The 56557-nt window shown below is 57.2% G+C and carries 55 protein-coding genes and 2 tRNA genes (1 of these 57 cut by a window edge); 32 read left to right on the forward strand and 25 right to left on the reverse strand.

What is annotated here, in order from left to right:
• Together AC2FJW_RS18710 and AC2FJW_RS18715 are read left to right on the forward strand one after the other, a co-directional pair.
• The coding region (locus tag AC2FJW_RS18710) for a COG4223 family protein (protein WP_496751035.1) at positions 1 to 1079 on the forward strand (1079 nt) is incomplete at its 5' end.
• Positions 1080 to 1089: 10 nt separating this feature from the next.
• The gene (locus AC2FJW_RS18715) at positions 1090 to 2586 is read left to right on the forward strand and encodes a heme biosynthesis protein HemY (protein ID WP_271950672.1); all 1497 of its coding nucleotides are present in this window, start codon (positions 1090 to 1092) and stop codon (positions 2584 to 2586) included.
• Here the strand turns inward: AC2FJW_RS18715 and AC2FJW_RS18720 are convergent.
• From AC2FJW_RS18720 to AC2FJW_RS18730, 3 genes are read right to left on the reverse strand one after another with little or no spacing between them, the layout of a single operon-like run.
• Positions 2583 to 3617 (reverse strand): ABC transporter substrate-binding protein, encoded by a 1035-nt coding sequence (locus AC2FJW_RS18720; protein ID WP_496751036.1) that lies wholly within the window; start codon positions 3615 to 3617, stop codon positions 2583 to 2585. The two genes, AC2FJW_RS18715 and AC2FJW_RS18720, sit on opposite strands and share 4 nt — an antisense overlap.
• A complete protein-coding gene (locus AC2FJW_RS18725; RefSeq protein ID WP_496751037.1) occupies positions 3614 to 5011 on the reverse strand; it encodes a sensor histidine kinase in 1398 nt (465 codons plus the stop codon). Before AC2FJW_RS18725 ends, AC2FJW_RS18720 begins: the two co-directional genes overlap by 4 nt.
• On the reverse strand, positions 5004 to 5675 hold the full coding sequence (locus tag AC2FJW_RS18730) for a response regulator transcription factor (protein ID WP_281973876.1): 672 nt from the start codon (positions 5673 to 5675) through the stop codon (positions 5004 to 5006). The genes AC2FJW_RS18725 and AC2FJW_RS18730 overlap by 8 nt, the downstream gene beginning before the upstream one ends.
• A 147-nt stretch (positions 5676 to 5822) precedes the next feature.
• Here AC2FJW_RS18730 and AC2FJW_RS18735 point away from each other — a divergent pair, with 147 nt between their 5' ends.
• From AC2FJW_RS18735 to AC2FJW_RS18755, 5 genes are all read left to right on the forward strand, one after another.
• Positions 5823 to 6791, forward strand: coding sequence for a Bug family tripartite tricarboxylate transporter substrate binding protein (locus AC2FJW_RS18735; RefSeq protein WP_142637503.1), 969 nt, complete (start codon positions 5823 to 5825; stop codon positions 6789 to 6791).
• An 86-nt stretch (positions 6792 to 6877) separates the two neighbouring features.
• Positions 6878 to 7309, forward strand: coding sequence for a tripartite tricarboxylate transporter TctB family protein (locus tag AC2FJW_RS18740; RefSeq protein ID WP_496693124.1), 432 nt, complete (start codon positions 6878 to 6880; stop codon positions 7307 to 7309).
• A gap of 10 nt (positions 7310 to 7319) precedes the next feature.
• A complete protein-coding gene (locus tag AC2FJW_RS18745; RefSeq protein ID WP_142637508.1) occupies positions 7320 to 8858 on the forward strand; it encodes a tripartite tricarboxylate transporter permease in 1539 nt (512 codons plus the stop codon).
• A 157-nt stretch (positions 8859 to 9015) separates the two neighbouring features.
• Positions 9016 to 9468, forward strand: coding sequence for an SRPBCC family protein (locus AC2FJW_RS18750; protein WP_142637510.1), 453 nt, complete (start codon positions 9016 to 9018; stop codon positions 9466 to 9468).
• A 91-nt stretch (positions 9469 to 9559) separates the two neighbouring features.
• Positions 9560 to 10534 carry a hypothetical protein gene (locus tag AC2FJW_RS18755; RefSeq protein WP_496751038.1) on the forward strand — a complete coding sequence of 325 codons (975 nt, stop codon included), beginning with the start codon at positions 9560 to 9562 and terminating at the stop codon, positions 10532 to 10534.
• A gap of 41 nt (positions 10535 to 10575) precedes the next feature.
• On the opposite strand, the gene nadC is transcribed toward AC2FJW_RS18755, so the two are convergent.
• From nadC to nadA, 3 genes are read right to left on the reverse strand one after another with little or no spacing between them, the layout of a single operon-like run.
• Positions 10576 to 11430, reverse strand: a complete 855-nt coding sequence (gene nadC / locus AC2FJW_RS18760) for a carboxylating nicotinate-nucleotide diphosphorylase (protein WP_496699053.1) — start codon at positions 11428 to 11430, stop codon at positions 10576 to 10578.
• Entirely contained in the window at positions 11430 to 12995 is a 1566-nt protein-coding gene (locus AC2FJW_RS18765; protein ID WP_496751039.1) for an L-aspartate oxidase, read from the reverse strand. Before AC2FJW_RS18765 ends, nadC begins: the two co-directional genes overlap by 1 nt.
• A 6-nt stretch (positions 12996 to 13001) precedes the next feature.
• On the reverse strand, positions 13002 to 14054 hold the full coding sequence (nadA, locus tag AC2FJW_RS18770) for a quinolinate synthase NadA (RefSeq protein WP_496751040.1): 1053 nt from the start codon (positions 14052 to 14054) through the stop codon (positions 13002 to 13004).
• Positions 14055 to 14629: 575 nt separating this feature from the next.
• Between nadA and AC2FJW_RS18775 the strand changes: the two genes are divergently transcribed.
• The 11 genes from AC2FJW_RS18775 to AC2FJW_RS18825 all read left to right on the forward strand — a co-directional run bounded on the left by AC2FJW_RS18775 (position 14630) and on the right by AC2FJW_RS18825 (position 25814).
• The gene (locus tag AC2FJW_RS18775; RefSeq protein WP_496751074.1) at positions 14630 to 16573 is read left to right on the forward strand and encodes an AMP-binding protein; all 1944 of its coding nucleotides are present in this window, start codon (positions 14630 to 14632) and stop codon (positions 16571 to 16573) included.
• Between the two features lie 78 nt (positions 16574 to 16651).
• A complete protein-coding gene (locus tag AC2FJW_RS18780; protein ID WP_142637523.1) occupies positions 16652 to 17470 on the forward strand; it encodes an ABC transporter ATP-binding protein in 819 nt (272 codons plus the stop codon).
• A gap of 77 nt (positions 17471 to 17547) precedes the next feature.
• Positions 17548 to 18534: a branched-chain amino acid ABC transporter permease gene (locus AC2FJW_RS18785; protein WP_142637525.1), complete on the forward strand. Its 987-nt coding sequence runs from the start codon at positions 17548 to 17550 to the stop codon at positions 18532 to 18534.
• Positions 18535 to 18544: 10 nt separating this feature from the next.
• Positions 18545 to 18730 (forward strand): hypothetical protein, encoded by a 186-nt coding sequence (locus AC2FJW_RS18790; protein WP_496699049.1) that lies wholly within the window; start codon positions 18545 to 18547, stop codon positions 18728 to 18730.
• Positions 18730 to 18987: a hypothetical protein gene (locus AC2FJW_RS18795; protein ID WP_496693118.1), complete on the forward strand. Its 258-nt coding sequence runs from the start codon at positions 18730 to 18732 to the stop codon at positions 18985 to 18987. Before AC2FJW_RS18790 ends, AC2FJW_RS18795 begins: the two co-directional genes overlap by 1 nt.
• Positions 18988 to 18990: 3 nt before the next feature.
• On the forward strand, positions 18991 to 20067 hold the full coding sequence (locus tag AC2FJW_RS18800) for a branched-chain amino acid ABC transporter permease (RefSeq protein WP_142637529.1): 1077 nt from the start codon (positions 18991 to 18993) through the stop codon (positions 20065 to 20067).
• A gap of 73 nt (positions 20068 to 20140) precedes the next feature.
• Complete coding sequence (locus AC2FJW_RS18805) at positions 20141 to 21424, forward strand: ABC transporter substrate-binding protein (RefSeq protein WP_271950686.1); 1284 nt, start codon at positions 20141 to 20143, stop codon at positions 21422 to 21424.
• 107 nt (positions 21425 to 21531) lie between these two features.
• Complete coding sequence (locus AC2FJW_RS18810; protein WP_271950688.1) at positions 21532 to 22365, forward strand: ABC transporter ATP-binding protein; 834 nt, start codon at positions 21532 to 21534, stop codon at positions 22363 to 22365.
• A gap of 19 nt (positions 22366 to 22384) precedes the next feature.
• Positions 22385 to 23605: a phenylacetate--CoA ligase family protein gene (locus AC2FJW_RS18815; protein WP_496751041.1), complete on the forward strand. Its 1221-nt coding sequence runs from the start codon at positions 22385 to 22387 to the stop codon at positions 23603 to 23605.
• Between the two features lie 119 nt (positions 23606 to 23724).
• On the forward strand, positions 23725 to 25392 hold the full coding sequence (locus AC2FJW_RS18820; RefSeq protein ID WP_496751042.1) for an ABC transporter permease: 1668 nt from the start codon (positions 23725 to 23727) through the stop codon (positions 25390 to 25392).
• Positions 25393 to 25463: 71 nt separating this feature from the next.
• Entirely contained in the window at positions 25464 to 25814 is a 351-nt protein-coding gene (locus tag AC2FJW_RS18825) for a DUF2794 domain-containing protein (protein ID WP_496751043.1), read from the forward strand.
• Here the strand turns inward: AC2FJW_RS18825 and AC2FJW_RS18830 are convergent.
• The 3 genes from AC2FJW_RS18830 to AC2FJW_RS18840 form a co-directional block, all read right to left on the reverse strand.
• The gene (locus AC2FJW_RS18830; RefSeq protein ID WP_496751044.1) at positions 25811 to 26548 is read right to left on the reverse strand and encodes a C40 family peptidase; all 738 of its coding nucleotides are present in this window, start codon (positions 26546 to 26548) and stop codon (positions 25811 to 25813) included. The genes AC2FJW_RS18825 and AC2FJW_RS18830 overlap by 4 nt on opposite strands.
• The gene (locus AC2FJW_RS18835) at positions 26545 to 27927 is read right to left on the reverse strand and encodes a leucyl aminopeptidase family protein (protein ID WP_496699040.1); all 1383 of its coding nucleotides are present in this window, start codon (positions 27925 to 27927) and stop codon (positions 26545 to 26547) included. The genes AC2FJW_RS18830 and AC2FJW_RS18835 overlap by 4 nt, the downstream gene beginning before the upstream one ends.
• 63 nt (positions 27928 to 27990) lie before the next feature.
• Complete coding sequence (locus tag AC2FJW_RS18840) at positions 27991 to 28380, reverse strand: hypothetical protein (RefSeq protein WP_496690522.1); 390 nt, start codon at positions 28378 to 28380, stop codon at positions 27991 to 27993.
• 144 nt (positions 28381 to 28524) lie between these two features.
• On the opposite strand from AC2FJW_RS18840, the gene AC2FJW_RS18845 reads away from it, so the two are divergent.
• From AC2FJW_RS18845 to AC2FJW_RS18855, 3 genes are all read left to right on the forward strand, one after another.
• On the forward strand, positions 28525 to 29175 hold the full coding sequence (locus tag AC2FJW_RS18845) for a carbonic anhydrase (protein ID WP_142637545.1): 651 nt from the start codon (positions 28525 to 28527) through the stop codon (positions 29173 to 29175).
• A 104-nt stretch (positions 29176 to 29279) separates the two neighbouring features.
• Positions 29280 to 29816, forward strand: coding sequence for an SRPBCC family protein (locus AC2FJW_RS18850; protein ID WP_496751045.1), 537 nt, complete (start codon positions 29280 to 29282; stop codon positions 29814 to 29816).
• 187 nt (positions 29817 to 30003) lie between these two features.
• Positions 30004 to 30600, forward strand: coding sequence for a LysE family translocator (locus AC2FJW_RS18855; protein ID WP_496751046.1), 597 nt, complete (start codon positions 30004 to 30006; stop codon positions 30598 to 30600).
• A gap of 125 nt (positions 30601 to 30725) precedes the next feature.
• Here AC2FJW_RS18855 and AC2FJW_RS18860 read toward each other — a convergent pair whose 3' ends face one another.
• From AC2FJW_RS18860 to AC2FJW_RS18870, 3 genes are all read right to left on the reverse strand, one after another.
• Positions 30726 to 31748 (reverse strand): aspartate-semialdehyde dehydrogenase, encoded by a 1023-nt coding sequence (locus AC2FJW_RS18860; RefSeq protein WP_142637551.1) that lies wholly within the window; start codon positions 31746 to 31748, stop codon positions 30726 to 30728.
• 111 nt (positions 31749 to 31859) lie between these two features.
• Positions 31860 to 32894 (reverse strand): glycosyltransferase family 4 protein, encoded by a 1035-nt coding sequence (locus AC2FJW_RS18865; RefSeq protein ID WP_496699034.1) that lies wholly within the window; start codon positions 32892 to 32894, stop codon positions 31860 to 31862.
• A gap of 23 nt (positions 32895 to 32917) precedes the next feature.
• Positions 32918 to 34090: an MFS transporter gene (locus AC2FJW_RS18870; protein ID WP_496679284.1), complete on the reverse strand. Its 1173-nt coding sequence runs from the start codon at positions 34088 to 34090 to the stop codon at positions 32918 to 32920.
• Between the two features lie 141 nt (positions 34091 to 34231).
• Between AC2FJW_RS18870 and AC2FJW_RS18875 the strand changes: the two genes are divergently transcribed.
• Positions 34232 to 35374 carry a DUF3095 domain-containing protein gene (locus tag AC2FJW_RS18875; RefSeq protein ID WP_496751047.1) on the forward strand — a complete coding sequence of 381 codons (1143 nt, stop codon included), beginning with the start codon at positions 34232 to 34234 and terminating at the stop codon, positions 35372 to 35374.
• Here the strand turns inward: AC2FJW_RS18875 and AC2FJW_RS18880 are convergent.
• Both AC2FJW_RS18880 and AC2FJW_RS18885 read right to left on the reverse strand, forming a co-directional pair.
• Complete coding sequence (locus tag AC2FJW_RS18880) at positions 35371 to 36138, reverse strand: HpcH/HpaI aldolase family protein (protein ID WP_496699028.1); 768 nt, start codon at positions 36136 to 36138, stop codon at positions 35371 to 35373. The genes AC2FJW_RS18875 and AC2FJW_RS18880 overlap by 4 nt on opposite strands.
• A gap of 9 nt (positions 36139 to 36147) precedes the next feature.
• Positions 36148 to 37560, reverse strand: a complete 1413-nt coding sequence (locus tag AC2FJW_RS18885; protein ID WP_496751048.1) for a pyridoxal phosphate-dependent decarboxylase family protein — start codon at positions 37558 to 37560, stop codon at positions 36148 to 36150.
• 228 nt (positions 37561 to 37788) lie between these two features.
• Between AC2FJW_RS18885 and hpaR the strand changes: the two genes are divergently transcribed.
• Both hpaR and AC2FJW_RS18895 read left to right on the forward strand, forming a co-directional pair.
• Positions 37789 to 38241, forward strand: coding sequence for a homoprotocatechuate degradation operon regulator HpaR (gene hpaR / locus AC2FJW_RS18890; RefSeq protein ID WP_281973862.1), 453 nt, complete (start codon positions 37789 to 37791; stop codon positions 38239 to 38241).
• Positions 38242 to 38857: 616 nt separating this feature from the next.
• On the forward strand, positions 38858 to 39556 hold the full coding sequence (locus AC2FJW_RS18895; protein WP_496693083.1) for a fumarylacetoacetate hydrolase family protein: 699 nt from the start codon (positions 38858 to 38860) through the stop codon (positions 39554 to 39556).
• Here AC2FJW_RS18895 and AC2FJW_RS18900 read toward each other — a convergent pair.
• Together AC2FJW_RS18900 and AC2FJW_RS18905 are read right to left on the reverse strand one after the other, a co-directional pair.
• Complete coding sequence (locus tag AC2FJW_RS18900) at positions 39549 to 40763, reverse strand: winged helix-turn-helix domain-containing protein (RefSeq protein ID WP_496751049.1); 1215 nt, start codon at positions 40761 to 40763, stop codon at positions 39549 to 39551. The two genes, AC2FJW_RS18895 and AC2FJW_RS18900, sit on opposite strands and share 8 nt — an antisense overlap.
• Before the next feature lie 3 nt (positions 40764 to 40766).
• A complete protein-coding gene (locus AC2FJW_RS18905) occupies positions 40767 to 41792 on the reverse strand; it encodes a LacI family DNA-binding transcriptional regulator (protein WP_496690504.1) in 1026 nt (341 codons plus the stop codon).
• A gap of 115 nt (positions 41793 to 41907) precedes the next feature.
• Between AC2FJW_RS18905 and AC2FJW_RS18910 the strand changes: the two genes are divergently transcribed.
• The 7 genes from AC2FJW_RS18910 (at position 41908) to AC2FJW_RS18940 (ending at position 47131) form a co-directional block, all read left to right on the forward strand.
• Positions 41908 to 41984: transfer RNA gene (locus AC2FJW_RS18910), tRNA-Arg, on the forward strand.
• Positions 41985 to 42178: 194 nt separating this feature from the next.
• Complete coding sequence (locus tag AC2FJW_RS18915) at positions 42179 to 42997, forward strand: hypothetical protein (RefSeq protein WP_496751050.1); 819 nt, start codon at positions 42179 to 42181, stop codon at positions 42995 to 42997.
• Positions 42994 to 43464 (forward strand): plasmid mobilization protein, encoded by a 471-nt coding sequence (locus AC2FJW_RS18920; protein WP_496751051.1) that lies wholly within the window; start codon positions 42994 to 42996, stop codon positions 43462 to 43464. The genes AC2FJW_RS18915 and AC2FJW_RS18920 overlap by 4 nt, the downstream gene beginning before the upstream one ends.
• Entirely contained in the window at positions 43461 to 45029 is a 1569-nt protein-coding gene (locus tag AC2FJW_RS18925) for a relaxase family protein (RefSeq protein ID WP_496751052.1), read from the forward strand. The genes AC2FJW_RS18920 and AC2FJW_RS18925 overlap by 4 nt, the downstream gene beginning before the upstream one ends.
• Before the next feature lie 155 nt (positions 45030 to 45184).
• Positions 45185 to 45481: a type II toxin-antitoxin system RelE/ParE family toxin gene (locus AC2FJW_RS18930; RefSeq protein ID WP_299890503.1), complete on the forward strand. Its 297-nt coding sequence runs from the start codon at positions 45185 to 45187 to the stop codon at positions 45479 to 45481.
• Positions 45481 to 46623 (forward strand): HigA family addiction module antitoxin, encoded by a 1143-nt coding sequence (locus AC2FJW_RS18935; RefSeq protein WP_496751053.1) that lies wholly within the window; start codon positions 45481 to 45483, stop codon positions 46621 to 46623. The genes AC2FJW_RS18930 and AC2FJW_RS18935 overlap by 1 nt, the downstream gene beginning before the upstream one ends.
• Positions 46624 to 46636: 13 nt before the next feature.
• Positions 46637 to 47131, forward strand: coding sequence for a hypothetical protein (locus AC2FJW_RS18940; RefSeq protein WP_299890499.1), 495 nt, complete (start codon positions 46637 to 46639; stop codon positions 47129 to 47131).
• A 302-nt stretch (positions 47132 to 47433) separates the two neighbouring features.
• Here the strand turns inward: AC2FJW_RS18940 and AC2FJW_RS18945 are convergent, their stop codons facing one another.
• The 6 genes from AC2FJW_RS18945 to AC2FJW_RS18970 all read right to left on the reverse strand — a co-directional run bounded on the left by AC2FJW_RS18945 (position 47434) and on the right by AC2FJW_RS18970 (position 52192).
• Positions 47434 to 49176, reverse strand: coding sequence for a retron Ec67 family RNA-directed DNA polymerase/endonuclease (locus AC2FJW_RS18945; protein WP_496751054.1), 1743 nt, complete (start codon positions 49174 to 49176; stop codon positions 47434 to 47436).
• A 338-nt stretch (positions 49177 to 49514) separates the two neighbouring features.
• Positions 49515 to 49599: transfer RNA gene (locus AC2FJW_RS18950), tRNA-Ile, on the reverse strand.
• A gap of 183 nt (positions 49600 to 49782) precedes the next feature.
• Positions 49783 to 50565 (reverse strand): DUF3800 domain-containing protein, encoded by a 783-nt coding sequence (locus tag AC2FJW_RS18955; protein WP_496751055.1) that lies wholly within the window; start codon positions 50563 to 50565, stop codon positions 49783 to 49785.
• Complete coding sequence (locus tag AC2FJW_RS18960) at positions 50565 to 51464, reverse strand: HNH endonuclease (protein WP_496751056.1); 900 nt, start codon at positions 51462 to 51464, stop codon at positions 50565 to 50567. Before AC2FJW_RS18960 ends, AC2FJW_RS18955 begins: the two co-directional genes overlap by 1 nt.
• Before the next feature lie 4 nt (positions 51465 to 51468).
• Positions 51469 to 51765, reverse strand: a complete 297-nt coding sequence (locus AC2FJW_RS18965; protein WP_496751057.1) for a hypothetical protein — start codon at positions 51763 to 51765, stop codon at positions 51469 to 51471.
• 4 nt (positions 51766 to 51769) lie between these two features.
• On the reverse strand, positions 51770 to 52192 hold the full coding sequence (locus AC2FJW_RS18970; RefSeq protein ID WP_496751058.1) for a helix-turn-helix domain-containing protein: 423 nt from the start codon (positions 52190 to 52192) through the stop codon (positions 51770 to 51772).
• 367 nt (positions 52193 to 52559) lie between these two features.
• On the opposite strand from AC2FJW_RS18970, the gene AC2FJW_RS18975 reads away from it, so the two are divergent.
• Positions 52560 to 53654 carry a tyrosine-type recombinase/integrase gene (locus AC2FJW_RS18975; RefSeq protein ID WP_496751059.1) on the forward strand — a complete coding sequence of 365 codons (1095 nt, stop codon included), beginning with the start codon at positions 52560 to 52562 and terminating at the stop codon, positions 53652 to 53654.
• 492 nt (positions 53655 to 54146) lie between these two features.
• Here the strand turns inward: AC2FJW_RS18975 and AC2FJW_RS18980 are convergent, their stop codons facing one another.
• From AC2FJW_RS18980 to ade, 3 genes are all read right to left on the reverse strand, one after another.
• A complete protein-coding gene (locus tag AC2FJW_RS18980; protein ID WP_142637567.1) occupies positions 54147 to 54434 on the reverse strand; it encodes an HU family DNA-binding protein in 288 nt (95 codons plus the stop codon).
• A gap of 130 nt (positions 54435 to 54564) precedes the next feature.
• A complete protein-coding gene (locus AC2FJW_RS18985; protein ID WP_496709953.1) occupies positions 54565 to 56028 on the reverse strand; it encodes an AMP nucleosidase in 1464 nt (487 codons plus the stop codon).
• Positions 56025 to 56557, reverse strand: partial view of an adenine deaminase gene (gene ade / locus AC2FJW_RS18990; RefSeq protein ID WP_496751060.1) — the final stretch only. The gene runs 1270 nt beyond the window's last position; only the last 533 of its 1803 coding nucleotides appear in the window; the start codon falls outside the window, past its right edge — the gene reads right to left on this strand; its stop codon occupies positions 56025 to 56027. The genes AC2FJW_RS18985 and ade overlap by 4 nt, the downstream gene beginning before the upstream one ends.

Genomic DNA, 56557 nt, shown 5'->3' on the forward strand with positions numbered 1-56557 from the left:
AAGCCGAAGCCGAAGCCGAAGCCGAAGCCGAAGCCGAAGCCGAAGCCGAAGCCGAAGCCGAAGCCGAAGCCGAAGCCTCTCTTACGTCGCCTGATCAGACCGTCGCAGAACCGCCGGTCGAAAAACGCGGCGGCTTTATCCCGGCGCTGATTGGCGGTGCGATTGCTGCGGCGGTCGGGTTCATTCTGGGTCAAAGCGGCGCGTTCTCCTCGGGTGAGTCCGACGCAATCGCCGCGCTTGAGGCGAAGCTGACCGCACAATCCGATCAGATATCAACACTGTCGAAGTCTCTGACCGACGGGTCGGACCTGACCCAGAAGATTGACGCGCTGACCAGCCAAATCGCGCCAATCACCGCTGTTCTGGATGGGGTGAAGTCCAGCATATCCGATCTGACCAACAAGGTTGATCCGCTTGCCAGCCGTTTGGCCGAGTTGGAAAGTGGCGCGCTGACGCAGGGCGCTTCACCTGAAACCGGCGCGGCCATCGAGGCCGAGCTGAAAAAACTCCAGGACTCTTTGGCCGCGCAACGAGCCGAGGTGGAAAAGATGGTGTCCGACGCTCAGACGCTCGAGGCCGAGGCTGCAGCAAAATCGCTGGCGGCGACCAATGCAGCCCTTCTGTCACGGGTGCATGAACAGTTGAATACGGGTCAACCTTATGGCGACCTGATTGCAGAACTGAAGGCCGCAGGCGTAACCGTTCCCGAGGCGCTGGCAGCACCGGCGACCGAAGGTGTCGCGACGATTGCAGCACTTCAGGACAGCTTTGCGCCCGCTGCGCGCACGGCGTTGGCCGATGCGCGGGACGCAGATAAGGGCACCGGAATTGTCGCGTTTTTGCAGCGCCAGACAGGTGCACGTTCGGTTACCCCGCAAGAAGGTGACAGCCCCGATGCGGTCCTATCGCGGGCTCAAGCCGCTTTGTCGGGCGGAGATGTCTCTGCTGCCCTGGATGAGCTGAAATCCCTGCCCGATGCAGCCAAAGCTGCATTTGAAGGGTGGGAACAGGCGGCCCAGACGCGGGTTTCTGCTGTGGATTCTGCAAATGCGCTTGCCTCAAGCGCGAACTCGAACTGAGGGGCCTGCTATGCTGTGGTCACTGTTTAAGATCCTTGTTTTTGTTGCGATTGTCGGCTTGTTGGCTCTTGGCGCCGGGTTCCTTATGGAAACCAAAGGCGGGGTGCAGATCACAGCGGGTGGCACGGAATACACGCTTGGTCCGCTTCAATCGGTCATTGCGCTAGGCGTGATGATCATTGCGATCTGGCTGTTCTTCAAGCTGCTGACCCTGCTGATCGCCACGCTGAAATTCCTCAATGGGGATGAAACAGCCCTGTCGCGTTATTTCGACCGCAGCCGGGAACAGCGCGGATATCAGGCATTAACCGATGGGATCATGGCGCTTGCCTCGGGTGAGGGGCGGATCGCGATGAACAAGGCCGCCAAGGCCGAAAAGCTGCTGAACAAACCCGAGCTGACCAACCTGCTGGTGGCCCAGGCCGCCGAGATGAATGGCGATACCCAAAAGGCATCTGAAACCTATAAGAAACTGGTGACGAATAATGCCACGCGTTTTGTGGGGGTGCGCGGTATCATGAAGCAGAAGCTGGCCGAAGGCGATGATGACACCGCCCGGAAGCTGGCCGAAAAGGCATTGGCCATCAAGCCACGCCATCAGGAAACGCAAGATATCCTGCTGGGCCTGCAGACCAAGTCGCAGGATTGGGCTGGGGCGCGATCAACGCTGACCGCCAAGCTGAAATCCGGGCATTTGCCGCGCGATGTGTTCAAGCGCCGCGATGCGGTGCTCGCTTTGTCCGAGGCAAAGGGCATTCTGGACGAAAGTTCGACCGTAGAACAGCAGGAACAGGCAATCGAGGCCAACCGCCTTTCCCCTGATTTGGTGCCTGCCGCAGCGATGGCTGCCCGTGCCTATATCGAAAAAGGCAAGCCGCGTGCCGCAACGAAGATTCTGAAAAAAGCATGGGAGGCACAGCCACATCCCGATCTGGCCCATGCTTTTGCCGATATTGCACCGGATGAATCACCGGCCGAGCGCATCAAACGCTTTGCGACGTTGACCCGCATACACGCGCAGAATCCGGAAACCTGCCTGATTCTGGCCGAGTTGAACATCGTCGCCGAAGATTTCCCCGAAGCCCGCCGCGCGCTGGGGGATGTGGTCGAAAAACAGGCTGATGCCCGCGCCTACACGCTGATGGCAGCGATTGAACGTGGCGAAGGGGCCTCGGATGTGGTTGTGCAGGGCTGGCTGGCAAAGGCGCTGAACGCGCCGCGCGGGCCGCAATGGGTCTGCGACAACTGCCATGACATTCAGCCAGAATGGGGTCCAGTCTGTCAGAACTGCCACAGCTTTGACACGCTCAGCTGGCAAACGCCTCAAACGCCAGAGATCGCCTCGGCCACCGGTGTTCACATGCTGCCGCTGATCGTTGGCGCGCTTGAGGACAAGGCCGACACCGATATGGATGAGGTCGACGAGGCCGATGAGCCTGAGGTTATCGAGGCAGAGATCGAACCGGTTCGGCCTGATATCGAACCGGCCATCGACGAAAAGACCTAGCGCGCACTTTCCACGTCGAAGGCGTCGTTCCACAGCTTGAACAGCTCGGCCCGTCGGTTCTGATCTCTGGCTACCAATAGGGCCGGCGATAGGGCGATGAACCTTCGGGCGCTGGGCGTTAACCCCGTATCGGCGGTGTCCATCTGGGCGACGAGACCCGAAGTTGCCAGCAGGGTTTGCGCCTGTGGCGACAGGAGAAAATCCAAGAATTCCGTGGCGGCCTGTTTGTTCCGCGCCTGGCGCGGGATCATCAGGGCACGTGACAGGACCAGAGTATAGTCTTCTGGCAGGATCACCCCAATGCCCGGAGCCTTGGCATTGGCCACATAAGACCCCAACACGTTATAGGCGATCAAAAAGCGCCCATTGGCCACATCGCGGATGATTTCCGCAGAACAGCAAGTGGCCACCGCGTCGATACGTGCAAAACCTTCGATCAAAGAGCCGAAAGTCGTGGCCTCAAGGCTGTCTCCATAGGCAAACAGATAACCCAGACCCGAGGCCGCGATGTCATAGGTTGCCACGCGCCCACGCAGTAGATCCGGCTGGGTTCGCATCATGTCCAGCAGGGCGAACCGGCTGCGCGGGACGTTCTGATCCTGTAACAAGGTCTTGTTATAGACGATGACGGCGGGTTCGGTTGTGATCCCCCACAGCTCATCCCGCCAGCGTCGCGCGGCGGGCAGGGCATTGGTAAGGTCGGATTGAAACCGGTGTCCGCAGGCCGAATTCACCAGCCAGACCATCTGTTGAATCGCGGATGAGAACACGATGTCTGCAGGATTCTCACCTGATTTACAGACCGTGCGGCTATGTTGGAACAGAGCGTTAGATCCCCATTGTTCATAAGTGACCTGCAGATTGGGGTTCAGCGCCGTAAATCGTTCGAGCACGGGGGCGATGATCGCAATGTCGGTGGTTGACCGGATCAACAACGGATCCTGACCTGCGCCGAATTCTGCGATGGCTTCTTGGGCGCGCGAAAGCGAAGGAATCAAACTCAGCACGGCAAGGGCTAGGGCTCGGATCATGTGCTGATCTCATCTGTTCTGGCCGGGAAACTCAGCGCAGCGCGAAACCCGGTTTCATCCCGCCCCATCTCGACTCGGCCGTCAAAGGCCTCAGCGGTGGATTTCACGATGGACAGGCCCAGGCCGGTGCTGTCCTCGCCCGAACCGGTGCTGCGATTGAACCGGTCCCCCAGCTGATCGGCGATTATGGTCGCAGGTCCGGGACCCTGATCGCGCACCCACAGAACAGCGCGCGCGCCCTCTTGCGCGGCGCCAATACGGACGGGTGGCAAACCATGACGCAGAGCGTTGCCAAGCAGGTTCTTGGCGGCTTCGCCGATCGAAAAGGCATCGCCATTCACAAGAACTGGCGTATCGCCGATTTCCAGACGCACCTCGATGGTGGGGGCCATCAATTCATGATCGCTGTGTTCCAGCACGTCCAGCGCCACTTCGCGCAGGTCGACGGGCAGCCGCGGGGCGCTGTCGATACGGTGGATCACCATGGCGCGCGACAGCAACTGATCCAGCAGCGTGCCCAGTGACCGGGTGCGCCCCAACAGCCGATCCAGCGCGCGCGTGCGGGCTGGAAGGTCGGGATCGTCCTGCGCAATCTCGGCCTGTACCCGGATTGCGGCCACGGGTGTGCGCAGCTGATGGGCGGTGTCGGCAATCAGGTTTCGCATCGTGTCCACTTGCCGGTCCAGCCGCCCCATGAACCGGTTCATCGCGCTTAGCATCACCTGCAATTCGCGTGGCAACCCGTCGCTGGCCATCGGTGTCAGGTCATAAGGATCGCGGCGGGTCAGGTCATCGGACAGCGCCTCAAGCGGGCGCAGGGCCGAGCGGGTGACAAACCACGACATGATCAGCAGCAACATCCCGGCCACCGCCATGGGCAGCAAGCCATCGCGCATCAGGCCCACGGTCATGGATTGGCGCGCGCGCAGGGTTTGGCCGACCAGAATTTCCACCTCGCCCGAGAAATCGCGCTCGGCAAACAGGCGGGTAACGCGGACGAAACGGGCGGGTTCCCCGTTCAGATCAGAGGCGAAATAGACCGGCGCAGTGCCGGTCTGTGGCGGCACCTCGATCACGGTGTCCCGGTCCAACCCGGTTATGAACGGGCCATCCGGTACCTGAACCGCATAGAAAATACGGTCATCAGGCGCCTGTGCCAACAGTTGAAAGGCCGAGACTGGAAGGTCGACAAAGGGTTGGCCATCTTGAATGCGAACGGATTCGGCAATGTCACTGGCCGCGCCCAGCAGCAGCCGGTCATAGGCCTGCCGCGCAGCAAGGCGACCATTGGCCCAGATCGACAGACCAACGAGAAACCCGCCCAGAATCAGGATCAAAACCACCGCGCTTAGAACGCGGGCCGTCAGGCTGTGGGGCAGGCGCAGCCTAGTCATTCAGACCGATCCGATACCCCACCCCACGCTGGGTGGTAATGCTGATGGCGCTGCCGGTGAATTTTTTGCGGAGCCGTGCGATATACAGCTCGATCGCGTTTTCCCCCACATCGGCGTCTTCGAACCCGTAAAGCGAGTTATACAGCCGGGATTTCGACAGATACTGACCTTCGTGCCGGATCAGGGCGTCCAGGACCGCCGCCTCGCGCGCGGTTAGGTTCAGGCGTTTACCGTTCAGCGTGGCGCTGCGATCCTTGGCGGCATAGATCAGCGGACCCAGCGTGATCTGTTCGCTTTTGCGATCGGCATCGCGCCGGACAAGGGCGCGCAACCGCGCCTCAAGCTCGCGCTGGTCAAAAGGCTTGCCCAAATAATCGTCGGCACCTTTGTCCAAAGCGGCGACACGATCTTCGACCGAAGTCAGTGCCGTCAGCATTAGCACTGGGGTGCGGTCGCCGCTGTCTCGGATTTTGCCCAGAAAGTTCAGGCCGGACCCGTCAGGCAGGTTTATATCCAAAAGCATCGCGTCATAGGTTTGAACTGCGCGGAAATCACGTGCGGATTCGACGGTGGTCGCCAGATCACAAACGACGCCCGACCGCGCCAGATGAGCTATTACGCCTTCGGCCAGATCTACGGCATCCTCGATCATCAATACGCGCATTGTCCCCCCGCGCCCTGCCCTGAATTTCTGTGACAGGTTCGTGACAGCATTATTCTGTAAACAGTACCAGCCCGCAAGGACAGTCCCTTGCGGGAACAGGTTTCGGTTGCAGGACGCAGCCCAAAAAGACCAGAGGAGGAGACACGAATGAAACTGTTTGGAACAAGCGGCGCGATTGCGGCTGCTGTTTTTGCCCTGTCCGGCGTGAGCGCCAGCGCACAGGAATGTATTGCCCCGGCCAACCCCGGCGGCGGTTGGGATTTCACCTGCCGTCAGGTCGGTAAATCTCTGCAGGATCTGGGTCTGATCGACCAGACCATGCAGGTTGTGAACCTGGCCGGCGGCGGTGGCGGTGTTGCCTTTGCCGAGGTCGTCAACAAGCGCGGCGAGGATAATGAGCTGATCGTAGCGGCCAGCGCAGCCACGGCGACCCGCCTGGCGCAGGGCGCCTATCCAGGCAACACCATGGATCAGGTGCGTTGGCTAGCGGCCATCGGTGCGGATTATGGCGTGATCGCCGTTGCAGCCGATAGCGCGGTTAACACGCTGCCCGACCTGTTGGATCAGATCAAATCCGATCCGACGTCTGTGTCCGTGGCGGGCGGTTCCGCCGTAGGCGGTTGGGATCACCTGAAGGTTCTGATCGCGGCCAATGCCTATGGCATCGAGGACGTACGGTCGGTCAAATACATCGCCTTTGATGGCGGCGGCGAAGCTGTGACCCAACTGTTGGCCGGTTCGGTTCAAGCCTTTACCGGTGACATCTCGGAAGCCAAGGGTTTTGTCGACTCGGGCGATATCAAAGTCATCGCCGTATTGGCGCCTGAACGTCTGCCCGGCGAATTCGCTGATTTCCCGACGGCCAAGGAACAGGGCATTGATGCCATCGGTGCAAACTGGCGCGGGTTCTACGCCCCTGGCGGAATGAGCGATGAGGCCTATGGCGATTGGGTCGGTAAGATCGGTGATCTTTACGCCTCAGATGAATGGAAAGAGGTCATGGCCGCCAATGGTCTGGCCCCGCTGGACCTGCAAGGCGCAGCTTTCCAGGATTTTGTTGCGCAATCCGTGGGTCAGATCCAGACCATCTCGAAAGAGATCGGGATCATCAAATAAGACCAGCACTCACCTGAGAGCGGGGTGTCGCGCCGGGCGCGCGGCACCCCGACCAGACCCATACTTCCCTTACATAGGAGATACCCATGAGTGATCGCATATTCGGGGTCTTCGGCATTCTTCTTGCCATCGGCTTTGCTCTGTCAGCGTTGGCGATTGAAGAGAGCTTTCTGTCAGACGCGGTTGGCCCCAAGGCCTTTCCACTGATTGTCGCCGCCATCCTTGGCCTGTCCAGCGCGGTCATCGCGTTGCGCCCGGATGCCGAGCCCGAGTGGCCCGCGCTGGGCCGGCTGGTCGAAGTCGGCGCCGCTGTAGTCGTGATGATGTTCTATGCCGAGCTGTTGCCGGTTCTGGGATTTGTAATCTCTACCGCCTTTGCTGCGGCTTACCTGGCCTGGCGGCTGGGATCTGGTCCGATCGAAAGCGTAATGGTCGGAATCGGTACTTCTGTCGGTATCTACGTCATCTTCCATCTGGTTCTGGGCCTGTCACTGGCTCGCGGACCATTGGGTTTCTAAGGGGAACGTCATGGAAACTCTTGCATCCCTTGGCGATGGATTCGCTATCGCGCTAACATGGCAAAACTTGTTGCTGGCCCTGCTGGGTTGTTTTCTGGGCACGATCATGGGCGCGTTGCCCGGTCTGGGCCCGTCGAACGGCGTGGCCATTCTGATTCCTCTTGCGTTCACGCTGGGGCTGGGCGCGACGCCGTCTCTGATCCTGCTGACCAGTGTTTATTATGGGGCAATGTATGGCGGGAGAATCTCGTCGATCTTGCTGAACATCCCTGGGGACGAGCCTGCGATGATGACCTGCTTGGACGGGCATCCGATGGCCAAAAAAGGCCTTGCGGGCGAGGCGCTCTCGCTGTCCGGTATCGCCTCATTCATTGGTGCGTTTCTGGCCACATGGGGCCTGATCTTTTTGGCGCCGCAGCTGGTCAAGATCGCGCTGCTGTTTGGACCGGCTGAGTATTTCGCCCTGTTCGCGCTGGCCTTCATGACGCTGGGCGGCGTGTCCTCGACCAATCAGGCGAAATCGGCCTTTGCCGCTGCGCTGGGCCTTGGGTTGGCGACCATTGGTGTCGATACCCAGACCGGCGTACCGCGGTTCACCTTTGGTGAGGTGCACCTGTATGATGGGCTCGATTTCCTTGTCGCCATTGTCGGCCTGTTTGCCCTGTCCGAAGTGTTCATCTTTCTGGAAAACCGTCATGGCGGGTCGGATGCCGCTGGGCGCAAGTTGAATATCGGGCGGCTTTACCCGCCGATGTCGATGATCAAGCAATGCATGCCGACCATGCTGCGCACCTCATTCTTGGGCTTTCTGGCGGGGGTTCTGCCAGGGGCCGGGGCGTCTTTGGGCTCGTTTATTTCCTATTCGATGGAGAAACGGCTGGTCGACAAGGACAACACATTTGGCACCGGTGATCCGCGCGGCGTCGCCGCGCCCGAGGCCGGCAACAACGCCGCCGCCGGAGGGGCCTTGGTGCCGATGCTGGCGCTGGGCGTGCCGGGGTCAGGGACCACCGCCGTGCTGCTGGCGGTTCTGCTGGCGCTGAATATCACGCCCGGACCGCTGCTGTTTACCCAGAACCCGGATGTGGTCTGGGGCCTGATCGCTGCGCTCTTCATTGCCAACTTTATGTTGCTCGCGATGAATATCCCGATGGTGGGCCTGTTCACCCGCGTCCTGATGGTGCCCTCGCGTATCCTGATGCCCGTCGTGGCGATGGTCAGCTTTGTTGGTATTTACGGCATCTCGGGGTCCAGCTTTGACCTGCTGGTGATGATCGGGTTCGGTGTCATGGGCTGGGTTCTGCGCAAGCTGGACGTGCCGCTGGTGCCGATCATTCTGGGCACGCTGCTGGGCAACTCGATGGAGAATAACTTGCGCCGCGCGGTTACCATCGACAATGGCAACTGGTGGACGCTGGTTGACAGCCCGCTGGCCATCGGCTTGTGGTCCATTGCCCTGATCGGATTTGTTCTGCCTCTGATCGTAGGCGCGCGTGTCAAAGCCAAGATGCATCAACGCCGCGACGAAGAGGGCGCGATCAGCGACTGACCGCATTGGGCGTCACCGCAAACCGGTGGCGCCCGATTAGGTAAGATTTGGGGTCGCGTATCCTGATCTGAAACAAAAATCTGAAACAAAAAATTGAAACATTTGGCAAAAACCGCGTTATTGATAGGCACAAAGCTGTTGTGCGAAGGATGCCAGAATGGAACTCAGTGACGAAATCCGCATCGCTGCCCCGCGGGACGTGGTGTATGAGGCGCTGAACAACCCCGATATCCTGCAGGAATGTATCCCCGGCTGCGAAGAGCTGACCCAATCTTCGCCGCAAGACCTTGAGGCAAAGGTGGTTCTGAAAATCGGTCCGGTGAAAGCGCGGTTCGCGGGTCAGGTCACGCTGGATAAATCCAAGGCACCGGACGGATTTTCGCTGCAGGGCGAGGGCAAAGGCGGGGCTGCCGGGTTTGCCAAGGGCGGTGCCGATGTGACCCTGACCGAAGACGGGTCCGAGACGGTTCTTGCCTATACTGCTAAGGTGGATGTCGGCGGCAAGATTGCCCAACTTGGCAGCCGTTTGATTGCCGGGACTGCCAAGAAACTGTCGGGGAAATTCTTTACCCGGCTCGGAGAGATCGTCTCAGAACAATCCGGCAGCTAGCCAGTTTCGCGCATTTCAGTTGACGGCGACCTCATTCGGCGCAATCACAAGAAAAACTGGCGGGCCAAACCCGAAGCAGGAGGCCAGAGTGATGGACTACGCGCAGCTGGAACGTCTTGAGAAGCGGGTTTCACTCAAGCCCAATGACCGACAGGCCATCCGGCAGCTTGTGACGATGCTGGAATACTCCAACCTGCCGAAACAGCATCTGGGCGCCTACAGCAAAGCGCAGCTTGAGGTGACGGGCGGGTTGAAAAAGGGCTGGCAGGCAGCCCTGGTCGACACCGGGCGGCAGACTGCCGCCTATTCCGGTTGGATGAAAGCCCTGGACACACAGAATATCCAGTTGGCTGTGCCCATCGCCCAGATCTATGTGGGTCAAACCATCACCATCAATGGCGAGCATGGGAATTGCGGCCAACGCCTAAATTTCTTTGAAGAAACCAAGGTGATTTGTGGACTGTGCCACGAGTGCTACAAGGTGCAGATCCTGCCAGAGAACCTTGAGGGGATGTTTCAGGTCTATTTCTTGCTGCTCAACCTGCAGCTGCCCAGGGACAATGCCAGAAAAAGCATGATTGAGCTGCGCGAAGCGGTCAAGTTCCCCTATAAGGCGTATATCTATTGTGAGTCGATCGCAGAGGCGAAAGAGTGTCTTGCGATTTTCCGTGCCGCACAGGTGGAATTTGAGATCACCAGGGTTCATTCGAAAATATCCCACGGATGTTCTGAATACAGTATGGAATACCCCGCGTTTAAGTATTCCGAGGATGCTGGGGACGACTTTGAAACACCATCCGATTGGAGCGGGATCGAAGAGGCGTATTTCACGGACATTCCGATGCCTGCCCCGGAAAGACCAAGCAATTCCAAACCGATCCTCAGCTTGCGGGACGTTTTTGCCTTTCGCACATGGGTCAGGTTCGCTGAGCTGATCGGTGATAAATCCTGCGAAAAATATGGAACACGTCTCGGCCCGGAGCTGCCTCAGCCCTTCGTCAAGCGTGTACAGGGGCAGGCGCGGGACCGGCACAGGGAAATGGTGGAGCTTTCTGCACAGGGTTAGCAGCTGTAGCCCATGTGCCAGTGCTGACGCGCGACCGTGGTCTAGACCGGAAAGTCCAATCCCAAATCCACGGTGCGCGCCGAATGGGTCAATGCACCTGAAGAGATATAGTCAACACCCGTTGCCGCGATTGAGGCGATGCGATCCAGTTTCACATTGCCCGAGGCTTCGGTCTTGAGCCTGCCATCCACCATCGCGACAGCCTCGCGCAGCATGTCATTGTCCATATTGTCCAACAGGACGACCGAGGCGCCTCCGACCTCAAGCACTTGGGCCAGTTGGTCCAGCCGATCCACCTCGATCTCGACGGCCATCATGTGGCTGGCATGGGCCTTGGTGGCCTCCAGCACCTGACGCACCCCGCCAGCGGCTGCGATGTGGTTGTCCTTGATCAGGATCGCATCTGACAAAGAGTATCGGTGGTTGAACCCGCCGCCATGCAGCACGGCCAGTTTTTCAACCAGACGCAGGCCGGGGGTTGTTTTGCGGGTGCAGGTGACGCGGGCCTTCGTGCCTTTGGTCTCTGCCACGAAGCCTGCGGTCTTTGTCGCGATTCCGGTCAGCCGACCGGCAAAGTTCAGGGCCACCCGTTCGCCCGACAGGATTGAGGCGGCCGATCCCTTGATGGTCATCAGCGTATCGCCCTTTTTACAGGGCTGGCCATCGGCAATATGCGTGGTGATGTCCAAAGAGGGGTCGATCAGGCGAAACGCCAGCGCTGCGACCTGCATGCCGGACACGACCGCATCCTCGCGCGCGTTCAGGCAGGCGTCATAGGTGGTGCCCGCCGGGATCACCGCGCGGGTGGTGACGTCACCATAGCTGCCCAGATCCTCCATCAACGCAGTGCGGATCATCGGTTCAAGGACAAGATCGGGAACGGTGGAGAAACTCATTACGGCTCCTTGCAGGCCTGCGCGCGAATGGCGAGCGCTTGGGAAAGATACATCTCGGACCGTTTGCCGGGTCCGGCCGAGGGGTCGGGGAAATCGGATCGTTCATGCGCGCCACGGCTTTCTTCGCGCGCCAATGCGCCTGCCGCGATCAACGTGGCAGTGGCGCACATGTTCAGGAAGGACGGGTTGTCGCTGTTAGCCGCCTCGAGCCGCGCGATGATGCCAAGGGCTTTGGTCAGGCCCTTGCGATCACGGATGACGCCGACATAACGGGTCATGGTCTGGCGCAGCTCTGTCACAGCGGCGGGGTCGGATGGGGTACCACCGTCCTCTAAACTGATTTCCAGCGGCGGCGTCGCGCCGGGCGCTGGCAAGGTTCCGGCGATGCCTTCCGCGCAGATTCGGGCATAGACCAGCGCTTCAAGCAGACCGTTCGAGGCCAGACGGTTGGCGCCGTGCAACCCGGTCGAGGATGCCTCACCGCAGACCCATAAGCCGTCGATACTGGCGCATCCGCTGGTGTCGGTCGCGATGCCACCCATGTGGTAATGCGCTGCGGGGGCGACTGGGATGGGCTCCTGCGCCGGGTCGATTCCATTGCGGGCGCAATATTCCGCGACCGAGGGGAACTGAGCCTTGATCTCCTCGCCCAGAACCTCGCGCGTGTCCAGCATGGGGCGGTTGCCCGCCTGAACCTGAGCATAGATGGCGCGGGCGACGACGTCGCGCGGGGCAAGCTCGGCATCCGGGTGGATGGCCTGCATGAACCGCGCGCCATGACGGTTGACCAGAATGGCGCCTTCACCGCGCAGCGCTTCGGTTGCCAGCGGCGCAGGGTCTTCGCCGACATCCATGGCGGTGGGGTGAAACTGCACAAATTCGGCATCCGAAATCAGCGCCCCCGCGCGCGCAGCCATACCGATGACCTGCCCACGGATACGCGGCGGGTTGGTGGTCAGCGCATAGAGCCCACCGGACCCGCCCCCGGCCAGCAACACGGCAGCCCCGCGCAGCATCACTGGGGCTGACCCGCCCTTATCCGCACGCTGAATGCTGACGCCGGTAACACGCCCATCCTCGACATCCAGCCCTAGGGCCATGGTGCCCTCCAGCACCTGGATCGAGGGTATTTCCCGGACCTGCTCGATCAGGGCGGCCATGATCTGCGCGCCTGCCTGATCGCCCTTGACCCGGACGACACGGGCAAAGCTGTGCGCGGCCTCGCGCGACAGCACGTAATCGCCGCCCGCGGTCCGGTCGAAAGGTGTGCCCAGCGTGGTCAGGTCCAGAATATAGTCGCGCGCCTGACGCGTCACCAATTCGGCCACCTGCGGGTCAACGGTGCCCGCACCGGCATTTACGGTGTCGTCCGCGTGGCTTTCCGGGCTGTCATGGGCGTCCATCGCCGCAGCCACTCCCCCCTGCGCCCAGGCGGAACTAGCACCGTTGCCCAACGCTTCAGGAGAGATCACCACCACCGGATGCGGGACCAGTTTCAGCGCAGCATACAGCGCGCCCAACCCGGCGCCCACGATGATAACGCGGTCGGTGGTGAGGGTTTCCATCTCGGATCAGAGACCCAGCTTTCGCGACAGGTCGATCATCGCCTGCACCGAATGGCGCGCTTTTTCCGCGATCTCGGCTTCAACCTCGACCTGACCTTCCATCGTGTGCAGCACATAGAGGATTTTTTGCAGCGTGATCTTCTTCATGTAGGGGCACATGTTGCAGGGGCCGACAAAGTCGACCTCGGGCAGTTCATCGGCGATGTTCGAGGCCATCGAGCATTCGGTGATCAGCATCGCCTTTTCGGGCTTTTCGGTGCTGACATACTTAATGATCCCGCTGGTCGAGCCAGAGAAATCGGCCTCGGCCACCACTTCGGGCGGGCATTCCGGGTGGGCTATCAACCGCGTGCCCGGATTCCATTTGCGAAAATCGCGCAGGTCTTGCGCGGTGTATTGTTCATGCACGATGCACGAGCCCGGCCAGTACACGATGTTCTTGCGGCTTTCATTTGCCACGTTCTGCGCCAGATACTGGTCCGGCGTCATGATGACGGTGTCGGATTCCATCGCATCGACGATCTGAACGGCATTGGACGATGTGCAGCAGATATCGGATGCCGCCTTCACCTCGGCGGTGGTGTTCACATAAGAGACGACCGGCGCGCCGGGATATTTGGCGCGCATCTCGTCAATCCCCTCGGCGGTGATGCTTTCGGCCAGCGAACAACCCGCGGCCATGTCTGGCATCAGCACGGTTTTCTGGGGGCTCAGGATTTTCGAGGTTTCGGCCATGAAATGCACGCCCGCCTGCACGATCACATCGGCTTCGACGTCGCTGGCCTTCATTGCCAGCTGCAAGCTGTCACCCACGAAATCCGACACGCCATGAAAGATTTCAGGCGTCATGTAGTTATGGCCCAGAATGACCGCGTTCCGCTCTTTTTTAAGCGCATTGATCGCCTTGATATAGGGCGCATAGATCGCGAAATCCGGCGGCGTCACCACCCGGTCCATCCGGGCATAGGTCTCCTGCATTTCCTCAACCAATTCGGTCGAAGGTGTCAGGTCATAATGCTGAGAAAGCACATTGGTGATGCTCTGGTGAGTGACATTCATCTCGGCAGTCCTGCCTTGCGTATTGGGGTGGGAAAGGGGTCGGAATTCGTGCTGCCCGACCGTCCAAGAAAACGGTTGATTTCAAAGACGCACGCCTCTGATCGCATAATTCGAGCGGTTTTGGTCATGCGATCTGGATCATTCCGCATAACCGATGCCTTCGGTCGATACACATGCATAGCAAATCGGCATGAAAAACCGCTCTGAATATCCTACTCAGTTGCGGGATGCATACGGTGAATTCCAGGCGCGGTAAACATACAAAACCCCAAGCCAATACCGGTATACCTGGATGAACGCGCTTACCTGCTGCAAATTTGCGGTTCGCGGAACAGCTTGTGGTCATCTCGGGTCGGGTCTCTGACGAGGTGTATGGCCCGGGCGGCACGGCCCAACTTGTTACATTTCGTAAGAATTGAGAAAACATCAGGCAAAACTTGACGCTGATCGTGTCGACGTCCCTTAATCGGGGCGTTGGCGTCCGGGCCAGACCCGGACCCGCCATTTCCGGCCCGGGGAGGGGCCGGGTGGGGAGGAGAAAAAGATTGACTCAGACGCAGTCAGGCGCTGAAGGGATGCAGTCTCTTCCGGCGCTGCTACACCGCAATGTGATTCAGTTCGGGGATGCCCCGGCCTATCGCGAAAAGGAATTCGGGATCTGGCAATGCTGGACCTGGGCCGAGGCGGCCAAGGAAATCCGCGCCATTGCGCTGGGGTTTCTTGAGATTGGCGTTGAGAAGGGCGACCATATCGCCGTCATAGGCCGGAACCGCCCGGCGCATTATTGGTCGATGGTTGCGGCCCAAATGGTGGGTGCGATTCCGGTGCCGCTCTATCAGGACGCGGTCGCCGAAGAGATGACATATGTGATGGAACATTGCGGTGCGAAATATGTCGTCTGCGGTGACCAGGAACAGGTCGATAAGGTCATCGAGATTCAGGAAAAAGTTCACCAGATCAAACACATCCTCTACACTGACAAGCGTGGGATGCGGAAATATGATCATTCCCAGATGAACGCGATGGACGACATCAAGGCCGAAGGCAGCGCAGGTCATGCGCGCTTTGATGCCGAGCTGGATGCGCGTATCGCTGCGATCACCTATGACGACACTTGTGTGATGCTGTATACCTCGGGCACCACAGGCAAGCCGAAAGGCGTGGTGCTGTCGAACCGCAATGTAATCGAAAGCGCCAAGAATTCTGCAGAGTTTGACCACCTGACCCGGAATGAGGACATCCTGTCCTATCTGCCAATGGCTTGGGTAGGTGATTTCATCTTTTCCATCGGTCAGGCCTATTGGTGCGGGTTCTGTGTAAACTGCCCCGAAAGCGCTGACACGATGATAACCGACCTGCGCGAGATCGGTCCGACCTATTTCTTTGCCCCGCCGCGGGTATTTGAAACGCAGCTGACCAACGTCATGATCCGGATGGAAGATGCGGGCAAGCTGAAGCAGCGTATGTTCCACCATTTTATGGCCCATGCCAAAAAGGTGGGTGGGTTACTGCTGGATGGCAAAGCGGTTGGGTTTGGTGATCGGATTAAATACGCGCTGGGCAATCTGCTGGTCTATGGGCCGCTGAAGGATACGCTGGGGTATGGCCGGTTCCGGGTCGGTTATACGGCAGGCGAGGCGATCGGGCCTGAGATTTTCGATTTCTACCGCTCGCTGGGGATTAACCTGAAGCAGCTTTATGGGCAGACCGAGGCGACGGTCTTCATCACCGTGCAACCCGATGGCGAGGTGCGCGCCGATACGGTTGGTGTGCCCGCGCCAGATGTCGAGCTGAAGATCGCCGAAACGGGCGAGATCTACTATCGCTCGCCAGGTGTGTTTGTCGAATATTACAACAACCCGGACTCGACCGCCTCGACCAAGGATGCCGAGGGTTGGGTGGCCACGGGTGATGCCGGGTTCATTGAGGAAAGCAGCGGTCATCTGCGGATCATTGATCGGGCCAAGGACGTCGGAAAAATGGTCGATGGCTCGATGTTTGCGCCGAAATATGTTGAGAACAAGCTGAAGTTCTATCCCGATATTCTTGAGGTCGTGCTGTTCGGCAATGGCAAGGATCGCTGCGTGGCGTTCATCAATATCGACCTTACCGCCGTGGGGAATTGGGCCGAGCGCAACAACGTCGCCTATGGGTCCTATCAGGAACTGACGGCACATCCGCAAGTGTTAGAGACAATCAAGTCCCATGTGGAAGCGGTCAACAAATCGGTCGCCGCCGATGAAATGCTGTCGGGCTGCCAGGTGCATCGCTTTGTGGTGCTGCACAAGGAACTGGATGCGGATGACGGCGAGATGACCCGAACCCGCAAGGTGCGCCGGGGCTTTGTCGAAGAGAAATTCCACGACATCATCACCGCGCTTTATGACGGGTCTTCAAGCGTTTCGACCACGACCGAGGTGACCTATGAGGACGGCCGCAAGGGCTCGATCAGTGCCACGCTTGAGATCGTGGATGCGCCGGTTGTAACGGTCGCGCAACACAAGGTAGCGGCGGAATGAAGTCCGGTCCTGCGCCGCTCGACCTATGGTCATCGCCCGCCCGCCATTCCGTGTATTGCGTAAGTCAAGGAGGGGCTGATGTTGGATAGTTCCGAAGGATATGTCACCGAAGACGGCCGCAAGATCGGCGGCGTCGTGATGGAGATGAAGAACATCACTCTGCGCTTTGGCGGTGTGGTGGCGATCAAGGATATCTCGTTCGACATCCGCGAGGGTGAGATCCGCGCCATTATCGGGCCGAACGGGGCGGGCAAATCGTCGATGCTGAACGTAATCTCGGGGTTCTATGTCCCGCAAGAGGGCGAGGTCTGGTTTCACGGGGCCAAGCGCCCTCCAATGCGGCCCTATGAGGTCGCGCGGCAGGGGATTGCACGAACATTCCAGAACATCGCCCTGTTCGAAGGGATGAGCGTTTTGGACAACGTCATGACCGGGCGCCTGAACTATATGAAGACAAATATCCTGCAGCAGGCTTGGTGGAAGGGTAAGGCCGAGGCCGAAGAGACCGAAAACCGTGAGGCGGTCGAACGGATCATCGACTTTCTCGAAATCCAGCATATCCGCAAGACGCCCGTTTCACGCCTGCCCTACGGCTTGAAAAAGCGGGTCGAACTGGCCCGGGCGCTGGCCGCTGAACCCAAGCTGTTACTGCTGGATGAGCCGATGGCCGGGATGAATGTTGAAGAGAAAGAGGACATGAGCCGCTTTATCCTCGACGTGAATGATGAATTCGGCACCACCATCGCCCTGATCGAACATGACATGGGCGTGGTGATGGATCTGAGCGATCGGGTGGTCGTGATGGATTACGGCAAGAAGATCGGCGACGGCACGCCTGATGAGGTGCGCAACAATCAGGAAGTCATCGATGCCTATCTGGGGGTGAGCCATGACTGATCTACGGAACGGGCTGAGAAAATTCGACGAATTTTCCCGGATGACGCGCCAGATGAAATCTGTTCGGAGGACATAGGATGCCTGAACAACTCGTATTTGCGATGGAAGTCATCCTCAACGGTCTTATGGCCGGGGTGCTCTATGCGCTGGTCGCGCTGGGCTTTGTGCTGATCTACAAGGCGTCAGGGATTTTCAATTATGCGCAAGGGGTTATGGCCCTGTTTGCCGCGATGACTCTGGTCGGGATCATGAACGGGCAGGTACCGTTTGCACATCTGATCAATGCGACTTTCGGGACGCATATCCATTACTTTGGCTGGAGTGTCCCTGCGCTGCTGGCGATTATTCTGACTATGGCGGTGATGGTTCTGCTGGCTTGGGCCGTGCAGCGGTTCGTGATGCGTCACCTGGTTGGCCAAGAGCCGATCATCCTGTTCATGGCCACCATCGGGCTGGCCTATTTCCTTGAGGGCGTGGCCGACTTGATGTGGGGGTCCGAGATCAAGACGCTGGATGTAGGCCTGCCGCAGGGCATCAACCTCTGGCTCGATGAAGCGACCTTTAACGTCTTCGGCTATGGGTTCTTCATCGACAATCTGGACATTGTGGCAACGGTAATTGCGGCGCTGCTGGTGGCGGCGCTGGTTGTGTTCAGCCAATATACCAAGCAGGGCCGGGCGATGCGCGCTGTGGCGGATGACCATCAGGCGGCGCTGTCGGTGGGGATTTCGCTGAATTTCATCTGGATCATGGTCTGGTCTGTGGCCGGGTTTGTAGCGCTGGTCGCGGGCATCATGTGGGGCACCAAGTCTGGCGTGCAGTTCTCACTGTCGCTGATCGCGCTCAAAGCGTTGCCGGTGCTGATGCTGGGCGGGTTTACCTCGATCCCCGGAGCCATCGTCGGAGGGTTGATCATCGGTGTGGGTGAGAAACTGTTCGAGTTCGCCATTGGCCCGATGGTTGGCGGTGCGACCGAGAACTGGTTTGCCTACGTGCTGGCATTGATCTTTCTGGTCTTCCGACCACAGGGCCTGTTTGGGGAGAAGATCATTGAAAGGGTTTAGGAACCGCGTGATGTTCGCCGCTGGGGTTGCATGTGTTGCGGCTGTGCTTTCCGGCATCGCTGCGCAATCCAGTGGCAGATATCGAGGCCCCGGTGTTGATGCGGGGTTGGATCTGCTGGGAACCATCGCTCTTATGGGCCTCTCTGCGATTGCCATGTTCCTTTTGGTGATGTGGTTCACCTGGTGGGGCTCGTGATGACCAAACTCATCGCCATTCTCAACGTTATCGCATGGGCCGGGTTCTGGGCGTTTGGGTATATCGCCCTGACCTCGGACGATCTGACCGACAGCCAACTGACGATTGCCGCGATCCTGGCTTTTGCCGGGTTGGTCACGGGTGTCATGGCCTACATGAAACTTGTGCGCGCCTCAGAGGCGAGCGGATATGCCAAAGGCTCCAGCCAACTGAACACTGTCGCCCGCGACCGGGCGCAGGAAGAATGGGGAAAGTAAGACATGTTTTATCGCGAGGCCGGAGATTTCAAAACCTCTTACGTGGAAGACAGCCAGACCTTTCCGATCAAATTTGACCGGTATCGGTACTATGTGGTGCTGGCAGTGGCATTTGGGATCATTCCATTCATCATCAATGACTACTGGGCGAACGCGCTGCTGCTTCCGTTTCTGATCTATGCGATCGCCGCCATCGGATTGAATGTATTGGTTGGCTATTGCGGGCAGGTGTCGCTGGGTACCGGTGGGTTCATGGCTGTGGGAGCCTATGCCTGCTACAAGCTGATGACCGCCTTTCCCGAAGTCAGCATGTTCATCCATGTCATCCTTGCGGGCGGGATCACCGCCATTGTCGGTGTTCTGTTCGGATTGCCTTCGCTTCGGATCAAAGGGTTCTATTTGGCCGTGGCCACGCTTGCGGCGCAGTTCTTTCTGGTGTGGCTGTTCAACCGTGTGCCGTGGTTCTACAACTACTCGGCATCTGGGCAGATCAACGCGCCCGAGCGGGATGTGTTCGGCATCATCATCACAGGCCCGAATGCTCCGGCCTGGGCAACCTATCTGTTCTGCCTGATCTTCCTGACCTTCTGCGCCATCATTGCACGGAACCTGACTCGGGGAACGACCGGCAGGACATGGATGGCGATCCGCGACATGGATATCGCGGCCGAGATCATCGGGGTAAACCCGCTCAAGGCAAAACTGACCGCCTTTGCTGTCAGCTCATTTTTTGTGGGTATCGCGGGGGCGCTATTCTTTGCGGTCTATCTGGGCGCGGTTGAGGTTGGCGAAGTCTTTGGCATCCAGAAATCGTTCCTGGTCCTATTCATGGTCATTATCGGCGGATTAGGGTCTATCTTCGGCTCCTTCGCCGGGGCAGCATTCTTGGTATTGCTGCCGGTTGTTTTGAAGGTGGTCGGTGTCGATCTACTGGGCTGGCCCACTGATATCGTTGCGCATCTCAATCTGGTGATCGTCGGCGCACTCATCATCATGTTCTTGATTCTGGAACCGCATGGGCTGGCGCAGCTTTGGCGTGTGGCGAAAGAGAAACTCAGACTCTGGCCGTTTCCGCACTGACGGGCAGGCCCAAAGACAAGACGGGTGCAAAGCCCGAATTCAACATCGGACCAATCAAGGGAGGAGACACCCGATGAAGACGAAACTGGCAACCCTGGCGCTGGGCGCCATGATGGCCGCAGGTCCGGCCATGGCCGACCTTGTGTTCCCGTCGCTCAGCTATCGGACGGGACCATATGCGGCAGGCGGTATCCCGTTTGCTGACGGCTATGCCGATTATTTCACACTGCTCAACGAGCGTGATGGCGGCATCGGAGGTGTTTCGGCCAATGTGATCGAATGCGAAACCGGCTATAACACCGAAAAAGGCGTGGAATGCTATGAATCCACAAAGGGCGAAGGCGCCTTGGTATATCAGCCATTGTCGACCGGCATTACATACCAGCTGATCCCAAAAGTGACCGCAGATGGCATTCCGCTGCACACGATGGGCTATGGCCGGACCTCTGCTGCGAACGGCAAGGTATTCAGCCACGTGTTCAACTATCCGGCCAACTACTGGAACGGAGCGTCGGGCGCGATCAACTATCTGCTTAGCGAAAACGATGGTGACCTGAACGGTAAGAAAATCGCACTGGTCTATCACAACTCGGCCTATGGCAAGGAACCGATCCGCACGCTGGAGACCCTGGCTGAAAAGCACGGGTACGACCTGACGCTGCTGCCTGTTGACCACCCCGGTCAGGAACAGAAATCGCAGTGGCTGCAAATTCGCCGCGAAAAGCCTGATTATGTAATCATGTGGGGCTGGGGCGTGATGAACCAGGTCGCGGTGCAGGAAGCTGCGAACATCCGCTTCCCGATGGAAAACTTCATCGGTGTCTGGTGGTCTGGCGCTGAATTTGACGTGCAGCCCGCGGGCGACAAGGCAAACGGCTATAAGGCACTGACCTTTACCGGGCTGGGCATGGACTATCCGGTCTATGACGATCTGCAGAAATACGTGGTGGATGCAGGCAAAGCGGCGGGTGCGGGCGATCAGCTTGGCTCGGTTCAGTATAACCGCGGTCTCTATGCCGCCATGCTGGCCGCTGAAGCTGTGAAGACTGCGCAGGGAATCCACAATACCGCTGATATCGACGCATCCATGATGCGCGATGGTATGGAGGCGCTGGAAATGACCAACGCCAAGATGGAAGCGCTGGGCATGACCGGTTTCGGGCCTGAATTTTCGGTCTCGTGCGAAAATCACGGCGGACCCGGCCTTGTCGGCGTTGTGCAGTGGGATGCTGCGGCCGGAACCTGGAACCCGGTTCAGGACTTCCAGCCGACCGATGCAGATGTGATCAACACGTTGATCGAAGAAGATTCCGCAGCCTATGCAGCGGAAAACAACATCACACCCGGGTGTGAATAATGGCTGGCCCCGGTCTTGATCCGGGGCCGCGAAACTGACCAGAGCGGCGGGCAGCCGCCGCTCTATCCCAACGGTCCCTCGCGGGACAGTCATGAGGACACGCGCTGATGCTGGATGCGGCACAAACCACTGACGTGCAGGCGGAAACCCTGCTTGAGGTCAACAATATCGAGGTGATCTACAATCATGTGATCCTTGTGCTGAAAGGCGTCAGCCTAACGGTGCCCAAAGGGGGCATTACGGCCCTGCTGGGCGGCAACGGGGCAGGCAAGACCACCACGCTCAAGGCTGTGTCGAACCTGCTGCATTCGGAACGGGGCGAAGTCACCAAGGGATCAATCAAGTATCGCGGGACCAGCGTGCATGAAAGCGATCCTGCAGATCTGGTGGAAAAAGGCGTCATCCAGGTGATGGAGGGCCGCCATTGTTTCGAACATTTGACGGTCGAGGAAAACCTGCTGACCGGCGCCTATACCCGCAAAGATGGTAAGGCCGCGATCCAACAGGATCTGGACCTTGTTTACACCTATTTCCCACGTCTGAAGGAACGCCGCCGCAGTCAGGCGGGTTACACGTCGGGCGGAGAGCAACAGATGGTTGCGATGGGTCGCGCGCTGATGTCGCGGCCCGAGACGATCCTGCTGGATGAGCCGTCCATGGGACTGGCCCCGCAGCTTGTCGAAGAGATTTTCGGCATCGTCCAAGATCTGAACGAAAAAGAGGGCGTCTCGTTTCTGCTGGCTGAGCAGAACACCAATGTGGCGCTCAGGTTCGCACATTATGGCTATATTCTTGAATCCGGCCGCGTTGTGATGGATGGCCCAGCTGCCGAGCTGCGCGAAAACCCCGATGTTAAGGAATTCTATCTGGGCATGTCGGATGACGGCCGCAAAAGCTTCCGCGATGTGCGCTCATACCGCCGCCGCAAGAGGTGGCTGTAGGCGGATGGAGGATTTGGCGATGACGAAATTCTACGATGCGCTAGAAACCCGCTCGGCCGACCAGCGCGCCTCTGAACAGGCTGAGGCGTTGCAGGTACAGATCACGCGCGCGAACTCGGCTCCGGGGTTTGCAGCGCATATGGCGGATGTTGATACGGCAGCTGTAAAGTCGCTGGACGACCTTGTGAAGCTGCCAGTTCTGCGCAAGTCCGATATGGCTAAGGCGCAGGCTTCGCGCCCGCCCTTTGGCGGGTTTACCGTCAAACCGGCCCGGCATTTCCATCATGTTTTTCAGTCGCCCGGCCCGATCTATGAGCCCGGCAGCACCGATCACGACTGGTGGCGGATGGGGCGGTTCCTGCACGCAGCAGGCGTCGGGCCCGGAGACATCGTTCAGAATTGCTTTGGCTATCACCTGACCCCGGCGGGCATGATCTTCGAAAGCGGCGCGCGGGCGGTGGGGGCTGCTGTGCTGCCTGCCGGCACCGGCCAAACCGAACTGCAGGTAACCGCCGCGCGCGATGTCGGCTGCACCGCTTATGCGGGCACACCGGATTACCTCAAAGTCATTTTGGACAAGGCCGATGAGATGGGCGTGGCACTGGATTTCGTGACTGCCGTTGTTGGCGGCGGTGCTTTGTTCCCGTCTTTGCGTCAGGAATACGCCAATCGCGGTATCGCCTGTCTGCAATGCTATGCCACCGCCGATCTGGGCAGCATCGCTTATGAAAGCCCGGCGATGGACGGGATGATCATTGATGAGCATGTCATCGTCGAGATCGTCACCCCCGGAACCGGAAACCCGGTCGCGCCGGGTGAAGTGGGTGAGGTTGTCGTGACCTCACTGAACCCCGATTATCCGCTGATCCGGTTTGCCACCGGTGATCTGTCGGCGGTTCAACCTGGTCAGTCACCTTGCGGTCGCACCAACATGCGCATCAAGGGCTGGATGGGACGCGCGGATCAGACAACCAAGATCAAGGGTATGTTCGTGCGCCCTGAACAGGTCGCGGCGCTGGTCGACAAGCATGATGAAATCGTCAAGGCGCGCGTCATTGCCGCCCGCCAGGGTGAGATGGACACGATGACGGTTCAGATCGAAAGCACCGGCGGAAATGACTTGGCTTACGCGAAATCCGTCGTCGAGGTGCTGAAGCTGAAAGGCGCGATCGAAGTCGTGGCGCCGGGATCGCTGCCGAAAGATGGTTTGGTGATCGAGGATCAGCGCGTCTACGAATGAAGGCTGTGCAACTCTGCGGCAGTATGTGTCGCAGATTTGTTTCGCTGCCCACTGGTGTTTCCGAGCGTTTTGGTCGATTAAAGACGGACTCTGCGCCTTAGCCAGTTAAAGCCGGGATCATGGCCGATATTGAAATCTCTGAGCACGGAAGGCGCAACCGCGGCGCTGTAGGTACACGCCTCGTCGGCGTGGTGGCCTGCCTTGTGGCGGCAGCCTGCCTGTTGCCGATGCTTGCGGTTGTTCTGGCCGCAACGACGGGTGGCACGGATACGGTTTCGCATCTCCTGGAAACTGTTCTGCCCGGCTATGCGATGACGACACTGATACTGGTCGTGCTGGTGGCCACGGGCACGTTTTCCATCGGCGTGGGCGCAGCTTGGCTCGTGACGATGACGCGGTTCCCCGGCGTGCGCATTCTGGAAATTGCGTTGGTGCTGCCGCTGGCCTTTCCGGCCTATGTGCTGGCCTATGCCTATACATTCATTCTTGATCACCCGGGCATCGTCCAGACCACCCTGCGTCAGGTAACGGGCTGGGGCCCGCGCGACTATTGGTTCCCCGAGATTCGGTCGACCGAGGGTGCGGCAGTGATGTTGATCTTAGTCTTGTATCCTTACGTCTACCTGCTGGCCCGGGCCGCTTTTCTGCAGCAGAGTGCAACGGCCTTTCTGGCAGCGCGCGCGTTGGGCAAAAGTCCGTGGCTGGCCTTTTGGCACGTTTCGCTGCCGATGGCGCGTCCCGCGATTGCGGGTGGCGTGCTACTTGCCATCATGGAAACCATCGCCGATTTCGGCACCGTGGCCTATTTCGGGGTGCAGACATTTGCCACGGGTATCTATACCAGTTGGTTTTCGATCGGTGATCGGGTGGGTGCGGCGCAGCTGGCTCTCTGCCTTCTGGGCTTTGCGCTGGTCATGGCCGTGGCAGAACGGATGCAGCGCGGGAAGGCCAAATACTATCAGGCAGGCAAAAGCCACGCCTCGCTGCCATCCGCCCGGCTGAAGGGCTGGCAAGCGGGCGCGGCTTTTGCCCTGTGTGCCATACCGGTGCTGTTCGGATTTCTGTTGCCGGTGTTCATTCTGGTTCAGATGGGGATGGAGTCCGAACAGAACCTTCTGTCACGGCGCTATCTCGGGTTCATTCAGAATTCGCTGACGCTGGCCGGTGTGGCGGCGTTTGTCACGGTCTTTGCGGCCATCAGCGTTGGGTTCTTTCAGCGATTGCGGCCGGGGAGGGTGTCCTCTGGTGCCGGGTACATGGCGCGGCTGGGCTATGCGGTTCCAGGCGGTGTGATCGCCGTCGGGCTGATGGTGCCTTTTGCCAGTTTCGATAACGCACTGGATGCATGGATGCGGCAGAATTTCGACCTGTCGACCGGGTTGCTTGTTACCGGTTCGATCTGGCTGTTGGTAGCCGCTTATATGGTGCGGTTTCTGGCCGCCGCGCTCAGCGCATATGAGGGAGGGCAGAGCACGGTGCATGCCAATATGGATGCGGCCTCGCGGTCTTTGGGGCAGACGCCGCTGGGGACGTTGCGCCGGGTGCATTTGCCGCTTCTGACGCCGTCGCTGCTGACCGCGCTGCTGATCGTCTTTGTGGACGTGATGAAAGAACTGCCCGCGACCCTGATCATGCGACCTTTCAACTTTGATACGCTGGCGGTGCAGGCCTATCGGCTGGCATCAGACGAACGGCTTGAGGGCGCCGCCGTGCCCTCGTTGGTGATACTTGCAGTGGGGTTGTTGCCGGTGATCCTGATCTGCCGACAGGTTGGGCGACAGCGCTAGCACCGACGAAAAAGTCACACCCGATTGCGGATAGGCTTGATTCGAACACGTTTTCCGGCAAGGCTTGGGGCATGAACATGCAGCCTCCCAGCCGGTTTTCTGCAAACTCGACCCAGATGCCTGTCGCGTTTGACCGCCACGAGATGTCTCATATCCTTTCTGTCTATGGCCGGATGGTCGCCGCCGGAGAATGGCGCGATTACGGGATCTCGAACCTGCGTGATATGGCGGTGTTTTCCATCTTCCGCCGCACGGCAGAGCATCCGATTTATCGGGTCGAAAAAGATCCGCGTCTGCGCTCCCGGCAAGGGATGTATTCGGTGGTCGGTATGGATGGCCGCATCCTGAAGCGCGGCCATGATCTGCGCACGGTGCTGCGGGTGTTGGAGCGCAAGCTGATACGGTCGGTTGACCTGGATTAGAGCCTTTTTTGGGCCGTCACAGGCCCATCGCCCTGTTCCAGAATGCGCGTGATTGCAGCATCCATCGGCTCAAAGGTTACATCCATGTGGAACGCGTTTGCATGCAGCAGCATATTGTCACCGTAGACCCAGGCAACATGCCCTTTCCAGAACAGCAGATCACCGCGCTGAGCAGGTGTGCCAGGGGTCAGCGCCTGACCCAGATCACGCTCCTGATCGCCACTATCACCGGGGCAGGGCAGCCCACAAGCCAGCATTCCGGCCTGAACCAGACCTGAACAATCAAGCCCGAACCGGCTGTTGCCGCCCCAAAGATAGGGCGTTCCCAGAAACAGTTCGGCCACGGCGATCGGATCGGTCAGGGTTACGTTGATCTGTTTGGCGTGTATGGCCGGGATAAAGCCTAGCTCCGTCTCAATAAATCCATTCTGTTCGGACATTGTCTGAACCTTGCTGCCAAAGCTTAACGAGGTTCGGTCCCGGGATTTCATGTTCGGTTGCTCATAGGCATGTGTTGACGGTGCCGTGATCCAGTGCGTGGCAGGCACATCTGGGGCCAGACAGTCTGACCGGACCCAGCCCGCATAGCCGTCCTTGTCCGAGGTGATCCGGCTCCAGCCGTTGTTCTCTTCATGCGTGCAAACACCATCTCCATACAAAAGCTGGCGATCTCGCGGCCCGTCCGGGGCGCGCAACAGGTCGATGACCGGTTGTATGATGCGGTGCCGGGTCAAAGGCCCAAAATTTCAGGCAGGGCAGTCAGCAGGGCGCGGGGCCCCTGACCGAATCCGCCCTTGCTGCGTCCGGGTTCTTTGCTGCGTTGCCACGAGAAGATGTCGAAATGCATATAGGGACTGTCACCAACAAATCTGCGCAAGAACAAGGCGGCAGTAATCGAGCCTGCAAAACCACCCGCCGGTGCGTTATCCAGGTCCGCAATACCGGGTTCAATCAGACCCTCATAGGGGTTATGGAATGGCATGCGCCAGACAGGATCGGCTGCTCTGCCTGCGGCGCGGTTCAAGGCATCAGCCGCGGCATCGTTGTCGGTATAGAATGGTGCAAGATCGGCGCCCACCGCCACACGTGCCGCCCCGGTCAGTGTCGCCATCGAGATCACCAAATCCGGTTCGCCCTCATCCGCCAGCGCCAATGCATCGGCCAGAACCAAGCGCCCTTCGGCATCGGTATTGTTGATCTCAACGGTCAGCCCCTTGCGCGAGGTCAGGATGTCGCCGGGCCGGAAGGCGTTGCCCGCAACGGAATTCTCTACCGCCGGGATCAGCACGCGCAGCTGCACGGGCAGCTCTAGGGCCATGATCATCCGGGCCAGCCCCAGTACATTTGCGGCCCCGCCCATATCTTTCTTCATCAGCCCCATCGAGGCGCCGGGTTTCAGGTTTAGCCCTCCAGTGTCAAAGCAGACGCCCTTGCCGACAAGGGTCAGCTTTGGGCCTGTCACGCCCCAGTTCATCTCAATCAGACGGGGCGCTTGTGCGGCGGCGCGGCCAACCGTGTGGATCATGGGGAAGTTCTGCTCTAGCAGGGCGTCGCCCAGAACAACCTCGAAAGAGGCGCCGAATTCCTGTGCCAGGGCTTCGGCTGCGCTATGAAGCTGTTCCGGCCCCATATCAGAGGCCGGTGTATTGACCAGATCGCGGGTCAAGGCCTCGGCCCCGGCCAGAACCTCAAGCCGGGCGGCGTCGATCCCATCGGGGGCAACCAAACGGGCCTTGGCCGGGGATTGGCTGGCATAGCGGTCAAAGGCATAACCGGTCAGCAACCACCCCAGGCACTCTGTTTCCAGATCACCTTGGTCTATGCCCGATGCGATGTGATATGTGCCTTCGGGCAGGGCTTCGGCGGCGGCGGCCAGAGGAAAACGATTGCGGGCCCGACCTGTGGCTGTGCCATACCCCGCCAAAGCAGACTGTACCGCACCGTCAGCGCCCGGAATCAGCAAAACCTGTCCCAGCGCACCGGTAAATCCGCTGATTTTGGCCCAGGTCGTCACGGCTTCGGGCTGGCCCGCCAGCCAGTCGTCCAGACCTGGCTGCGCAATGACGTGAAGAGGAACAGATGGATCCGATGGTGATGCGAAAGACAGGGTCATGAAAATCTCGGCTGTTGCGGCTTATGCCCAACCTAGCCGTCCATGGACCGTCCGCAAGCCCTGTCAGACCGAAAGATCTTGCTGATCCCAGATCACAGTCAGCGATTTCTCACCCACTCTGATCAACCGCGACAGGGTGGCCCCGGCGGCGACCGAGTCGCCCGCATCCACATTTTGCGCCACATCATTCGCCACACAGGCCAGCGCCATCATTCCGATCTGTTCGGCAATGGCCACAATGGATCGCGCACATTTGCGCAGCCCGGCCCAGTCACGCTGTCTCCAGAACCGCTCGCAATTCGACAGGCGCACCGCCAATTCCTCGACCGTGCGACACAGCACGTCCAACGCGTTTTTCTCACCCAGTTGTCGATACAGCCCATTCAGACGATCCGAATCCAGCCGCACTGTTTCTTTGTGTTCAAGCGTGACGATCTTTTCCACCACATTCACCCCAATTCTATACGCCCCCACGGCATAGCCCGAATGTGGTGCGCAATTCCTTTGCAAAACCTTGCTATGGGGCAGGATAATGGCTCGAATTTTCTTCGAATTCAGGTTACAGCAGTCCACCGAGACATGAACAGGGACACAAGAATGGAATTCGCCAAACCTTTGCCAAACTATCTGGTCAATCGGTATCATGGCTGGAAAGCCACCACATATTCGGAAAACCAGGTCTGGTATCGCCGTCTGGCCACCGAAGGGCAGCGTCCGCGGGCCATGGTGATTTCCTGTTGCGACAGCCGGGTTCATGTCACCTCGATTTTTGGGGCGGATCAGGGTGAGTTCTTTATTCACCGCAACATTGCCAATCTGGTGCCGCCTTATGCGCCCGACGGTGATCATCACGGCACCAGTGCTGCCATCGAATACGCGGTGACTGCGCTGAAAGTGGCGCATCTGATCGTGCTGGGCCATTCCCAATGCGGTGGTGTGCAGGGCTGTATCGACATGTGCAAGGGCCAGGCACCACTGCTGGAAGCCAAAGAAAGCTTTGTTGGTCGCTGGATGGATATCCTCAAACCAAAATATGATCTGGTTGCCGATATCGAAGACAGCACCGACCAAGCGCGCCAGTTCGAACGGCAGGCGGTTGTTGCTTCGCTCGAAAACCTGATGACCTTCCCCTTCATCTCCGCGGCGGTAGAGAGCGGCTCGCTCAGCCTGCACGGTTTGTGGACAGATATCGGTGAAGGTGGCCTTCAGTGTTATGATCCCGGCGAAAAGAAATTCGTGGTCGTCTGACCCGGCGGATTTTCGACAATTTCAGGCAGCGCGGATCAGACTACTGATTCCGCGCTGTTTTTTTGATAAGTTTGGGATGTCATTTTAGGGATTCGGAGCATTCCATGCGATTGATCAAACGTGTTCTTGTCACTTTGCTAGTCTTGATTCTGGTTCTGGTAGGGGTGTCCTTTATATTGCCAGGCAAAGCAGAGGTTTCGCGTAGCATCACGATTGATGCCTCGCCCGAGGTCATCTTTCCTTATGTCAACTCCATGCAGGAGACCGAGAAATGGTCGCCATGGTTATCTCGTGATCCCGAGACGAAGCTGACCTATGGCGGGCCTGATTCTGGGGTCGGGAATGTGCTGAACTGGTCGTCGGATCACCGGCAGGTCGGCACCGGTTCGCAAGAGATCACCGAAAGCGTTGAAAACCAGATGGTCAGAACCGCCTTGGATTTTGGTCCAATGGGCACTGCCATTGCCATGTTTGAACTGCAGCCGGAGGGCAGCGGCACCAAAGTGACCTGGGGGTTTGAATCCGAATTGGGTATGAATCCCATGTCCCGCTGGATGGGGCTGATGATGGATAAATGGGTTGGCGGAGATTACCAGCGCGGGTTGGATAATCTGAAAACGCTGGTCGAGGGGCAGGGGTGATTTAGAGGACCCCGAGGTGTATTCGGATGGCGGCTTTGAGCCCACTTCGACCGATGCTGCGCGTTGCACGAATGTCCGTTTGAATGAATTCGAGATTAGATGAAAGTTGCCCAATATGCGCAAGTTTCGGGTCGCTTTCATCTCGTTAAGTGGCGTTTAACACCTTCAATATGAAAGGTGTCTCGACATGTTGCAGATCACAATTGCGCTCGTTCTTTTTCTGTTTCCGCTGGCATATAGCCCTGGGCCGGGAAATATGTTTTTTGCCGCGAACAGTGCTCGATTTGGCTTCAAAGCAACTATCCCAGCCAACGCTGGTTACCATATTGCAACATGGATCGTGACCGCTGCAATTGGTTTTGGCTTCATAGCCACTTTAGTAAATTTCCCCCAACTGTTCACCGTCCTGAAGGTAGCAGGTTCTCTCTACGTACTTTGGATAGCATGGAAATTGTTTCGGGCCGGTGCGTTGGAGGGCGATGAGACCGCTAAAGCTGCGACGTTTACGGACGGTGTTGTACTATTGATCCTAAATCCAAAGGCTTATGTGATCATTGTCCTGATGTTCACCCAGTTCCTCGATCACTCAGAAGTGGGAGCGCTGTCCGCAGTCATTCTGATTACAACTGTCTTCACACTAAATAATCTTGTCGCCTTCTCTCTTTGGGCATTGATCGGCGACAAGATCGCAAGTTTTTTCCGAACTCGTGAAAGTGCGCAAAAACTCAATATGATGTTCGGTGGTATTCTTGCGGCAGTCGCAATATGGATGCTGCTGTCATAGCGGTCATCCATTACGGTTCTTGGAACGGCAGCAATGTCCGCCTTGCCGACGTTCAATAAAATAAAAAACCCCGCTGACCATGCAGCGGGGTTTACTTAATCAATGCTAAGGGTTGTGCGTATCGCTCACCCCTTCTTCAGGACCTCACGGCCCAGCAATTCGGCGATTTGTACCGCGTTCAGCGCTGCGCCCTTGCGCAGGTTGTCACTGACGCACCACAGGTTCAGGCCGTTCTCGATGGTTGAATCCTGACGGATGCGGCTGATGAAGGTGGCGAAATCACCTGCGCATTCGATCGGCGAGACGTAGCCGCCCGGTTCGCGCTTATCGATCACCATGATACCTGGTGCTTCGCGCAGGATGTCACGGGCTTCGTCTTCGTCCAAGAATTCCTCGAACTCGATATTCACGGCCTCTGAATGGCCGACAAAGACCGGAACGCGGACGCAAGTGGCTGTAACCTTGATCGACGGATCGACGATCTTCTTGGTCTCGACAACCATCTTCCACTCTTCTTTAGTCGAGCCGTCTTCCATGAAGACGTCGATCTGCGGAATGACGTTGAAGGCGATCTGCTTCTGGAACTTGTTCGGCGGGACTTCGGTGGTGGGGTTATAGATGGCTTTGGTCTGATCCCACAGCTCATCCATCCCTTCTTTGCCCGCGCCGGAAACCGACTGATAGGTCGACACGACGACGCGCTTGATCTTGGCGCGGTCATGCAGCGGTTTCAGCGCGACAACCATCTGCGCGGTCGAGCAGTTGGGGTTGGCGATGATGTTCTTGTTCTTATAGTCGTGGATCGCCTCGGGGTTACATTCCGGCACGATCAGCGGAATTGCAGGGTCATAGCGATACAGGGACGAGTTGTCGATCACCACGCAGCCAGCCGCCGCCGCCTTGGGGGCGTAGACCTTGGTCGCCTCGGATCCCACGGCAAACAGCGCCATGTCCCAGCCGGTGAAATCAAACGTGTCCAGGTCTTTGGTCGTGAGTGTCTTGTCGCCAAAGCTTACTTCGGTTCCCAGCGACCGACGGCTTGCCAGCACGGCAAGCTCATCGATGGGGAACTGGCGTTCTGCCAGAATGTTCAGCATTTCGCGGCCCACATTACCTGTGGCGCCGACGACTACGACGCGATAGCCCATTTCATGTCTCCAAAGTTAAGGACGCGCGTTCATAGCCGCGTTGCAGCAAAGAAAAAAGAGGTTTCGCGGGATATTTCCCCCAATGACACCGATTTGACGCGGTGCATCGCCTCAGGCGTCGGTCAGAAGCCGTTCATAGAGCGCCACCAAGGTCTTTGCCTCGCCGTAGATGTCGAAATTCTGTTCCACATGGACGCGGGCGGCGCTGCCGGATAGCGCCAGCGACTCGGGGTTCGACAGCATTTCAGCGGCGGCATCAGCCAGGGCGGGAATGTTCCCCGGTTCGACCACATGGCCCAGTGAGGGGTCGGTCACGATCTCTGCAAAGGCACCGACATCGGTTGCCACCACAGGCACGCCGCAGGCCATCGCCTCGAGCGGGGTCAGGCCAAAGCCTTCCCAGCGTTGCGGCGCGATGAACAAGTCCAGCACCTGGTACCACTCGGCGATCTGATCCACCGTGACCTCGGGTTTGAACAGGATGCGGTCAGACAGGCCCGCCTTGGCGACCTTGTCTTTCAGCTCGGCCAGAAAGCCGGTGTGTTTTTCGGTCGCGCGGCCCATGACGATGCCATGGACGTCTTCGAAACGGCCACAAAGGTCGATCATCGCATCGACGAAAGCATCGGTGCCTTTCTGGTGCCGGATACGGCCATAGCACCCAAGCAGCAGACCACCGGGCAGGCCGAGTTTGCCCCGCAGGGCGGCTTTGTCCGCGGGCGGGGTGAAATTCTGCAGGTTGATGCCATGCATGATGACCTGCGCGTCCCGCTCAAGATATCCGGCGGTTTTGCGCGATGTGGCGACTACCGCGTCCATTTTGTCGATCAGCCATTTGCTATAGCCCGTATGCGACCGCTGCGAGGCGCTGGTGAACAGTAGTTTCAGGCGCAGACGAAAGACATTGCGCAGGATCAGGCCCAGCAGCATCTCGGTATTGCGCCGCGCGTGCCAGACGCGCGTGGTCTTGCGCGACAGAAATGGCAGACGGCCCAGCGGGATATGGGGCAGATCGGCCGGTAGGCCCGGTCCGGTTGCGGCGATGTCGATCCATTGCACTTGCAACGGCACCAGCCGCGCGATCGTCGCGGTCACGCCGGAAAGCCTTCGCTTGAGGTTCGGTGCGATGACAACAGGGTCGGACATGGGCTCTCCCGATGGTTCCAGCGTCAGTCAACGCTGTCGCGGCTGAATAGGTAAATCACGCATCCAATGGCAAGCGTGACTGCAAAAAAGCCGAATATCGCTGTGTAGGGCGCGGTTGGACTGATGTCCACTGTCGCGGCATGGACGCGGCCGGTGACAAATTGCGCCAGACCCACTCCGCCGATGCCGAACAGATTCAACAGGGTCATGCCACGCCCGACCAGATGCGGCGGCACGAAGGCGCGGCCATGGGCCATGATGACCGGAAAGCTGGCGCCCATGAAACCGATCACCGCCATCAGACTTACTGACACCCAGACCGCCATGTCGATCCACAGGCACAACAGCCCCAGCGCCGCCGCGCCCAAGGCATTGCCGCCAAAGATCACCCATTTCCGTGTTCCCAGCAGCCGGTCCAGTGGCCCATAGGCAAAGGTGCCGGCAATCATAGCCGCCCCCATGACCAGCGTCGCGGTTCCGATCTGCGTGGTGCTGAGGGCGAAAACGTCGTTCAGATATGGACCTGCCCACAAGCCTCGTGTCGCAGCCGCGGGGGCGTAGGCCACCAGCATCAGCGGCAGGATGGCCCACAGGGCAGGTTCTTTCAGCAGGTCCAGCACTGACCCGCGATGCTCGGTCTCAACCGGTTTGGGGTCGTGAACGCTGATCCAGATGCCCGCTGCGATAATGGCCGAAACGACGGCCAGTGTAGCCATTGTGGCGCGCCAGCCCATCAGTTCGACCGCAAGTGCTGTGGGGTAGGAGGCCACCAGATTGCCGACCGACCCAACGCCCAGCATGATGGCTGCTAGCGTGGCAAAGCGGGCGGGCGGGTATTCGCGGGCAAAGATGTAATAGGATGCCATCAGAACGGGCGAGCACCCGACTCCGATCAGCCCCATCGCGACTGCGATATGAAACGGGGTGCTGGCCACTGCAAACAACGCAGCGCCGCCCGCGCCACCTGCCAGCAACAAAACCGCAGCCGTCAAACGCGGCCCGATCCGGTCCAACGCCCAACCCACTGGCAGTTGCATGGCGGCAAAGACCAGAAACCAAAGCCCCGAGGCAAAGGCCAGATCTTCGGGCCTTGCCCCGATGTCACGCCCCAGATCGACGCTGAGAACGGCAAGAAAGGCGCGAAAAAATTGGCTGAGCACATAGCCCAGACACAGAACCACCAGTCCGGTTTTCATGAGACGCCTCTTTCGCCCAACCCGCCAGCAAATGCTTGGCATGTCCCCGTGATATGTACAAGCGCGTGTGCTATGATGTTTTCAGCGGACATCGAACAAATTTGGGCTATCTGAAGGTCTATTCATATTGTCGAGGAACCAATGAAAGACGCACAGGCCGCATTTTATGACAGCCTTCCGCTGTTGCGGGACTTTAACAATCTGACTGATCCTGAACGCTTTACCGCGGTGCCGACGGAATGGGTTCTTGGTGTCGCAGATGTCGTGGATTCCACCGGTCAGATAGAGCGGGGACGATACAAGGCCGTGAACATGGTTGGGGCCGCGGTGATCTCGGCCATGATCAATGCGCTTCGCGGGCAAGAATTTCCCTATGTCTTTGGGGGTGATGGTGCCGGGTTCGCCGTACCGGCAAGCGCGGCAGAGGCAGCACGTAGCGTTCTGGCCGATTTGCGGCGCTGGGCAGAAGAAGAGTTCTCGATCGCGTTGCGTGGGGCCGTCGTGCCCGTCGCCGAAATCCGGCAGGCGGGCAAGGATCTTCGGGTTGCGCGTTACGCGCCATCCGAGGGGGTGGATTATGCGATGTTCTCGGGCGGTGGTCTGGCCTGGGCCGAGGCCGAGATGAAAGCAGGCCGGTTTGAGGTTCCGTACGCAGCCCCTGGTGCGCTGCCGGATTTGACCGGGCTGTCCTGCCGTTGGTCCAACAGCAAGGCGCAGAACGGTCAGATTGTTTCGGTGGTGGTGCAGCCAACTTCCCGCGCAACCGAGACCGATTTCGCCGACCTGTCACGGGCAGTTCTAGTGGCCGCTGAAGGATTGGACCGGTCCGGCCACCCGATGCCGGAAAGCGGCCCTCCGATCCGCTGGCCGCCGCCTGGTTTGGCGCTGGACGCCCATGTGTCCCGTGCGGGTCGCAATCTTTTGCTGCAGAAAATCAAGCTGTTGGCGCAGAATTTGATGATCGCACTACTGTTCAAATCTGGAAAGCGATTGGGTAATTTCGAGCCTGGTCACTACAAGCGCACGGTCAGTCGCAATGCGGATTTCCGCAAATTCGATGACGGGCTGAAAATGACGCTGGATTGTGACCCGGCCACCCTGAACCAGATTCAGACCGTTCTTGAACAGGCCCGGAAACAGGGCAGGATCCGATACGGGCTGCACGCGCAGGATGAGGCGATGATGACCTGCTTTGTCCCCTCGGCCACCCGTGACGATCACGTCCATTTCGTCGATGGTGCCTCGGGCGGGTATGCTCAGGCGGCCTCGGCGATGCGGGCTTAGGCCTTCCACCTTGCGGCCAGGGCACGCGCCGCCTGTGTCAGCAGCATCACGTCGATCCCCACCGCCTGGAACTGGGCGCCCATGTCCTTATAGGCCTGCGATGCCTCATCCGTAACACCAAGAATGCCCGGGGCTTTGCCTGCTGCAACGATGCGCTTCATCGCGTCGGCGATCACCGCCTGGACCTCGGGCGCGGCGCTGTTTCCCTGAAAACCCATGTCAGTGGACAGGTCAGACGGACCGATAAACACGCCATCCACGCCTTCTACCTGTGCAATGGCATCCAATGCGGCGATACCGGCGCGGTTTTCCACCTGTAACAGCAGACATATCTGATCGTCTGCGGTCTGAATGTAGTCCTGAACCGTTCCGTATTGCGTTGCGCGTGAGGCCATCGCGCCGACGCCTCGCACACCTTGGGGCGGATAGCGGCAGGCGCTTACCAGATCGCGCGCCTGCTGGGCACTTTCCACCATCGGTACCAGGATTGTCTGAGCACCTGCGTCCAACACCATCTTGATCAATGCGGTGTCGCCCACCGGGATTCGCACGACGGGATGTGTCGGACTGGCGGCCAGCGCGATCAGCTGATCCCGGATGGACCGGATATCATTCGGCGCGTGCTCACCGTCGATCACCAGCCAGTCGAATCCGGCAGTGCCCATGATCTCGGCTGTTACCGCCTCAGCAAAGCTGGACCAACACCCAATCAGATGGTCGCCGTTTTTCAGGGCTTGTTTGAACGTGTTGACGGGTGCGGACATGTGGAACCTCTAGTTTAGCGAGCGGGCGATTTCAGTGATCACGTCAAATGCCATTTGGACGTCTGCCTGCGTGGTCTCAAACTGACCGGCCTGAAAGCGGATCACCAAGTCGCCATCAACGCGGGTTTGAGTCAAGTAAATGCGGCCATCATCATTGATCGCATTAACCAGCCGTAGGTTCAGATCGTCCAGATCGGTTGACCCAAGGGGGGCATAGCGGAATGTCCACAATGACCACATAGGGTTGGTGGTGATTTCGAAATCGGATTCCGCCTTCAGCCGGTCATGCAGAGCCACTGACCATGTTATATGATTGCGCAACCTTTCACGTAGCCCTTCCAGACCATAGGCGCGGATGACGAACCACAGTTTCAAGGCTCGGAACCTGCGGCCCAGCGGTACCGACCATTCAGAATAATTTATGATCCCGTCCTTGCCGTGGGTCTTCAGGAATTCCGGGCTGATCGCGAGTGTCCGTACCAGATCATCGGGGTCCTTCAGAAAATGGGCGCAGCAATCGAACTGAACACCCAGCCATTTATGCGGGTTGAACACGATGCTGTCGGCTTGCTCGACTCCCTCCCAGTAATGGCGGTATTCGGGGCATATCATGGCCGAGCCAGCCCAAGCTGCATCGACATGCGAATATAGCCCATATTTTTGCGCAATCTTCAGACATTTCTCTACCGGATCGGCCGCGCCGGTTCCGGTGCCGCCGACGCAGAGGATCACGCCGGTTGGTTGATAACCAGAGTCTAAATCGGCTTGAATTGCTGTTTCCAGCGCCTGTGGGTCCATCCCGCGCCAGTCGCCTTGTATGGGCACCCGCACCAGATTTTCCTGCCCGATCCCCGCAACCCATATGGCACGATCAACCGAGGTATGGACCTCGGCCGAGCAATATACGCGCAGCGGTTTCTGTCCGAACAACCCTTGTTGGTTGCCCTGCCAATTCAGCGCCTTTTCCCGCATGGTCAGCACAGCGGCCAGGGTCGCTGACGAGGCGGAATCCTGAATGACACCTGCAAAGCCCGTGGGCAGATCCAAGGCCTGCCGCAACCAGTCCATCATCCGCGTCTCCATCTCGGTCGCGGCGGGGGATGTCTGCCACAACATGCATTGCGGAGCGATGGCGCTGGTTAGAAACTCGGCCAGAACCGACGGGGCCGAGGCGTTTGCATTAAAATAGGCAAAAAAGCGAGGATGTTGCCAATGGGTAATCCCAGGCATCACGATCTGTTCGAAATCGTGAAAGATTTCCTCCATCGCCTGGGAGCGTTCGGGAGGGCGCGCGGGTAAGGCGTTAAGAATATCACCGGGTTCCGTTCTGGCCCGAACCGGATTGTCGCCGACAGTCAGATGGTAATCCTGTGCCCACTCAGCAATCTTGGCGCCCCAATCCGAGAATTCATCCCAGTTCATTTTATCTTCCAATCTTCTCTGAACACCGCTTTCGATCCTGTGCCAGTGATGAATATCCGGGTTGAAACGTCAACGCCCTTTGCAGGAATCCAGTGGTCTGAGGTTTTTCTGAATATGTTTTCGCAGAGAGAAATGGAATAATTTAGGCTCTAATAAGCGATAAATGCCTGGAATTCCAAACACGGAAAGGTCAGTTGAAGAATGAACCGAATTCGGCCAGAATTTAACATGGCTCATGAAATTCCATTGACGTCCCGGTCTTTGCCTATTGCGCTGCTGCGCGCGAGGGAACGGGTTATGGGGCCTATCCGTAGAATGCTTGTAGAGGCGGGCGTAACCGAACAGCAATGGCGGGTTCTGCGGGTGCTGGAAGAGGAAGGCCCGCAAGAGCCCACCCATATTGCTGACCGTGCCTGTCTGCTTTTGCCCAGCCTGACCCGCATTCTGCAAAAGCTTGAGGCCAAGGGCCTTGTCGTGCGGAAAAGCCATCCGGTCGACAAGCGCAGGCAGATTGTTGAGATCACGGTCAAAGGGGCAGGGATTATCCGGGATAACATCGACTATACGTTGCTTTTGGCTGAAGAAATCCGCAACACGCTGGGACCAGAGCGGCATGAGGCGTTGCTGGATCTTCTCAACGATCTGCACGAGTTGAAATTACAATCAGATTCTCGGGACTAACGGTGTGTGGGCTCCGCCAGAGGGCCTTTGTGACCTCTCTGGCGGAGTGGCCAGGCCCGAGTGGACCATGTGCCTGGCCTACAGCCGGATACGAGGGGTGTTCAAACGATCCGGCAACGTTTCAGAGAACATCAGACCCCGAAAATCGGGTTTTCTCAGACGCAAACTTACCCAGGGGGATGGGTGTTTGGCCGTGGTCCTCTGAATACTCGCACCCGGATTTCAGCGATTTCTGCCGTCCACGCGGGTGTCTTCGCAAGAAGGCGGAGGATTGGTGGTCCGCCGCCTTTGTGAGTGGTGACGTCTCAGTGCTGAACGCTTTCTGTTAGCAACAAGCTAGCGCGATACAGCCGTTTTCCAAGGTTTGACGGCTAAAAACTGAATGAGCTGTCGCAGTGTTTTCAGTCGCATGTTGAAAGTAAGCCCAGCGCCATAAGTAGCCATGTCTGCGAATTTTGAAACACGCGCAGGCTTACCGGTTCGATTTGGGCAAGCCTGCGCCGAATTATCCCGGATTTGTCGGCAAAAACCGGCGTGCGAGTTTCCAAGGATTGCGACTTGCTCTGGTTTATGCCCTTTATTATCCACTTTAACTAACCTGTGTTATGGCGGCATGATGATGGGTAGCCTGTTCTCTATTCCTGATCCGATCGCTTTGCCGGTTACCGGCGAGGACGACACATACCCGGTTGGGCGAATCTTTTGTGTGGGCAGGAACTATGCCGCACATGCGGCTGAAATGGGACATGAGGTCGACCGTGAGGCCCCTTTCTATTTCACCAAGGCCGCTGCAAACGCGGTCCTGTCTGGGGTGACGACGGCTTACCCTCCGGGGACCGAAAATTTTCACCATGAGATGGAGCTGGCTGTTGCAATCGGAAAGCCGGTTTTTCAAGCTGATACTTCTCAGGTGCAGGAAGCGGTGTTTGGCTTTGGCTGCGCCCTGGACATGACCCGACGTGATCTGCAAATTCGCGAGCGCAACAAACAGCGCCCTTGGGATCTTGGAAAAGATTTCGAGAATGCAGCCGTATTTGCCCCTCTGACCCGCGTGAGCGATTGGCAACCCGACCCGCAAAAACGCATCATTTTGCGCGTTAATGGCGAAACCCGGCAGGACGCAACCTTGGATGAGCTGATCTGGTCGATTGACGAGATCATAAGTCACTTGTCCGGCTATTATCATCTGCGACCAGGGGACTTGATCCTGACCGGAACGCCGGCTGGTGTAGGGCCGGTTCAGCCCGGAGATTCACTCGAGGGTGAGATTGACGGGTTGCAGCCGGTCAAATTGAGTATATCAGACCCTAAATAGGGTCTTTTTGCCAATTCTCGGCAAATTCTATGTCATCCAACCCGGCAAAGCGACGAACCCGGTCCAGTTCGGCCTGTAGGCGGCGCGTGCGGGCATCTGACCACCGTACTGTTCGTTCTGGCCACAGGGCGCTGACCCGCAGCACCGACTGATCGCGATGGGCCTTCATGTCGATCCGGCCAATCAGTCGGTCTCCTTCGAGAAGCGGGAAAACATAATAGCCATAGGTGCGTTTAGGGGCAGGAACAAAAACCTCGATCCGGTAGTGAAACCCAAACAGCCGCTGCGCACGGTCACGGTCACGCAGCATGGGGTCAAACGGGCTGAGCACCCTGATCCGACCCGGCGCCGGGGCGATTTGCGCGGCCTGTTCCGCAATACCTGGACGTGCGAATGATTTCCTGACCTGGCCATTGGCGCATGCGATCTCGATCTCTTCAACACGCCCTTCGGCGAGGGCTGTTTTGCACCAGTCTCGCGCCTCAGCTGCGCTGACCGTATCCCAGAATGCCGCCAATTCGCCCGAGGTCGCAAACCCCAGCCGGTCAAGTGCCGCATGGCACAGCCAATCCACGGTATGTTCGGCGTCACAAGGCATATTGCCGGGGCAAAGATGCGTCTCGATCACCCGCTCGGTCAGGTCATAGCGTTTCTGGAACCCTTGCCTGCCGATCACGGTCAGCGCGCCCGAGCGCCACAGGAACTCCAGCGCGGTTTTCGACGGGTGCCAATCCCACCATCCGCCGGAGCCCTTCTTTTCGTCTTTTCCCACATCCGACGAGGAAACTGGCCCATGATCGCGTATATGCTGCAATACGGTTTCAAATTGCTGCTCGAACCCATCGCGACGCCAGTTTTTCCAGCGCGATTTCAGCAGGTCAGCGTCGCGCTGAAACCGTAGATGCCAATGGGGGTAGAACTCCATCGGAATGACTGCGGCATCATGAGTCCAATGTTCGAACAGCCCACGGTCACGTTCATACACATGCTTGAGGTTTTTGGCGCGATAGGCGGGCCTGCGCGAAAACAGGATCATGTCATGGGCGCGGGCGACCGTGTTGATACTGTCCAGCTGAACAAATCCCAGACGCCTGATCAATTCAAGCAGGTCAGGCCCTTTCGCAGCCCCGGACGGCTGTTCTGCCAGCGCGTGCCGGTCCATGAACAGGGCGCGGGCCGCCCGATTGTTCAGCCTTTGCATCGCCATGGGTCAGCGGCGTTTCAGCGTATCGCCATAACTGATCTTGGGGGTCAGAGTTATGCGGTTTTCAACCTCGGAAGCGGGATCGGAAAGCTGAACGGCGATTATCTCGGCTGCCTTGCGCCCAATCTCGTGTCGACATGCATCCATTGTGGCCAGCTTGCGCGGCAGACCCTGTAACAGTTCGACATTGTTGAACCCTGCCAAACCGATCTGGCCTGGAATGTCTATCCCCTGGTCCAACAGATACAGCAATCCACCAGCACCAATCATGTCGTTGGAATAATACAGGAAATCCAGATCCGGTGAGCGTTCCAACATGGCTTGAGTCATCTCGCGGCCTTTGGCCAAGGCCGAGCCCCCGGAATAAAACTCGCGGTCTTCGATCTCGATCCCATGCTTGCCCAGCACTTCGGTAAAGCCTTCGAACCGTTTCCGAGCGCGGTGATCCAGGGGCATTTTGGTGCCCATAAAGCCGATATGTTCATAGCCCGCTTTCAGGATCGCCTGTGCCATCTCACGTCCAGCGCGGCGATGGGAAATCCCGACCATCGCGTCCACCGGCTTACCATCGGTGTCCATGATCTCGACCACCGGAATCCCCGCCGAATCCAGCATGGCGCGTGCGGCATCGGTGTGTTCCAATCCGGCGATGATCACGCCCGAGGGCCGCCACGAGAGCATCTCGTACAGGACTTTTTCCTCTTTTTCGGGCAAATAATCGGTGACGCCGACCACCGGCTGTAGCTCGGTATCCTCAAGAATCTGATTGATCCCGGTCAGCACCTCGGGGAACACCATGTTCGACAGCGACGGGATGATCACCGCCACAAGGTTCACCCGGCTTGAGGCAAGCGCACCAGCGATTTTGTTCGGCACGTATCCCAGCTCTTTTGCTGCGGCCAGAACGCGTGTGCGGGTCGCATCCGACACGTCACCCCGATTGCGCAGAACCCGGCTGACCGTCATCTCAGACACTCCGGACGCTTCAGAAACATCACGAAGGGTGAGCGGGCGTTTGTTTTCTGTGGTCACGGGGTGCACCTGCGTTGTTGTTTTGTCCGATGGTAGCGTGAACAGGACGCATTTTACAACTGCCCTTCAAAGCCGATGACAACCCGAAAAAACCACGCTACAGAGAGTTTTGCGCGGCCCCGTGGCTCAACTGGATAGAGCAGCCCCCTCCTAAGGGGCAGGTTGCAGGTTCGAATCCTGCCGGGGTCGCCAAAAATACCTGAAAAATATGGCTTATTTTCAGCTTGTTGTGCGGAAACGTGCAGAAAGTCCCGTGAGCTTTCGCGGCGAAATCGGCTGAAACGGCCGATTTCTCGTACAAAACCTGTACAAAATTCGCACGTTTGTGCGTATTTCGGGGGCCAGTCATGAGCCGCCATAGCTTTGATCCCGAAATCGCCGGGCGAGTGGGCCTGAACGCAGCGGTGATCTTCCAGAACATCACCTTCTGGATCGAGAAGAACCAAGCCAATCGCCGTAACCATCGAGACGGGCGGTATTGGACCTACAATTCGATCTCGGCCTTTGGCGAGTTGTTCCCCTATCTGAGCGAGAAGCAGATCCGAACAGCGCTCGAAAAGCTGGTCAGCGCAAAGCTGATCATAAAAGGCAATTTCAGCGATGATCGCTATGACCGAACCTGTTGGTATGCCCTGGGCAACTCCATTTGCCCAAATGGGCAAATCGATCCGACCGATAGAGAAAATGATGCATTTGCCCCAGAGGGCAAGCCATCTGCCCCAGAGGGCAAATCCTATAAGAACAGATATAAACCATATCAAAAACCAAATCCTTCGCACGCGAAGGCGGCGGTGGAGGATAAAGTTTCTGAGAAAATTTTGTCCGCCTATCCCGAGGATCGCGTTCGGGGCAAAGCGGTTTGTCTCTCGCAAATCCGCCAAGCGCTGACCGACGGCGTGGACGCCAAAGACCTTGGGGAAGCCGTGCGTGCTTACGCCACCGAGAGCGAAGGTTTCACACGCTCCAAGGTGTGCTTCTCCGACAACTGGTTCTCCTCTGGCCGTTGGTTGAAATACCTTCACGACATTGAGGAGGCACGAGAAACAGGCAAAGCCAAAGAGGCCGAATTGCTGAAAGGTTTGGCTGACTGGGTCACAGATCGTCATCCACTGTGCCGCCACATCACACCCGGCCAAGTGACAGCCTTGCTGGCTGCAAACTTGGTCAGCCCTGCTGAAATTGAGGCGGCGGGGCTCCGGTCATGAACGCAACTGATCCCTACAAAGAGCAGAGAGCAAGGTTACCCACCGATTACATCGGCGGGACTTGTGAGGGGCGGCAAGCCTCCCCTTCAAACCCCAACCAGACGCGCGCAAGCGGCGTCAAAGAGGGCCTTTCCGAGAGTGTGATCTTTCGATGCACCCCGTCGGAAAAGGCAGCGCTTGTGGCCAAGGCGCACGCCGCTGGCCTGCCCAATGCCACGTTGATGCGCGAGGCCTTGGGGTTGACCGAGGCACGTCGGCGCAAGCCTGTCCCACGTGTCGACCCAAAGCTGACCTTTGCGATTGCCCGTGTCGGTGGCAACCTCAATCAGCTCTCCCGCTGGATCAACGGCGCGGTCAAGTCCGGCCGCGCGAGCCAGATCGATGCGCTCAAGGTCGCGACACAATTGGTGGTCATCGAGCGGCAGATGGCGCAGATCGTGGCGGCGCACACAGGCGGTGACGCTTGATCATCTCGTTCTTCTCCACTGGCACCGGTAGCGGTGCGGCCCCCGTTGAATACCTGACCGCGCGCGACGTTCTGGCCTATGACGAGAACCGCAATTTGATCCGCGACGACAACGGCCAGCCGCAAACCAAGATCCGCGACCCGCTGCCCGAGGTGCTGCACGGCAACCCCGACCAAACCCGCGACCTGATCGATGCGAGCCCCAACAAGTGGAGCTACACGGCGGGCGTGATTAGCTTTGCCGATAGCGATGATCCCAGTCCCGACGCCCAGCAAGAGGCCATTGAGCTATTTGAGGCTCTGGCCTTTGCTGGGCTGGACAGGGATCAATACGATTGCCTCTGGGTGCGCCACACGCATGAGGGTAATGTTGAGTTGCACTTCTGCGCACCGCGCCTCGAGCTCAGCACCGGTAAGGCACTGAACATCGCGCCGCCAGGCCATGAGACCGCCTTTTCCAGCCTGCGCGACCTGATGAACAAGACGTACGGTTGGGCAGACCCTTTGGACCCAGAACGCGCCCGAGAAGTGAGGGCGACGATTGAAGCGCCGACGCGCGCGCAAGGTCGCGAAGAGCTGCACGATTGGATCCTCGATCAGATCAGCATCGGCATCATCACTGACCGCGCTAGCATGATTGATGTTTTGGTCGATGCGGGCTTCGAGATCCCCCGTGCCAGCAAGAGTTACATCACCGCCAAAGACCCCGACACCGGTGAGCGCTGGCGCTTGAAAGGAGAGATTTTCCATGACGACTGGCAAGCCGAACCGCCTAGCAGAGAAATTGAACGCGGACCTGGAGACAGTACGCAGCGACCACGCCGCCTTGATGGCATCTCAGTTGGAAAGCTTCAGGAGCGATTTCAGCAGCATTGCGACCAGCGCGCTGCATACAATCGAGACCGATATCAGGTTCTTTCTCAGCGACAGCAGGAGCGAATTGGAGAGGCGGAGCGAGACAATCCGGCGCTGGCTGACGATCTCGCCTTGGGTGATCGTGGGGGTGGTCTCAGTCTGGATCGCGACGGTACTGATAGCGAGTTGGTTTTGGACGGGTTTGATTTCGCGGTCAGAGATGACGAGGCTTGGCCTGACACGGATCGAACAGTCCGGGCAGACATGGGTGACGCTGGACCCGAACCGGACCGAATTGAAGACCTGCACCATGGCGCAAACGCCCATCATCTGCATCGAGCTCAAGGAGCCTTAGATGACCAATCCACCGACAACATCCCTGACAGCATTGGAGCGCGAATTGCTCGTATCCGTCGAACGGTTGGTGACGGCCTGCGAGAGCTCAGCCAAGGAATTGCACGCCTTGGAGAAACGCTCTACCAGCAGGATCGAAAGCAAGGTGAATGGATTGGCGCATTGCGTGGCGCTATTGATGAAATCACATCTCACGTCCGTCACCACATTGGCCGACTTGCTGCGCGAGGAGCAGAATTACGACACGCTTCAGGCGGGATTAGAGACCAGCTGGAAGCTAGCGAAAGACGCCGAGAAGCGGCTGAACGAGAGCTAGACGGGCGGGCAAGCCACCGCAGCATAAGATGCTCACATTGATGAGTTTCATACATGCCTAGGCCTACGTTTCCTTGCTGTTGTTAGTGGTCCAATCTAGAGATGTGTCATGCGGATGAAGAGCTATGATTTGTCAAATTGACTGATCTAGTCAATTTGGTGTTGCAATATTTGAGAAGCGGGGGTAAAAGACCTCAATGAAAGTTGTTTTTGCTGACGACACGTTGGCTTTGATCGAAACCAACCAGGCCGCGCGAACACGCCTTTCTGTTGCGCTCATCAAATCAGCGAGGCGCAAATTAACACTGCTGAGAGCTGCTCCAGACGAACGCTCGCTGAGAAACTGGAAAAGCCTGCATTATGAGAAGCTTAAAGGGGACAGAGAAGGGCAACGCTCCATTCGTTTGAATGACCAGTTTCGACTGGTCTTTACTCTTGATGATGTAACCAGCCCGCCGACAATCATTGTCGTCTGTATTGAGGACTACCATTGATGGATAACTTAGACCTACTCCCTACTGAGTTGCCCGGTGAGTTCATCACTGAGGAATTGGATGCGCGCGGCATGACTCAAGCCGATTTGGCGTTTGTTCTTGGATGGGATGCCGGACAGCTGAATAGGCTGTTGAAGGGTAAGACCAGTATAACCCCAGATACTGCTAACTTGCTTGCTGACGCTTTCGACATGCCCGCAGAGTTCTTCATGAACCTTCAGCAAATGTATGATTTGAGCCGTGCTAAGAAGGCCGACCCTAGTGTCAAAACCCGCGCCACCTGGTCTATCTTTCCTGTTAGGGAGATGATCAACAGGGGGTGGATTTCTGATACTGAGAGCAGTCTTTTAGATTTGCAGATGACTCGCTTCTTTGACAAATCTGACATTAGTGAAGTGCCGTTTGTCAGCGATGCGCCTTTGATGGCGCACGCAGCCAAGAAGAGTTCTTACGAAAGTGTGTCTGCCGGACAATATGCATGGCTTCATCGCGTGCGGCAGATCGCCGGAACCATCGAATGCCCACCATACGATGAAGAGAAACTAAGAAACTCACTGCCTGCATTACGCTCGCATTTTGTCGACATAGATGACCTTCCGGCTATCCCTGCCCTTCTCTTGGCTTGTGGTGTGCGCTTGATACTAGTCGAGCCTTTGCAGGGAGCCAAAATTGATGGCGTTTGCTTATGGGTTGATGGGCAACCCGTTATTGGACTGACAAATCGATTGGACCGGCTGGATAACCTATGTTTTGTGCTGCGTCACGAAATTGAACACATATTACGCGGCGACGGTCGGGAGGAACAGTTTGCGCCAATCGATGAGTTTGGGGGCAATCTCGACTCGGATAATGTGGAGCTGCCTGAATGCGAAAAAGCAGCGAATTTGGCCGCCGCAGAATTTTGCGTAGATCAAAAGCTTCTGAACTCGTTTGTGTTGAGGAAGAGTCCTTATATCTCGGAAAAAGACATGCTCTTATTTGCAGCGAGAGCACAGATAAATCCGGCTATCATCGTTGGGCAAATCCACCACAAAACCCAAAAGTACCGTACGTTTAGGAAGTACTTAAAAAGTATCCGCAGCTCTTTGCTTGAGTGGCGTGCAGTGGATGGCTGGGGCAAGTCATCTCAAATCGAGCTATGATGAGGTAACTGAAATGGCAAACTTTACTGAACAAGTTGTGAAGCTTTGGGAAGAGTGGGAAGCTGAAACCGGAGACGTGTCTGGAGATCCAAGCCAGTTTGTTGAATGGGCAGTTTCGAACCGAAAGCTCCTGCCACAACCTCAAGATGTAAAAAAGATGTTGCGGAGGCAAGTGACAAGCTCGTTGCGACAAGCGCGTCGTTTGGACCAGGAGGGTGGTTTTACCTACCGCGCCTATCAGTCTGTATCACTTTTTGAAGGCGGGCAGCCAATCAAACACTACTTCGACACAGATACAGGTGGCTCACCGGCACTTCGGCAAAAATCGGTCAAACAAAGACGTGAAGCAATCGCTAGTGACGTTTACCGGGCAGTCTGTGATGTGGATCGCATGAACAAAATTCATACAAATGATCCTCAACTAAACTTGTTCACAGACTTTACTGATGACGTTATTGAGCAACGTTTGGCAGACCAAGCTGATTTAGACGACGCAGGTGAAGCATAAGGGGGTGGCCAATGCAGCCACTTGCGGCCTAGAGCTAAAACGCTGTTGGGCTCTATAGGCTCCCGTTCAGAGAAGCTGGAACCATCGACTTGAAAAGTATGGGGCACACCATTCTGGATTGCTGGGAAATCAGGGCCTGACCTGCTCTACGTTGGGTCCGAGTCTTTACGTCAGCTCTGGTAGGCTAATGCTCTCTACGCGACCGAGTATCGTGCCCCGCCCATACTAAGCCAGTGAAACTAGAGAATGGGCGGTGAAAGTCGGTATATTTGGGCGGTTTGGCATGAAAGCAACAAGTTAATCTAAGCGGTTGGGGGATTGGCTTTATGATGCGCAATCGCATTCTCAATGTTGCCCAGCAAGGGTAAGAAACCCTTGAAATCAATCGTACCGCTTTGTTTTTGAACAACATCTCTGGCAAACGCCATCTTTCCGTACTTGTTTGCTGCAATCTTCTTTTTTTGACCGAGATCGAACGTCTTTCCATTGAGGGGCGTGTTCAGCGTTTTATGGTCAAATAGGTGCTCGATGAATGTGTCCTTCCCAGCGATCTTTGGGATTGGAACTACATACAGGTTCTTAACAACATGGTAAAAAGGAGCAGTTCCATCAGCACCTTTGAGACCAAACTTCTCGTCCAACATCTTCCAAAGTCCGTTATTGGCAGCATCGTTGTCGACCACAGCAAGTACAGGCTGAGAAACACTGGCAGCCTTACATTTGGAAAACCTAACGGCGTAAGTTTCAATAAAAGATTTCAATGGGTTGGCGCCGCCAGTCAGGGCGGTCACAGTGCGAGCGGTTTTGGAGTAATTGTAGAAACTACATTGCAGTTCGACCTTCTTGCTAGTGAGTGAGGCCACTGCAAGGCTTGGAACATGAGCGTGTTTCGACTTGATCGCACATTTTAGGTAAATGTTATCCGTAACTCCTTCGCAAAGAATTGTTGGCTTTGCATTGAAAAAGAAATTTCGAAAATAGAGAAAGTCTGAATATCTACGATAGAATGCTGGAACCGAGACCTCCTTGTCCTTGAACCGAGCGAGAGGCCAAGGCTTGCCACTCGAATCTACATACTCCTTTGATTTAATGTGGAATTCGTGGGCGAGCTTTCCCGCCAAGACGTTTGGACTCACATCTTGCTCTGCTTTCGTCACGGGAGCTTGTACATGGCACTTGCCGGTTTGAAGCAATGAATGGGTCATATACCGTACCTGCTTGGAATACTCCTTGGGCACATTGACTTTTTTGTTCACTACTAGGCCGGTAGTTTCCTGCCTGCCGCCGGCAAACTGCATACGTGTCTTGGCCGAATTAACCGCAAACCCGCTAGTATGAATCTTGTTCAGGACTTCGCTGCCGACGGTCCATATGCCGGAAGGGTCACATTCCGCGACTTCGCTCGGGAACGTTTGTTTATTCGTCGAAAACGTCAGGTCATCCGCGTATCTCGAATAACTACATCCATGGGCCTTCGCTATCTTGGATAAGCGGATATCCAAAATTCGTGTAATGAGCTCTGTAACGATCGGAGACGTTGGTGCTCCTTGCGGCAACTTATTATTGTGGCAACAAATTTGAGCTAGACTAGTTGCGACTTCCTCATTGAGGCTGAAATCTCGATTTGAAAGAAAGAAGCCACGCACACGACCAAAGTTGAATGAGCCAAAAAAGTCCTCAAAATCCAAGTTGAAGACGTAGCGTTTGTTGCGGTGCTTTGCTCCATTTGAAGCTATCGATAACCCCCTTCTCTTCTGAAACGCATGAGACAGATTCAGGCTCTTGTTTTCTGTTTTGGGGTAAAGCTCGTTGTAACACTCGTAGAGCATTCCAGATGTTCTGGATTGTATTGCCTTCAAGTGAGAGTTCGGCGCATGTATGACGCGATCACCGCCAGATGCCTTGGGGACAGTAAACTCGCTATACCTCGCTGCTAACGGTATTTTGTAGAGAGCGAAACTGAGATGCTTGGGTTCGATACCAAGAAGTCTAGCTAGTTCTGATCTGGAGCTCGTAGCTTTAAGTCTGCTCAGTTTGGTAGCCAAATCGCCCTCTTTCAAATCAGCCTTCGGGCACTCTTACGCAAGCTAGGATTACTACAATCCGTAAAACTGCAAAGGAACTCGAAGAGCAAATCTGACCCACAATGCGGTCAACCATCACAATGCATGATGACAAAATCTGCCCGAAGGCTGGATGCAAAATATCAATCGAAGAGCTGAGGTCAAGTCTGCTTTAGGTTGAAGCTCCGAGTTTCATCCGTAACAGATACCGATCAGACGGCCCGATGGGTAGCATGGATACCGAGTGCACATTCATAGATTTGCTAAAGGCTCCGTGCTTTGAGTTGAGGCCCATCCTGAGTGGCTATGGATGGGCCTCGAATACGGTGTGGGATTCGAACCCACGAAACCCCGAAAGGTTTTACCGAGTATCAATCGGCTGCATTACCACTCTGCCAACCGTCCTGAATACCTGTCGTCGCCGACAGGGGTGCCACCACGTAGCAAATGTCGAATTTCGTATCAATCCCCGAAGATCAGACGACTCGACGCCCATAAACCGAAACTGGTTGCGCCAAAACAAAACGTTCAGCTTGGGAAGCCGCGTCAAATTATTGAATGGTCAAATTCACAGCACGAAATGTGACTTCAATGAATACAACCTAAATAGTTTTCTCCAAAACGTTCCATCGCCGCAGGAGCAACTCGTTCGTTGACGCTCTCATCAATGAATAACCCCCAAGGATAAACGTCGACGTTTGCTAGGTCGAAATCGTCTTTTGGGTTCTGCTTGTTTTGGCTGAGAAATGCGTAGCGGATCCCTGCCCACATCTCGAAGCCGAGCTCGACCTCGAGGCCATCATATACGCTGTCCCCAGGGGCGTTAACGGTCACCTTTTTGGAAATGTCACCGAGTGCTTCCAACAGCATAATGCTGCACGTATGGGCCATAATGTCCGCAAGTTGGATACCCATCACCGCCTTGGAATCCTGTTCAAAGTGAAAGATGCAGCCTGCGAGCTCCGGATCGCCTGCAACTAAAGCCTCGGCCGCACTTTTGTGCTTGAAGAGGCCTTCATCAAAGAAGACCTCATGCTGCCGCCCCTCGAGCAAGGGGTGCTTCAGTGCGCTACGCAATAGCGTCAACGAAGCTGGGCCTAATTTCCTAGTGTCTTCTGCGCTATCTACGACGCATAGGGCCATTTTGCAGTTGCGTGCGATAAAGTGTTTCAAGCTATCACGCAGCGCTTGAAGATCATTGTAATCTTTCATGGTCGCTGAAGACTTGAACTCGAACGTGCTCGGATCGAAGCCATACTCGCGAAAGAGCGCGCCCATTTCTTCTGTTGGATCCACATCGCAAATGGCGAATGCGGCAAGTGAAAATCCGGATCTATGGTGCTTGCTGTCGTCTAAAAATAGATAGGCCATTACTGCTTGAAACAATTCTCCCTGTGCCAAGTTACAAATTCCGCCCTTGGCCGGTTAGCGAGGCGGTCCGGCACCAAGATCTTGCCGGACGAGTTGATCATGGACGTCACGGCTTCAATGTCGTTACTTTGACGGGAAACCAGAATTGTCAGGTCGTCTGCCAACCCAACGAGGCCGCGATCAAACATCCAATGTGCAGTTCCGGACAGGGCGAGCCCGTTGCTAACGATGTCGGGGCCGTCATGCTCGACTGGTCTGATATGGGCGGCTTCCACCTCGGCGCGGCCACCGCCATTTATCAGGCGTAGACCAGTGATGGCGCAGCGCTCGCCGTAGGCGCGCAGGACGTTCTTTCTGAAATTACGATCGCGAACCGCCCGATTGGTCAGTTGGTTGACGCGTTCCAGTGCGGGCATGTGTCGGAAAGGTGTTTGCGCGTCCTGAAAACCTGGCAGCTGCATCGAGTCACCAACGCGAGGCAGGATGTCCTCATGTCGTCCAAGACCACGTTCGACAATTCGGGCAAAGTCTTCAGCTGAAAGGGTTCTTACCGCAGCTTGCGCGCGTCCAGATATCTTGCCTTGATCGTTCAGCAAACCGCTTTCGATGACTGAATTCTCGTCTCGGAATGAAACAGGGTCGCCGAAATCAAGATACGTCCCCGGCTCAATCACCGCCAAGAACATGTCCGGTTTCCGAGGATCCGGAATGATCTCCTGGACCTTAGCGACAGCAAAGTACCCTTTGGTCTCTTTGACTTTGCTTGGCTCCAGGTAGACGATCCAATCCCCTTCGCACTGTTGAGCACGCGAGAGGTATTGCTTTGGAAACTGATACCGCTCCGAGGGAATGTCGTCGTAGATCGAGTCGCTGCGATGGATGAAGATACCGAAGGCCATCGGATCACCCGCGTTGAAGACGTTCCAGTTTTCGATCGGCCGCGCGTAGGGTCAGTACCGCACCTGTCAAAAATGGAAGTGCCAAGCCAGCTGCGGCGATCGCAAGAATCAGGATGGCAGCAAAAACCGAGTATTCGGCAGACTGTTGTGCCAACGATAGTTGGCCCAAACCAATCAGGTAGAAGACGCTGGTACCCAGGAAGATCAGGTAAAGCGGCCCAAAGGGTTCAATCACCTCACGACGGGTGCGCTCCAAGACTGAGTGTCGCAACATGTTCCAGCGTTTGCTTGCCTTGTTCACCAGATTACTCCCTTACCAGCTCGATCCATGTGTGCACGTCATCATCCGTCACTTCACGGCCTTCGACATGCGATTGATACCAACGCGCGACGATGGCCCCGCGCTTCTCGCTTTTGACTTTTATGCCCTCGTCGGTGAGGTGCTTATCTAGCGAGCTTTCGATGTGTTTGAGGGCCTCGAAATCATGCCCAACCCGAATGGATTTGGTGCCGAGCAGTAGCCAGGCGACGTCAACATCGTAGCGGCTTTGCATCTTGACGAGGGCCTCGACCGGGACGCCGCGTTTGCCCTTTTCATAGCTGTGATAGGCGCGATGTGACACGCCAATGGCTTCAGCCATAGCGGCCTGCGAGACGCCTATCTCATTGCGACAGATCGCGAGGCGAGCGCCAATCTCTGCAAACAATTCAGCATCATCTCGCACCATGCAAGTTTCCCAATTGACGAGTGCGCAATTTTGTATAAACATAGCACAAAATGACGCATATTTACGTTTTCATCCATCTGACCACGTCAGAAGGTGCAGAACAAGCGATTCCATGCGTGTCGCCAATTCAACTTAAGCGGACAAGGACGACTGAAATGGCAGAGACCAACTATTCAGACAGCTCTCAGATCCTGGGGCTTGGGAAAACACCCGCGCAATGGGTCGAAGTCATGGCCGGGATGGGGATCGATATTTCGGAGCGCACCTTGCGCGAGCGAGCCAATGAGACGGGTGCATTTTATCGCCTTGGGCGAACCATGCTGATCACGCCCGCGCAGATTGATACGATTTTTGAAGGAGGCCAGTCATGCCGCTCCAAATTTACAAGAGGGGCCGTGTCTACTGGGCCAAGGGGTGGATCGAATACAACGGCAGGCCAATCGCCGGCCCATACCGGCGAAGCACTAAGGCATCTACAGAAGAGGGCGCACGGGACTGGATAAACCATGAGACCGAACGTCAGATTCGTCGCTATGTCGTGGGCGACGAGCCGAGCAAGACGTTCTCTGATGCAATCATGCTCTACAACGCGTCCCCAAAAGCGGCGAAGCAGTTGATCCCGATTGTCGAAGCAATCGGCGACCTGTCGTTAGGCTCGATTTCTGGCGCGCTATTGAAGAGCCTGGGGCCGAAGCTGAAACCCAAAGCGTCGACCGATACTTGGTGGCGCGAAATCGTGACGCCCGCGAGTGCGGTAATCAACAACGCGCACGAGCTGGAAGGCACGCCGCTGATCCGCGTGAAGCCGTACGACAAGTTCGAGCGGATCGCGCAGGACAAACGGCGCGGCAAGCTTAGCCGCGTAGAGCGCACGCCAGCCGACAAGGAATGGATCGAGGCGTTTTGCCGTGTCGCCGATCCGTACAACGCCGCGCTGGTCCGTTTCATGTTTGAGACGGCTGCACGGATCGATCAGGCCGTGTCATTGGAGCCTGATGACCTTCGACCGCACGAAAACAAAGTTCGCGTGAAAGCGCAAAAGGGCCATCCGGAGAGTTGGATCACTGTCTCACCGCAGATGATGGACGAACTTCTCGCGTTGCCACCTAAACGCCCGAAGAACCGAAAGACCGGCAAGCTGATGAAGGCGCGCGTTTTCGGCTATGGCAGCTCCACCGGTTACAACACCCGCTGGAAGACGATCTGCAAGCGCGCGGGTATCCCTTACCTTTCAGCCCACCCGGCAGGGCGGCACGGATTCTTCACGGAACTGGTTGTGCGCCAAGGCGTCGATCCAGTCACAGCAGCCAAGGCTGGGCGCTGGTCAGACCCTAATTTGCCCATGCGCATCTATGCCCATGCAGAGTCTGATGAGGCCGATGTCAGAGCCCGGTTTCGTACAAACCATGTACAGGAAGGCCCTGTACAAATACCCAAGCAGCAGAAATCAAAGAAGGAATAACGCTATGAACGGTTCCCTCCTAAGGGGCAGGTTGCAGGTTCGAATCCTGCCGGGGTCGCCAAGATATCTAATGAAATCATTTATTTTCCGAACTTTAGACAATTCACTCGCTTAGAAAGGTGACACATGACTAAAAATTGGTTCGGATGAGCCAATCAAAACATCCATCGCCGAGAATGAATTTCTTTTGGGGCGAGTGCGGCAAAACAAATTACTGGTCCGAAAGTCGACCGGATATTGTCCGTTCTTGCTCTGTGACGGGGCCAGCCTCGCGAATTTGTGGCATTCGCCAGCTTAGGCCACCGGTCCTGTTGCGCACCCAGCCAATGAGCGCGGCGCTACGTTTATTCTTCGCTGATCTCAGATTGCATAACACCAGTCTGACCACGGCCGGCCTCCCAAATCCTTATAAAAAACTGGCTTCAATAGGGGGGTAAAAGAAAAAGGGCCCCCAAGCGGCGGCCCTTGATCGTTTTGCGGTGAAAGCTGGGATCAGCCGTTCACGCTGTCCTTCAGCGCCTTCGCAATGGTCATTTTGACCACTTTGTCGGCTTCTTTCTTGAACTGCTCGCCGGTGGCAGGGTTACGCACCATGCGCTCGGGGCGCTCGCGACAGTAGATTTTGCCGACACCAGGCAGGGTCACCGCGCCGCCCGCCGACACTTCGCGGGTGATCAGGCCGGTCATGGCCTCCAGCGCAGTGTTCGCAGCTTTCTTGTCGGTTCCCATTTCCTCAGCGAGAGCAGCAACCAGCTGAGTCTTTGTCATAGGCTTTGCCATTTCTTGGTCTCCTTAACGTGCCCGATAAATAGGGCCTCACCGCGTAACTGTAACGGGATATTGTAGGTGAACACAACGAATAGTAGCGTCGAAAACCCTAAAAATAGGGGGAATTCGTTGCTTTTTTGCTTCAGAGAAAGGCCGTTTCATCAAAGGAACGCAATTTCCGGCTGTGCAGGCGCTCCAGCGGCATGCCCCTCAGGTGCTCCATTGCACGAATTCCGATCGCGAGATGGCGGCTGACCTGCGTGGTATAGAAGGCAGAGGCCATGCCAGGAAGCTTTAATTCGCCGTGCAGCGGCTTGTCTGAAACACAGAGCAACGTGCCATAGGGAACACGGAACCGATAGCCGTTGGCGGCAATGGTCGCGCTTTCCATATCCAGCGCGATTGCCCGTGATTGGCTGAGCCGCTGTACCGGGCCGGACTGGTCACGCAGTTCCCAGTTGCGGTTATCGACCGAAGCGACGGTGCCTGTGCGCATGACCCGTTTCAGCTCATAACCTTCCAGCTCGGTGACCTCGGCTACAGCCTGTTCCAGCGCAACCTGAACCTCGGCCAAAGGCGGAATCGGCACCCAGACTGGCAGGTCATCATCCAGAACCTTGTCTTCGCGCAGATAGGCATGGGCCAGAACAAAATCGCCCAATGCTTGTGTGTTGCGCAGCCCGGCGCAGTGGCCAACCATCAGCCAGGCATGCGGGCGTAGCACGGCGATATGATCGGTCGCGGTTTTGGCGTTCGACGGACCGACACCGATGTTGACCAGCGTGATACCCGATCCATCCGCCCGCTTTAGGTGATAGGTCGGCATCTGCGGCAGCTTCAGGGGTTGTTCCAGCGCTCCGCCTTCGGTGGTGATCTCGACATTTCCGGTCGAGACAAAGCTGGTATAGCCACTGTCTGGTTCGGCCAGCTGCGCGCGTGCATAGTTTTCGAATTCCGAGACGTAGAACTGATAGTTGGTGAACAGCACATGGTTCTGGAAATGACTGGGATCAGTCGCAGTGTAATGCGCCAGCCGGGCCAGTGAATAGTCAACCCTTTGCGCAGTAAACAAAGACAGCGGGCCGTCTTCTTCCTCGTGGTCATGGACGCCATTGACGATGTCGTCATGGGTGGTTGTCAGGTCCGGTACGTCGAATACATCGCGCAGGGTAAATCCGGCGGCGCCCTGATGCGGAACGATCAGATCAGGATTGTTGGCCACGGCGAAATGAACCGGAATGGGTGTGTCCGAGGCCCCGATCGTGACCGGCTGGTCATGGTTTCTGATCAATAGGGCAATCTGTTGGGTCAAATAGGACCGGAACAGATCTGGCCGCGTTACAGTGGTCGAGTGGATGCCCGGTTCCGAGACGTGACCAAAACTTAGCCGGCTGTCGACCCGCGCATAGGAGGAGGTTTTGATGCGAATTTCCGGGTAATAGGCTCTGAAGCGTTCAGTTGGTGCTCCGTGCTCGATCACATTGGCAAAGTTCTCGCACAGGAAGCTGGTGGCTTGCTCGTACAGTTCTTCCAACCTTGCGACCGCGGCTGCGGGATCGGTGAAGTTCTCGGGCGCGGGGGCCTTAGGTGCTCGTATTATTGTCATGCAAGGGCTTCCAAAAGATCGATCTTTTCAAATTTGCGCACATCCACCAGCCCGACATCCGAGATCCGCAATTCAGGGATCACCACCAGGGCCAGCAATGAGTGCTGCATATAGGCGTTGTTTAGTTTACAGCCACAGGCCTGCATCGCCCGAACCATTTGTTCGGCCTTGGCGGCCACTTCGGCTGCCGGGCTATCAGACATCAGTCCAGCGATGGGCAGTTCCACCAGCGCCAGTTCCTCACCGTCTCGGAAAATGGTGATGCCACCGCCGATCTCGGCCAGCCGATTTGCGGCAAGGGCCATCTGTTCGCGGTCGGTCCCAACAACAATCATATGGTGACTGTCGTGGGCAACGGTCGAAGCCATTGCCATGCGCCCCTGATATCCAAACCCCGAGACAAAGGCGTTTGTGACCCCGCCTGTTGCGCGGTGGCGTTCGACAAGCGCAATCTGGCAGACCTCACCCTCGGCTTCAACCAGGCCGCCAATGATGGGCAGTTCGGCTTTTAACGCTTTGGTCGGGGCCT

The organism is Ruegeria sp. CDSA020 (assembly GCF_059612345.1).

What these genes read in the sequence shown, in the direction of transcription:
- AC2FJW_RS18715 (WP_271950672.1), top strand. Translation starts at nt 1,090, where the DNA reads ATGCTGTGGTCACTGTTTAAGATCCTTGTTTTTGTTGCGATTGTCGGC.
- AC2FJW_RS18720 (WP_496751036.1), bottom strand. Translation starts at nt 3,617, where the DNA reads ATGATCCGAGCCCTAGCCCTTGCCGTGCTGAGTTTGATTCCTTCGCTT.
- AC2FJW_RS18725 (WP_496751037.1), bottom strand. Translation starts at nt 5,011, where the DNA reads ATGACTAGGCTGCGCCTGCCCCACAGCCTGACGGCCCGCGTTCTAAGC.
- AC2FJW_RS18730 (WP_281973876.1), bottom strand. Translation starts at nt 5,675, where the DNA reads ATGCGCGTATTGATGATCGAGGATGCCGTAGATCTGGCCGAAGGCGTA.
- AC2FJW_RS18735 (WP_142637503.1), top strand. Translation starts at nt 5,823, where the DNA reads ATGAAACTGTTTGGAACAAGCGGCGCGATTGCGGCTGCTGTTTTTGCC.
- AC2FJW_RS18740 (WP_496693124.1), top strand. Translation starts at nt 6,878, where the DNA reads ATGAGTGATCGCATATTCGGGGTCTTCGGCATTCTTCTTGCCATCGGC.
- AC2FJW_RS18745 (WP_142637508.1), top strand. Translation starts at nt 7,320, where the DNA reads ATGGAAACTCTTGCATCCCTTGGCGATGGATTCGCTATCGCGCTAACA.
- AC2FJW_RS18750 (WP_142637510.1), top strand. Translation starts at nt 9,016, where the DNA reads ATGGAACTCAGTGACGAAATCCGCATCGCTGCCCCGCGGGACGTGGTG.
- AC2FJW_RS18755 (WP_496751038.1), top strand. Translation starts at nt 9,560, where the DNA reads ATGGACTACGCGCAGCTGGAACGTCTTGAGAAGCGGGTTTCACTCAAG.
- nadC (WP_496699053.1), bottom strand. Translation starts at nt 11,430, where the DNA reads ATGAGTTTCTCCACCGTTCCCGATCTTGTCCTTGAACCGATGATCCGC.
- AC2FJW_RS18765 (WP_496751039.1), bottom strand. Translation starts at nt 12,995, where the DNA reads ATGGAAACCCTCACCACCGACCGCGTTATCATCGTGGGCGCCGGGTTG.
- nadA (WP_496751040.1), bottom strand. Translation starts at nt 14,054, where the DNA reads ATGAATGTCACTCACCAGAGCATCACCAATGTGCTTTCTCAGCATTAT.
- AC2FJW_RS18775 (WP_496751074.1), top strand. Translation starts at nt 14,630, where the DNA reads ATGCAGTCTCTTCCGGCGCTGCTACACCGCAATGTGATTCAGTTCGGG.
- AC2FJW_RS18780 (WP_142637523.1), top strand. Translation starts at nt 16,652, where the DNA reads ATGTTGGATAGTTCCGAAGGATATGTCACCGAAGACGGCCGCAAGATC.
- AC2FJW_RS18785 (WP_142637525.1), top strand. Translation starts at nt 17,548, where the DNA reads ATGCCTGAACAACTCGTATTTGCGATGGAAGTCATCCTCAACGGTCTT.
- AC2FJW_RS18790 (WP_496699049.1), top strand. Translation starts at nt 18,545, where the DNA reads ATGTTCGCCGCTGGGGTTGCATGTGTTGCGGCTGTGCTTTCCGGCATC.
- AC2FJW_RS18795 (WP_496693118.1), top strand. Translation starts at nt 18,730, where the DNA reads ATGACCAAACTCATCGCCATTCTCAACGTTATCGCATGGGCCGGGTTC.
- AC2FJW_RS18800 (WP_142637529.1), top strand. Translation starts at nt 18,991, where the DNA reads ATGTTTTATCGCGAGGCCGGAGATTTCAAAACCTCTTACGTGGAAGAC.
- AC2FJW_RS18805 (WP_271950686.1), top strand. Translation starts at nt 20,141, where the DNA reads ATGAAGACGAAACTGGCAACCCTGGCGCTGGGCGCCATGATGGCCGCA.
- AC2FJW_RS18810 (WP_271950688.1), top strand. Translation starts at nt 21,532, where the DNA reads ATGCTGGATGCGGCACAAACCACTGACGTGCAGGCGGAAACCCTGCTT.
- AC2FJW_RS18815 (WP_496751041.1), top strand. Translation starts at nt 22,385, where the DNA reads ATGACGAAATTCTACGATGCGCTAGAAACCCGCTCGGCCGACCAGCGC.
- AC2FJW_RS18820 (WP_496751042.1), top strand. Translation starts at nt 23,725, where the DNA reads ATGGCCGATATTGAAATCTCTGAGCACGGAAGGCGCAACCGCGGCGCT.
- AC2FJW_RS18825 (WP_496751043.1), top strand. Translation starts at nt 25,464, where the DNA reads ATGAACATGCAGCCTCCCAGCCGGTTTTCTGCAAACTCGACCCAGATG.
- AC2FJW_RS18835 (WP_496699040.1), bottom strand. Translation starts at nt 27,927, where the DNA reads ATGACCCTGTCTTTCGCATCACCATCGGATCCATCTGTTCCTCTTCAC.
- AC2FJW_RS18845 (WP_142637545.1), top strand. Translation starts at nt 28,525, where the DNA reads ATGGAATTCGCCAAACCTTTGCCAAACTATCTGGTCAATCGGTATCAT.
- AC2FJW_RS18850 (WP_496751045.1), top strand. Translation starts at nt 29,280, where the DNA reads ATGCGATTGATCAAACGTGTTCTTGTCACTTTGCTAGTCTTGATTCTG.
- AC2FJW_RS18855 (WP_496751046.1), top strand. Translation starts at nt 30,004, where the DNA reads ATGTTGCAGATCACAATTGCGCTCGTTCTTTTTCTGTTTCCGCTGGCA.
- AC2FJW_RS18860 (WP_142637551.1), bottom strand. Translation starts at nt 31,748, where the DNA reads ATGGGCTATCGCGTCGTAGTCGTCGGCGCCACAGGTAATGTGGGCCGC.
- AC2FJW_RS18865 (WP_496699034.1), bottom strand. Translation starts at nt 32,894, where the DNA reads ATGTCCGACCCTGTTGTCATCGCACCGAACCTCAAGCGAAGGCTTTCC.
- AC2FJW_RS18870 (WP_496679284.1), bottom strand. Translation starts at nt 34,090, where the DNA reads ATGAAAACCGGACTGGTGGTTCTGTGTCTGGGCTATGTGCTCAGCCAA.
- AC2FJW_RS18875 (WP_496751047.1), top strand. Translation starts at nt 34,232, where the DNA reads ATGAAAGACGCACAGGCCGCATTTTATGACAGCCTTCCGCTGTTGCGG.
- AC2FJW_RS18880 (WP_496699028.1), bottom strand. Translation starts at nt 36,138, where the DNA reads ATGTCCGCACCCGTCAACACGTTCAAACAAGCCCTGAAAAACGGCGAC.
- AC2FJW_RS18885 (WP_496751048.1), bottom strand. Translation starts at nt 37,560, where the DNA reads ATGAACTGGGATGAATTCTCGGATTGGGGCGCCAAGATTGCTGAGTGG.
- hpaR (WP_281973862.1), top strand. Translation starts at nt 37,789, where the DNA reads ATGGCTCATGAAATTCCATTGACGTCCCGGTCTTTGCCTATTGCGCTG.
- AC2FJW_RS18895 (WP_496693083.1), top strand. Translation starts at nt 38,858, where the DNA reads ATGATGGGTAGCCTGTTCTCTATTCCTGATCCGATCGCTTTGCCGGTT.
- AC2FJW_RS18900 (WP_496751049.1), bottom strand. Translation starts at nt 40,763, where the DNA reads ATGGCGATGCAAAGGCTGAACAATCGGGCGGCCCGCGCCCTGTTCATG.
- AC2FJW_RS18920 (WP_496751051.1), top strand. Translation starts at nt 42,994, where the DNA reads ATGAACGCAACTGATCCCTACAAAGAGCAGAGAGCAAGGTTACCCACC.
- AC2FJW_RS18930 (WP_299890503.1), top strand. Translation starts at nt 45,185, where the DNA reads ATGAAAGTTGTTTTTGCTGACGACACGTTGGCTTTGATCGAAACCAAC.
- AC2FJW_RS18935 (WP_496751053.1), top strand. Translation starts at nt 45,481, where the DNA reads ATGGATAACTTAGACCTACTCCCTACTGAGTTGCCCGGTGAGTTCATC.
- AC2FJW_RS18940 (WP_299890499.1), top strand. Translation starts at nt 46,637, where the DNA reads ATGGCAAACTTTACTGAACAAGTTGTGAAGCTTTGGGAAGAGTGGGAA.
- AC2FJW_RS18955 (WP_496751055.1), bottom strand. Translation starts at nt 50,565, where the DNA reads ATGGCCTATCTATTTTTAGACGACAGCAAGCACCATAGATCCGGATTT.
- AC2FJW_RS18960 (WP_496751056.1), bottom strand. Translation starts at nt 51,464, where the DNA reads ATGGCCTTCGGTATCTTCATCCATCGCAGCGACTCGATCTACGACGAC.
- AC2FJW_RS18970 (WP_496751058.1), bottom strand. Translation starts at nt 52,192, where the DNA reads ATGGTGCGAGATGATGCTGAATTGTTTGCAGAGATTGGCGCTCGCCTC.
- AC2FJW_RS18975 (WP_496751059.1), top strand. Translation starts at nt 52,560, where the DNA reads ATGCCGCTCCAAATTTACAAGAGGGGCCGTGTCTACTGGGCCAAGGGG.
- AC2FJW_RS18980 (WP_142637567.1), bottom strand. Translation starts at nt 54,434, where the DNA reads ATGGCAAAGCCTATGACAAAGACTCAGCTGGTTGCTGCTCTCGCTGAG.
- AC2FJW_RS18985 (WP_496709953.1), bottom strand. Translation starts at nt 56,028, where the DNA reads ATGACAATAATACGAGCACCTAAGGCCCCCGCGCCCGAGAACTTCACC.